The following is a 57671-nucleotide window of genomic DNA, read 5'->3' on the forward strand; positions in this document are numbered from 1 at the left end:
GACCTATATTTATCAATTCACTATTTTGTTATTCTGTCAATGCGTAACTCCTAGAGATAATAAATCGCACGTACCCGTGGGCCAAGAACAATCTCATCTTCATTTTTGAGATTATGAACTGACAAGTTGCGTCCATTAATCACCAGACCGTTAGCACTGGGTTTTCCTGTGGCATCACCATCTACTATTCTGTAATAGTAGCCGTTATCACTATAATCTCGATTGTTTTTTTGCATTCTCACTAATGTGGCATGACGACGGGAAACAAACTGAGACGCTACACGAATATTACATTCCTTACCTCTGCCAACAGAGTAAATGGTTTGTTCCAAAATAAATTCTTTGCGACCTTGATCATCTTCAATAATCAGTAAGTGGCTTTCATCAGTTTTGGTTGCCATTGATACATTATTTTTCACATCAGTGATAGTCAAATTCATAATAATATTCTGTAATAGGATTGACTTGACTACTTCCCCGAACTAATGAGGAATATTCTCGGCGGATACTAAGTAAGGGTTAAAAACTGCATAGCTTCATTAAAGTTTCTGTGTACTCTCACCCAGATTTAGATTCGGGTGGGGTCAAATAATTATGAAAAACTCCACCACAGAAAGGGCAATAAATAAACTTAAGGGGCGTTAGCTTAGGTGAGATGATCAGAGAGGGTCGTTATTTGTAATTGATCGTTAGTTATGATTCACAAACAATTATTTGAGCATTTCCCTTGATGGCATTGATGGTTTTTACTGAAGCAAAAATTGATCAGCTTCTAATTGAGCAGACGCGAAAATGCTATTTTTTTGCCATGTTGAGGAATGGTGTTTTAAATAATTTTGCGATTACTTTATGAACAAGAGTAACAGGCTTTTATGATACTTAAGTATCGATACTTAAGTATAACCTGAAATCCGTAAAAAACAACATTTTAACAACATATTTTTGACATACTCACTAAAGTAAAGCCACGGTTGTTATTGAGGCTTGATTAAGTTATGCGACGGATTTAGTTTAATTACAAACGATGAGACATTCTCCGTAATAAAATTGAGTTGGTAACAACACTTACAGAACTAAAAGCCATTAATGCAGCTGCTCCAGAAGGACTGAGGAGAAAACCGAATTGGGGTAATAATAGACCTGCGGCTAAAGGAATACCGATGGTGTTGTATGCAAATGCCCAGAATAAATTTTGGCGAATTTTGTTGAAGGTAGCACGACTGAGTTGTATTGATGCCACTACATCATTTAAGCGATCGCGCATCAAAACAATTTCGGCAGTTTCCATAGCCACATCTGTGCCGGAATATAGAGCAATTCCCACATCTGCTTGTGATAAAGCTGGAGCATCATTAATCCCATCGCCAACCATTGCGACTTTAGAGGCAGATTTCCCTTGTAATTCTTCAATTACAGCCGCTTTTTGACTAGGAATTACACCGGCGATCGCATCACTGCTATCTATTCCTAATTCCTTCGCTATCGCCTGAGCTGCTTCTAATCTGTCACCACTGAGCAACATTACCCGTAAACCCATATCACGTAACTTCTGCACTGTTGCTGCGGCATCATTTCTCACAGTATCTTGAACGGCAATGAGTCCGGCTAAATTTCCCCCAACTGCCACAGCAACCACAGTTTTGCCATTTTCTGCCAGTTGATCAGCAATTTTTTCTACAGAATCACTGACAGAAATTCCATGCTGACTCAACCAATTCCCATTACCCAAAAGCACAGAAACGCCATCAACAATGGCAGATACACCGAAACCGGGTTCTGTGTGAAAATCCACAGCATCAGGAATTGATAAATTTTGCTCTTGAGCCGCTTGCAGAATGGCTTTAGCTAGGGGGTGAAAAGTACCACTTTCTACAGCTGCTGCTAATTGTAGGAGAGAGTAAGACTGATGATGTTGCCATTCCCCAAAGGTTAGACAATCGGTGACAGTAGGATTACCTGTGGTCAAAGTACCAGTTTTATCAAAGATAACTGTATTTAACTGGTGTACTTTTTCTAAGACATCGCCACCTTTGATTAATAGACCCCGTTCAGCACCGATGGCGGTTCCTACCAAAATTGCAGTTGGTGTCGCCAGTCCCAAAGCACAAGGACAAGCCACAACCATGACGGCGATCGCTAATTTTAAACTGGTAAGCATGGGGGAACTGGTAGAAACGTGATTCATTCCCTCTGTCATCGAGTGGCTGGTCATTTCCATACCAGCAGAAGCAGTGATATCAGGCCAAATGTGAGTTCCTAAAAAGTACCAAAAAACAAAAGTCAATATAGCAGCAGTCAACACACCATAAGTAAAGTAACCTGCAACCGTATCAGCTAATTTCTGTACAGGGGCTTTACGGGTTTGGGCGGCTTCTACTAAACTGACAATGTGCGCCAAAGTAGTATCACTACCAGTCCGAGTTGCAACTATAGCGATCGCACCCGACTGGTTAAGTGTGCCGGCGGTGACAGTATCCCCCGGTTGCTTAATGACTGGGACAGATTCTCCAGTCAGCATTGACTCATTCACAGTGGTTTGACCAAACCGCACCTCACCATCAACAGGAATTTTATCTCCTGGTAGCACTTGTAAACATTCACCAACCCGCACATTTTCCGCCGGTATCTCCACAATATTTGATCCCAAACCTAACTTTTCTGGATCTGGGTGAGGAATCAATCGGGCTATTTGTGGTTGGAGTGAGAGCAATTCTTTAAAAGCTGCTGAGGCGCGCCCTCTGGCTTGTTTTTCTAAAGTCCTACCTAAGAGGATAAAACCCAGCATCATTACTGGTTCATCAAAAAAGCATTCCCAACCCATTTGGGGGAATAATAGTGCTATTAAACTAGCAGTGTAAGCTGTTAACGTGCCTAATCCCACTAGGGTATTCATATTGGGAGCATTGCGCCGCCATCCCCGCCAACCATCTACTAAAATGGGGCGACCAGGAATCAGTATTGCCACTGTTGCCAATCCACAGTGAAACCAGATATTACTCAATATTGATAAAATTGGGCTTCCCATGCTGCCGAAGTGTCCAATTCCAGACAATACCAGCAGTACCCCAGCAATAATTAACTGCTGAAATGAAGCCCGCATTTCTTGGCGCTTTCGTGCTTCTGGATCTGGTAGAGTCGATTCTCCCCCGACTTTTTCCCTTCCTTGACGGGGTTGAGAGGGAAATCCAGCTGATGTCAATTTCTGGGCGATCGCATCTGCATTTGGTGGGGTATCCCCTGTTTCTATTTCCACCACTGCGATTTCTGTCGCCAGATTAACACAGGCGCTTTTTACTCCTGGATATTGGGTAAGCTGTCGCTCTACAGCGCTAACGCATCCAGCACATTTCATCCCCCCAACATCTAGAAGAATTTTCTCTACAGTTGGGGTTGGTTCTGGAGTAAGCCTTGTTTTTGGGGCAAGTTGCATGGCAAGTGTGGGGTTGGCTACAAAACATCAACGCTTCCATCAAAGCGTCTCTTATTTTAGCTTGACACTTCCCAGCTTAAATGTGCAGGGATTGCTATTCAAGCAATATACTTACTGGGTTTCAGCTTTTTTCTTATACGTCATGTATATCAGAGATATCACCTGTAACGGTAGAATTGCCAGCAGACTTTTCCCGTAATAGTGAATGTCTAAACTAGACATGATAGTGAAATAGCACATACCTACCAGCAAAAACATCATCCCAGAGAGGTATTTACGTTTAATTGTTAGCATAAGTTGTGCGGAATGTGGGATAGAAATAATTAATCACAGATAAACTGAGGTTTTTTAGAACCATCCTTGTTTATTGATAAAATACTTATTCACAAATTCTTCAGGAGTTTTGTTTAAGTAGATCATGCCTTCAATTAAACCGATAAGTTGCATAATTAATAAACTAACGCCGTAGGTAAAAAAACCACCTATTACAGCTATAACAAGCATTATGCAGCCTTCTGGTGCATATCCCAAGACAAATTTATGCACTCCTAAACCTCCGAAAATAATGCCGCAGTAACCGGCAAGTAGTTGTTTCATCGGTTGCGTGGAATTGAGATTAGACATATTATTTTCTCCTGGAAAATTGATGCATAAATTCGATTTTAGTCAATATAAAAACTATTAAATATATTTATTTAGTAAATGTACTTTTAATTTTTTGCGAGAAATATAGGAGTCATTTTATATTTTTGCGGTTCCTATACCCTATGGGAAATTAGAAATATAGCAATTCCCATGAAAGTGAGGTACAAGCGGTAATAATTAAACGCAGATGGACGCAGATAAACGCAGATAGTTTTGTACTTGATTAGGCTAAGAAATAGTAAGGAAATATAGAAACCGTCCAGAAAATTAGGAAGCAAACAGTTAGTTTCAAGTCTGTTCTGTCCTATAAAAGTTTAAAACCTATTTGTACAGCACTTCCCGGTGTTATGAGTTACAAGAACCAAACCGCGCAAGTGGTCAAGGGGCTACGATGTGCCTGATAGCACTACGCATACACGTTAGAACATAAACTGATCATAAAAGTTAGACACCGAAAGACTTTTACCCCACTCCCCAGTTATATATAATTGGAAATTGCCATTGAGTATGATAATTAAAGAGAAAACTTGTAGAACAAGCTTTCCTTATTGGGGTAATATTGTGCTGTTGATGATGTTCTGCACTGGAATCAGAAAACTTGTGTTCCTCTGTGTACAAATTTTCAACTAATTTATAGTTTTTACTTACCCTGATACTTTCTCATTTCAGAGTTTTTGCTTCTGATCAGAACACTTTTGAAATTAACTGTATTATTTGTAGATGCGTTGACTCAATTATGGAGAAACAAATTTCATACAATTAGACAAGTGTTGCAGAACTTCAGTCAAACTGCGTAGAATTGCAAATGTAAAATGCTTATATATGCAATGAAAGCAAATACTTTTGAGAACCGCAACCGTGTGATCACGTTTGATTAATTACCACTACCCAAAATAAATAGACTGAGCAAAGTACCACTATTCCAAAGACTATGGAGCAGCATGGGAGCTAAGAGATTGCGCGATCGCGTGTAAACTACTCCTAAAACTATGCCTAATGCTGTTAAAGGTAGAATTTCGGAAAAACTCAGGTGAGCGATCGCAAACAACAAACTACTCAGAACAATTGACCCCCAAACAGGTACATAACGAGTCAGAGAAGGTAATAAAAATCCGCGAAACAGCACTTCTTCAAAAATCGGAGCTGCGATCGCAGCTGTCACAAAAAATATCACCAAAGCAGTAGTATCTTGACTTTCCAGCGCCAATTGTAACAGAGGATTACTACCACCCTGACCCTGCCATAATTGTTGATTAATTAACGATACTACCACCACTATTGGTAAAGCAGCGCAATAACCACCGAATCCCCACAAAAACCAGCGATCGCGCAACCGGAAACGAAACCAATTTTCTGGTAAAGGAAAAAAGCGTTTCACAGATAAATAAAGCACTAACAGCGCACCGGAAGCCACCATCATATAACTAACTAAAACAGACAAAGCCTGGAAGCGGACATTAACAATAGGGCGGGGGATCGGTAACATCGACACCAACAAAGGTACAAAAATTTGCCCCATAAAGAAAAAGCCCACAACAAAAACTTGTAAAATAGTTTCTGCATCCCAAGGCGTTGACCAAGGTAAATTAGCATTTTGCGCCAATATAGCCTCTTTTCCTTTCAGCAAAAGCTGACCAGTTAATACAACTAGTAATATCAGACCAATTAATGCTGTCACTGTGGGAATTGTAGCGATGAAGGCTAATTTCACTACGGCCTGGGTAGCGGCTTCTTGCTGTTCTGCTTGAATTGTGGATAAAGCTGCTTGTCGTTGCTGGAGTTGGTAAAGTCTACTTAAATCAGTAGAGCGGAACCAACCGTCTAAATTTTGATTAATCAGCTCTTGGGCGTTGGGTAAAAGTTGCGGGGGATCGCTCCATATTCCAATCAACACAGCCGCCGTTGCGCTAAATTCCGGATTAACTGTCAAACTTTGTTGTAATTCTGCCCAAGTCTGAAGAGCTGTATCAATATTTCCTTGCTGTGCTTGTAAAATTCCTAAACGTAAGTCCAAGTCAGCCTTGAGTTTTTTTAGTTGCTGGAGAGACTGCTGTAAATTTTTCTGTTTCGCTTCATTAACAGGCTGCGTTTCTGAAACTTTCGTTGGTAAAGGTTGAGCCGTTGTGGGAATAACCTCAGATTGAGTCAGTTCTTTTTGAGCCTTGTCTAAATTGCTAACAACAGACTCACGCACCTGCTGATATTGCTTGAGCGCACTTTCTAAGGGATTTTCTCCCAAAATAGCGGCTTTGATAGCTGAGAAATTCTCGTCATTACTGCCTTTTGGCTGCCAAACTTGTGCTTGAAGAGCAATATTAGTTTGGTACAGTTCTAGACGACTTTGGAACTGTGGTTCCTGCAAACTACCAAATAAAGATGAAAGTGACAACAAAACTGCTATCGGTGTGAGAATAAAAAATAAAAATAACCGCTTAATCGTCATCTATTCCCCTTGAACAAGTCACACGGCAAGCCTACCCTTTCGCAATTATCGCAAGAAAAGGCCGAAAGTGGATCACTATGTTAAATCAGGACGTAAGCCATCGCTACTGTAATCGATACAATGGTAAGCTAGAGCGCAATCTGGGGCTATGGCGATCACCAAGTAATTGAGAACCAAGAGGTAGCGGAGCAGGGGGGAAAAGTTCCTAGTACCCAATACCCAATCCCCAATACCTAATTCCCAGTCCCCAATCCCCAATCCCCAGTCCCCAATCCCCAATCCCCAATCCCCAGTCCCCAGTCCCCAATCCCAGTTTTCATGAGCAGCGAAATCCAACTTAACCTTTTCGATGAGTTACCATCCCAACCACGAAATTTAATTCCCACAAACGCCAAAATTCCCATTCCACCGGGAACTTACAACAATATCAGCGAGTTGACACAGGATTGTAATCAGTGCCACCGTTGTGGTTTAGCAGAAAATCGGACTCATGCTGTAGTGGGGCGTGGACATCTCCAAGCACCAATCATGGTTATAGGAGAAGCACCCGGTCAAAATGAAGATGAAACCGGCTTACCATTTGTGGGAAGGTCAGGACAGTTATTAGAAAAAATCTTAGCATCTGTGAATTTGAGTACCGAACAGGATGTATATATTGCCAATATTAATAAATGTCGTCCACCAGAAAACCGCACCCCCAACCCTGATGAAATGGCGGCTTGCATACCCTACTTACTAGAACAAATTCGCCTAGTTGACCCGAAAATAATCTTACTCACAGGTGCAACTGCGGTCAAAGGTATCACTGGCGATAAGCGGGGAATTACCAAAATTCGCGGTCAGTGGCTACAGTGGGAGGGGCGTTTGTGTATGCCGATTTTTCACCCTTCATATTTACTGCGGAATCCTTCTAAAGAAGTTGGTAAGCCGAAATGGTTAATGTGGCAAGATATTCAAGCAGTGCGTGCAAAATTAGATGAAATTAGCATTAATAACGAGAATTAACCCTGTTGTACAGCCACAGATTACACCAAGTTATTCACTTGCAAATACAACATTTTCATAAAGGAGTTCAATAGGACACTCAAAATCAATACTTGATAGAGTAATTATGTCTCCTGGTATGTAAGGATAATAAAGCCACATTCTACCCTCTCCTCGTGAGTAACGCTCAACAGCAATTTTTTCCGAGTCAATTAAGAGATACTCCTGTAAAGTTGGCATTTTCAAATAATCAGATAATTTTTCACCTCTATCTCTGGCGCTAGTTCCTGGGGAAAGAACCTCAACAATTATCCCAGGATATTGAATAAATTTCTGGGCTTTTAGGTCTTCAGGATGACAACTGACAATAATATCAGGATAGTAATAAGGACTGTTGGGAGTGACTTGCACTTTCACGTCTGACACATTTACTCGACAACCTTGAGAGCGGAGATGAGGGCGTAAAGCAGTATAAAGATTAAGAGCAATATCATTATGAGGAATTGTCCCGCCTGTCATGGCAAAAATTTTGCCGTTGACGTATTCATAGCGAATATCTTGTTGGGGTTCCCATTCCAGATATTCCTGAACGGACATTTTTGAGGGTGGTTGAGGAATAGCTATCATAATTTTTTAACCCCTGTGATGCTTTTAGACTTGCTTTCAGTTAGCCCAGCAATGGAGTATTTTAAATTTTGTGAGATATCCGCACACTGTCCGCCCGACAATCTCGCAACCAGGTTTTAATGGCTTGAGCAACAACGCCGTTGCTACTGTCTCTAGGGGGTGATGTTACTTGTTCTTGGGGATAACCACCAATTTGGGTAAACATCATTACTAAACGCCAGCCAGTGTTACTTTCTGTGAATAATGCCCAGTGAAATTGCTGCGATTCTAGGGCTTTACCACCTATATATTGCCGTTCTAAGGTTGTAAAAAAAACCTGTTCTACTCCTGCTGTGGTGCTTTTTTGCCCCTCTGTGTTCAGGGGTAGGGGTACAAATTCCGGTTTTCCTGCTACCAGCATATAGCTGTAAATCGCACTACTGCGACTACGACGGCGGGCGCGTTGTGTGGCACGGTTTGCATAACTTGGTAAATCATGCAATAGCTGAGGTGTTAAGTTTTCTAAACTTTGTGCAGAGCAAACAGAATTTAGGTGATTGGTAGCTGTTGCTGGGTGATTTAGTGACAACGAGATGTTGGCTGTTAAGGAAAAGCCAAAAGCGATTAGCCATGAAAGATAATTTTTGCTTTTGACTTTCACTTTCATTTCACTGTGTTTAATTCTTCAACAATCTGATTCCAGGCTAACTCAGGTTGAGCCGCAGCTGTGATGGGACGACCAATGACGAGGTAATCTGCACCTGCTTGAATAGCTTGGGCGGGGGTGAGCGATCGCTTTTGATCACCTTTATCTGCCCAAGAGGGGCGGACACCTGGACAAACTAGCAAAAAGTCATTTTCACAGGTTTGGCGTAACTGTGCGACTTCCTGGGGGGAACAAACAGCCCCATTTAACCCAGATTCCTGTGCCATCAGTGCCATTTCCAAAGCATACTCTGGTAATTCCAAAGGGACTTTTAAATCAAACGCTAACTGGCGGGAGGAAATACTTGTGAGTACGGTAATAGCAATTAATTGGGGTGGTTTCACACCAGCTTGTGCGGCTCCTTCCTGTACTGCTTCCGTTGCTGCTTTTAAAGCATCTTTACCCGCAGTGGCGTGAATGGTGAGTAAATCCACTCCGTAACGCACCGCACTCCGACAAGCTCCCGCTACAGTATTGGGGATATCGTGAAATTTTAAATCTAAGAAAATCCGCTTTTGCCGAGATTTCAAAGTTTCCAGAATTGTGGGGCCAGAACTGGTGAATAGTTCTAATCCTACTTTCCAGAAATTGACTTGGGGTAATTTATCTATGAGGGCGATCGCACTTTCTAAATCTGGTACATCCAAAGGGACAATGATTTGGTCATTAGTCATTGGTCGTTAGTTATTAATTATTTAAAAGTCGGACAAATTTATTTTTCCCTACTTGCAGTACCCGCCCGTTTAATTCACTAGGCTGTGTAAAAATAGTATCAACATCGGTGATGCGATCGCCATCTAAACGCACACCACCCTCTTGAATCTTCCGCTTACCTTCCCCTGTACTTTTGCACAAACCACTGACATTCAGTAAATAAGCCAACTTTACAGGAAACTCTGACAATTCCCCCAGGGAAAATTCTGGAACCGCCCCTTCCTTACCACCGCTTTTAGCCGCCTCCTTAGCCTCATTAGCAGCCACTTCACCGTTGTATTGGCGGACAACTTCATAAGCTAAAAGCATTTGGCGATCGCGGGGATTTTCTGGCAATTTTTCCAAAGGTAAATCCGTTAGTAATTCAAAATACTGAGAAAGCAAATTATCGGGAACACCTTGTAACTTCTGATATTTTTGCGCCGGGTGTTCCGATAAACCCACATAATTACCTAGAGACTTAGACATTTTCTGTACACCATCCGTACCAATTAAAATCGGTAACAACAAGCCAAATTGGGGCTTTTGTCCAAAATGTCGCTGTAAATCTCGCCCCACAGCAATGTTAAACTTTTGATCAGTTCCCCCCAATTCCACATCAGCCTCAACAGCCACAGAATCATAACCTTGCATCAACGGATATAGGAACTCATGAATAAAAATTGGATTCTCCTTTTTATAACGTTCAGCAAAACCCTCCTTAGCCAACATCTGGCTCACAGTCATCGTAGAGAGTAACTCCAGAATCTTGCCTAAATTCAGCCCCGCAAGCCATTCCGAGTTATAACGCACCTCCAACCGTCCTGGTGTGTCAAAATCTAAAATAGGGCGGACTTGATCAAGATAAGTTTGGGCATTGTGTACCACATCAGCCTCCGTTAGCTGACGGCGCACCTCAGATTTACCTGTAGGATCGCCAATCCGAGCCGTAAAATCACCAATAATCAGCACAGCCGTATGGCCAGCATCTTGAAACGCTCGCAGTTTCCGTACTGGTATGCTATGACCAAGATGAATATCTGAACCTGTGGGGTCAATTCCCAACTTGATCCTTAAAGGTCTGTCCGTAGTCAGCAAGCGCTTCTCTAAACTTTCACTTTCACTATCTGCATCCATAGGTTGGGGAAAAATTTCTACTATTCCCCGATGTAGCCAAGAAAAATTTTGCGTCATATTCAGAGATTCACTATTTACTATAGAAGTGAGGTTGGTGACATTCACAGGCAATTTATCCGTACTTTAATTTACCGAATTAATATAATTGCAAACAATTAACCGCCAAACTTCATTGCATGAATTACAGTTATATTTACAAATGAGGAAGTGAGAACCCCGTGTCGTCTTCTAGGACTATTACAAACAAACAACCACAGCGTCAGGCTTCGTCAGGATTTGACTTTTTGAAAGGAGTAGGCCAAATAACTGGCGGTACTATACTTTCAATCACCATGCTCGCAAGCTCTATTGTAGCCGGAGGCTTAGTAGGTCTGGCTATTAGTTTCCGCAACTTGCCAGATGTCAGACAGCTGCGTAACTTTTTTCCCTCGGAAACAACCTATATTTATGACATTAATGGCAAACTTCTAGCCAGTCTCCACGGCGAAGCTAACCGGGAAGTGATGGCCTTAGATAGAATTTCCCCTCATCTAAAAAGAGCAGTCCTAGCCAGTGAAGATAGTCATTTCTATGATCATCATGGGATCAACCCCAGTGGTATTGGCCGGGCTTTAATCACTAACTTGGCCGCAGGAAGTGTGCGAGAAGGTGGTTCAACCATCACCATGCAATTGGTGAAAAATTTATTTTTATCTCAAAAACGTGCCTATACTCGCAAATTAGCTGAAGGAGTACTGGCAATTAGGTTAGAGCAAATCCTCGGCAAAGAGCAAATTTTGGAAATGTACCTCAATCAAGTTTATTGGGGTCACAATAACTATGGTGTCCAAACCGCAGCCCGCACCTACTTTGACAAATCAGCAGAAATCTTAACCTTGGCTGAGTCAGCTATGATGGCTGGTTTAATTCAAGCACCAGAAGGTTTCAGCCCCTTTATCAATATGGAACTGGCAAAACGCAAACAAAGGGAAGTTTTGGGGCGGATGCTGGAATTGGAATGGATAAGTAAGCAAGAATATGATAACGCTCTCAACCAAGAACTAAAATTTGGGAGGATCAGGTCTTTTCAAGGTAGCGCCTTACCTTATGTCACAAATGCCGTATCTCAAGAATTAGTCCAGAAATTTGGCCGCGACGCACTAATTAAGGGTGGAATGCGTGTACAAACCACTATTGATACTGACTTCCAACTAATGGCAGAAAGAACTGTTAGTAGGTGGAGTGGCAATTTAAGTCGTCAGGGGTTGCGTGGTAATCAAATTGCTCTAGTGGCTATCGATCCTCGCACCCATTTTGTCAAAGCACTGGTAGGCGGTATAGACTCCCGGTCTAGCGAATTTAATCGTGCGACTCAAGCTCAGCGTCAACCAGGGTCTGCTTTTAAACCTTTAGTATATTATGCTGCTTTTGCGACTGGGAAGTATTCACCAGATAGCATAGTTCAAGATACACCAGTACGTTACCGAGATGGTAGCGGTTGGTATAGTCCCAAGAACTACGATAGTAGCTTTCAAGGAGCAATAACAATCCGATCCGCCCTAGCCCAATCTCGGAATATTCCCGTGATTAGACTAGGTATGGATATAGGGATGAATAAAGTCGTAGAAGTGTCACGCACTTTGGGAATTAGAAGTCCAATGGCTCCTGTAACTTCTTTGCCATTGGGAGCTATAGGTATGACACCTCTAGAACTAACTAGTGCTTATGCTACCTTTGCTAATTATGGTTGGCAATCACCAACAACAGTGATGGCTCGTGTCACTGATAGTAGTGGTAATATTTTGTTAGATAATACACCCAAACCCCAGTTAGTGCTGGATCAATGGGCATCAGCAGCCACTATTGATGTGATGCGTTCAGTAGTAAGTGCAGGGACTGGTAAAGCTGCGGATATAGGCCGCCCCAGTGCTGGTAAGACAGGAACAACTTCATCTGAAAGGGATATTTGGTATGTCGGTACTGTCCCCCAGTTAACAACTGCTGTCTGGGTAGGTAGAGACGATAACCAACCATTATCTAGAGGTGCAACTGGTGGTGGTATGGTGGCTCCTATTTGGAGAGATTTTATGCAGCAAGCGCTTAGGGGTGTACCTTCCGAGAACTTTAAGCCACCTTCTCAGTTTCAGCGCCCCAAATCATAAATAATTAGGTCTTGTTGAATAAAGATAAAACCCTTTATTAATAAGGCTTTGGCGGATTTTTATCACAAAAAAGTGCAAGGTTTTGGCTTATAGTGTCTCAAAATACTTGCATTTTTTCTTGTCGGATACGGGAAATTGAGGATACATAGATAGCTGAAACTGTTCCCTGTTCCCTACCCCCACTAGAAGACTTTTTCCGCAAGCAATAATTAAATAGGGATTGTGGATGGTTAGTTAATCCAGAATCCCTGATAGATGAAATTTCACTATTTTTGTTGTTCTAGTTCGGTTTTCATGCGCTGTAGAGTCAGGTGCATTTGCTCAAACATCTGTTGCGGAGTTACCCCAAATTGACCTAGCTGAGTTTTGAGTTGCTGTACGGTCATTTGTGCCATGAAATCCTCTGATAGCTCGAATCGCTTCATAAAGACGCGATATCGGTCCATCATGCTTTCCATTTGGTCGATAAACAGCTTTTTGCCCTCACGGTCAAACTTGCCGTAGTTGTTGCCAAGATTGATCAGGGCTTGATAATCTTCAAAGAGCTGTTTTGCTTCTTGTTGAACTATATCAGAGTCAAAGAATCCCATTTTGCTTATATTCAACTGAGTATTTAGACTCAGCAGCTTAATATTTTTGCCTCTATCACTATTTTAGTCTAGGGAATCCATCCAGAGAAGAAGTTTCGGTTAAAGTACGGTTTTTTACCGGAATTTCAACACTTGACTGTGGGGACTGGGGACTGGGGACTGGGGACTGGGGAAAAAGTCTTTCGGTGTCTAACTTTTATGATCAGTTTATGTTCTAACGTTTATGGGTAGTGCTATGTAACTGTCTGATCACGAATAATTAATGATTCATAAAATCCAGGATAATTGTTTGATGTATAGCGCCTAAAGGTCTGATTTCATTGGCGATGGGGGAATAACATTTACCTTGGCGAATATCTTCAGATGTTAATAATCCCATATCCCAGCCTTCATTTAAGTTGAGTTGATTTAATTCCACTAGGAGGGGGGCATGAAATACATGACGAACCACTGTATCATCTGCGTAACAAGCGAATTGAAAAAATTCTGTTAGAGTATAGCCGATTTCTTCTTGAACTTCTCTGTGGACTGCGATCTCTGGTGTTTCACCAGTTTCTAAATGTCCACCGAATAACCCCCAGTAACCAGGGTAGAGAATCCCAGGGATATTATCTCGCAGTTGCATGAGAAATTTATCTTCTTGGTAAAGAATTGCGATCGCTACATGAACAGGTTGATCAGTCATGAATTTTTACCGCTAATTTCTACCCAAAATCTTAACTTTCCTCTATGTACACTTCTCCAAACTCTTGATCAGCCAAGGGAATACTCTTGTAACGGACTTTACCCCTAATTACCACTTGTTCCCCCTCTTTCAGATTAGGTTGATCAGTAATCACCCAAATTTTACCCGTGGAATCATTAATGTGATATGCCCATTGCTCAAGTAAAGGCACTTGCTTCTCTACCTTTCCTTGGATGTAAACAGTAGTCTGCTGATCTGTATCTGGTTTAATTTCCTGAATCAAGGTGACGTTGCTACCAATGGTGATGTTACCAACTTGGAAGTTGGATGTTGTCAAAGAACTACAACCAGAAATACTTGGGAGAAGTAATAAACTAATCCCCAGGCTGTAGGGAATCATACTAATACCACGACTCAGGGAGGTGGGAAAAATTCTGAAGATATGCAAATTTGAGGTTGTTAGCATTAACTCAGTTCTAATAAGTAAATTTTGGGGATGATGGCGATGATTCTTTTAGCTCTTACTGTTCAGATCAGGCAGTTAATCTGAGAAGATAAACAATATGAGTATAGTCTTGTGCATATAAAGACGCTACGGCATGAAGCAGCAACGCCTGAATCATCAATTGTGATGGTTGACTCTGCTACCAAAGACTGAAATAGAGACTAAAGGCGAGTCTTGTGGGGATTCTAATGGAAATAAAAACTGCTCAACTTCTCGATGGTAAAGCCTTAGCTGAAAAAATTCATCAAGAACTTTCAGCTATTGTGACGGAAACACAAGCTAAAATTGGGCGATCGCCTGGATTAGCTGTACTAATGGTAGGCGACAACCCAGCATCAGCTGCTTATGTACGCAATAAAGAAAGAGCTTGCGCTAAAGTTGGTATTGCCTCTTTCGGCAAACATTTTCCCACCGCCACAACCCAAGGGGAACTAGAAGCAGTAATTGCGGCACTCAACCAAGATGAATGTGTAGATGGTATTCTCGTGCAGTTACCTCTACCTGACCACTTGGATGCCGTCGCCCTGCTGAATACAATAGAGCCAGACAAAGATGCTGATGGACTACATCCAGTCAACTTAGGGCGACTAGTGCGGGGAGAAGCAGGTTTACGCAGTTGTACCCCAGCTGGTGTGATGCGGCTACTGCAAGAATATGAACTTTCTTTACAGGGTAAACAAGTTGTAGTGGTGGGACGCAGTATTTTAGTAGGTAAACCTATGGCATTGATGCTATTAGAAGCTGATGCAACAGTAACTATTGCTCACTCGCGATCGCATGACCTAGCTAAAATCACCAAAAATGCTGATATGATCATTGCTGCTGTAGGTCGTCCAGGATTAATTACTGGCGAAATGGTCAAACCCGGTGCTGTCGTGGTAGATGTGGGGATGAATCGTGTCACAGATACCAGTGGCAAAAGCCGCTTAGTTGGCGATGTAGACTGGGAATCAACCACTAAAGTAGCTGAATATATCACCCCAGTTCCTGGTGGAGTTGGTCCCATGACTGTTGCCATGTTGTTGCAAAATACAGTTGCCAGTTATTTGAAAAAGGTTAACTAGTGATGAAATCTCAATTTTGAAATTCTCACCCCAACTAACCACCTTTTCCACACCACAGCAGCTGAAAATTGTTACCCATAACACAAACAGCCAACAGCCCAAAATTTAAGGAATTTAAGAATGGTCGCAGCTGATAACCTCCAGAAAATGACAGAGGAAACCACCTTTAACCTGAAATCCTATCTTAAAGAGCGGCAAACACTTTGTGAAACCGCCCTGGATAAAGCTATTCCCGTGATTTATCCAGAAAAGATTTATGAATCCATGCGCTACTCACTCTTAGCTGGAGGTAAGCGATTACGCCCCATTCTTTCCCTAGCTGCCTGTGAAATGATCGGCGGCACAATTGAGATGGCCATGCCCACAGCTTGTGCTATGGAAATGATTCATACCATGTCATTAATTCACGACGACCTACCCGCAATGGATAATGATGATTATCGCCGGGGAAAGTTGACAAATCACAAAGTTTATGGTGACGACATCGCTATTTTAGCTGGTGACGGTTTGTTAGCTTACGCCTTTGAATTTGTGGCCACTCAAACCCCCGAAACCGTCTCTAGAGATAGAGTTTTACAAGTAATTGCCCGTCTTGGCAAAGCATTAGGTGCAGCCGGCTTAGTAGGTGGACAGGTAGTTGATTTAGACTCAGAAGGCAAATCTGATATTTCTCTAGAAACCCTGAATTTTATTCACAATCATAAAACAGCTGCCCTCTTAGAAGCCTGTGTTGTCTGTGGCGGTATTGTCGGCGGAGCATCTTCTGAGGATGTCAAAAAACTTAGTCGCTACTCTCAAAACATCGGTCTAGCATTTCAGATCATAGATGATATTCTGGATATCACATCCACCCAAGAGCAATTAGGTAAAACTGCTGGTAAAGACCTGATAGCTAAAAAAGTTACCTATCCCAGTCTGTGGGGTCTAGAAGAATCACGCATCAAAGCACAAGAACTTGTAGAATCAGCCTGTGAGGAATTGGCAACATTTGGTAAATTGGCACAGCCACTCCAAGCCCTGGCTCACTATATCACCAGCCGCAATCACTAGTAACCCAGGGCGGAAGTCAAAAAAATGATAATAGCCGGGAACAGGGAACAGCTGGGGAATCCCTAATTGTCAGGGTTTCATTATCTGTTTTTGTTCTAACGTCCTAACGTCCTTGGTGGTTGCTATAGGTAGGCTCATTTACTCCGTGCTGTACTAGTTAAAACCTTTTTCCAGAAAATAATTGCTGCTAAATTTACTAACCGAACCAAAACACCATGCAGGACATAGGCCACATTTTAGATAACCAGGTACTGCTGGTTGCTCTGGTAGCTTGTTTGATTGCTCAAGCATTGAAGCTCGTATTTGATCTGGTCAAACATCGTAAGCTGAATGTACGTGTTTTAGTAACCACTGGCGGTATGCCCAGCGCCCATTCAGCTTTGGTGACAGCCTTGGCAGCTGGTGTAGGAGAAAGTTTGGGTTGGGCATCCCCTGACTTTGCTTTGGCTACAGTCTTTGCCATCATCGTCATGTATGATGCCGCCGGTGTTCGTCAAGCTGCTGGTAAACAAGCACGGATTCTCAATCAAATGATTGATGAATTATTTGATGACAAACCAGACTTTAGTCAAGACAGGCTCAAAGAATTACTAGGACATACACCAGTACAAGTGATAGTTGGTTCAGCCCTGGGTATCACCATTTATTGGTTAGCTAGGTCTGCTTACTAACTCATAAACTCACAGAAGAACGCAGTAACATGACTTGACTGCTATCTACTAGCACCGCAAAAAAGCCACGTTCGGTGAGTTGTTGCAGAGTTCTGTATGCTTCTTGTTGGTTTCCAGTATAAACTGCCAATAAATATGGGCGTTCTCCGTAGGCAGCAAATCCGATGTTTCCTCCCACTACTTGTTGTACGTTATTTACCAGTTCTGGTTTATTAAAGTAATCTACCAATACAGCATAACCATTTCCTAATAGTTGGGGATTAAAGCTAACTGTTTGGGGTGAATTTGGCGGTTGTGTGACATTGGCTACGTTAGGTTGTGTAGTGATAATGGCAGATAAGCCGACGATATTATTGATATATGTCGCCCAACGATTCGCATGGTCTGTGGAGTTAAACCCGCCTATTCGCGTGACTGTATCAGAGAGATATTGGCAAGTTGTGGCGGGAATTTCGTTAGGTAAAGCACTCCGTAGCTGTTGTTGACTATTTACCGTAGGACTAACCACCAGCAACAGATATTCCCCAGGACGGGGAGGTTGACAAGTGGGAAGATTTTGTTGGGCTGTGACAGAAGTCATACTACTTATCAACCCAGATGCTGTCAGTGCTAATGCACTAGATAAAGTATTAAATTTATGTAGGAAGTTAGTCAACATAAACTGAATTTTTGGTTCTAATATTTTGAGGAAAGGTTTTTACAGAGTTTGCAGTAAGGACTAAAGTGCTTACTACAAACTAGGATTTTAAGACACTGAGCTTAAGGATGCTAAGGGATCGGATATTGTCTGAGAAGGTGCTTGAAATTCTCCTGTAATCACATACTCTAACCGTAGTTTTAGCCAGGTAATAAATTGAGCATTGGTAGAAATAATAGCTGCGGCTGGTTTAGGACACTTCGCCTTTACCTCTGCCATTTCCGGTGATTCTAAAAAAGCTGGCTGCTTGACTAACCAAAAATCAATTTCTTTTTCCTGTTCATGGTAGTAACGAGTGCGTTCTTTCAGCACTTCTGATGTGGGTTCTTCGCTTATCAGGAATTGTTGACTAGCCAAAACGTAATAATATGTTTGCATTTTTTAACCTTTGGTTCCTATTGAATAATTTCAGGGTACAGTATGCAGCACTGTACCCCTAAAAAATAATTAAACCGTAATTACCTCATGAAAGCACTAAAGGGACAAGCACTGGTTTTGGCTTCTTCGGTGTTTGGTTTTCCTTGCCAATGCCACAATTGCTGGAAAAAACTCCAAAAATTTGTTGCTTTCTGCTTGGTTCCACCAGTTTCTTGTTTGACGCTTGCTGTCAGCTTGTCTAAGAACTTGGTGTTGTCATAATAGTGTTCTAGGGACAGGATTTTCAAGTCATCGGTAACACGAGCAATACTCATACCGATAACTTCTATAGTTTCTCCTGTGGGTGCGTAGTCTTTGTATGCACCTTTAAAATGTCCCCAATGCCGCCATTTAAAGGCAACTGTGGGTGGGGCTGAGAACACTTCTAGGACTTCCCAGGTAAATCCTTCGGGGAAGGCTGTGTGGAAGAGGTTTGTGGATGTTTCAAAGTTTTCTTCAGCAGCTTTGTAGTGTTTGGTGTTACCAATTAGGAGTTTGTAGGTTCCTGACTCGACTAAATCTGATACTGTGTAGCTCGGACCTCCATTGGTACTCATACGAAACTTTTCGTTGACAACCGATATCCACTGTTGGGGGTTGGTTTTAAAGTTCGCTTCCACATCGAAGGTTCTCACCAAGTTTTGGACTATGGCTTCTAGTGAACCTGCGGGATGATTGCGAGTGCTTTCTTTGGCGATGTTTTCGTTGGAACGGGTGTAGTCAGGAAATTTGCCATAGCGCCATTCGATGTCGGTACTCTGTTCTAGTACTTTATCTCTGTGTTGTACCCAAAGAGGTAGGCTGTTAGAGTCTGTTGAGGTCATAGCGTTTTTCTGAAAGATTTAACTCCAAATTTCCGGATTTCGCAGTTACAACCCCTCTTTTTCAGTTATCAGGTGTCAGTTATCAGTTATCAGACTAGAAAATTTTGATTACTGTTTACTGTTCACTGTAATTGCTTGTTTCATTTCGCGGACGGCTCTTTCTATTCCTACTAATGCGGCGCGACTGATAATGGTATGACCAATGTTCAGTTCTTCCATTCCTGGTAGTGCAGCTACAGGATAAACGTTCCAGTAGGTGAGTCCGTGACCAGCGTTGACGCGTAAGCCGGCTTTGATTGCTTGTTCACACCCTTGAGCTAATATGGCTAGTTCTTGCTGGCGATTTTTTTCGTCTTTAGCCTCGGCATACTGCCCTGTGTGCAGTTCAATAAATTGTGCTTTTACCTTGACAGATGCTGCAATTTGTGCAGGTTGTGCATCAATAAATAAACTAACTGGAATACCAGCGCTTTGCAACTTATCGACTATCTCACCTATTCTAGCAATTTGTCCGACGATATCTAATCCACCTTCTGTGGTGACTTCTTCCCGCTTTTCGGGGACTAAGGTGACGTAATCGGGTTTAATATCGAGGGCGATCGCTAGCATTTCGTCTGTAGCGGCCATTTCTAAGTTGAGATGCGATCGCACTGTCTGCCGCAACAATAACACATCTCTGTCTTGGATATGTCGTCGGTCTTCTCGCAAATGCACGGTAATACCATCTGCACCCGCTAATTCTGCCAGTACCGCCGCCGCTACGGGGTCCGGTTCCACTGTCCGTCGGGCTTGGCGAATAGTGGCGATGTGGTCAATATTAACACCTAGTGTAGGCACCCTTGTATCTCCCTGTCAATAATCCCTAAGTCTTGATTTTAACGGATTTTAACGCTATTTAAGCCAGAGGATTATGGTTGAGCGATCGCCTAAATCCCCAAGCAGCATTTAAAATAATATCTACACCCACTATCTGAGGCAATATGCTCTTAGAACTACAACAGATTATCGTCAAACCAGGACAAGAAATGTTGCTACAAGATATTAGTTGGCAGCAGTTAGAGAATATTTTGGCAGAAATGGGAGAAAAACGGGCTGCACGTATTTCTTATAGTGATGGTTGGTTAGAAATTATGGTTCCTTTACCTGAACACGAAAAGGATAAAGAAATTGTTGGGGAGTTGGTAAGAATTTTATTAGACTACCTCCAAATTGATTTTGAGCCTTTTGGTTCCACTACACTAAAAAACGAACAAATGCGCCAAGCAGTGGAACCAGATACTTGTTTTTATATTCAAAATCAAGCTGCTGTAATTGGTAAAAATCGTCTTGATTTAACTGTAGATCCACCACCAGATTTAGCAATTGAAATTGATATTACTTCCCGGACTCGATTTGAGAATTATGAGATTTTGGGAGTTCCAGAACTGTGGCGATATACAAAACACGGTTTAGAAATTTCTGTGCTACAGGAAGGAAAATATATCAAAGTGCCATCTAGCCCTAATTTTCCTAATATCCCCATTGTGGAATTAATTAATGAATATGTTCAACAGTGTTTAACTATTGGGAGAAGTCAAGCTATGCGTAATTTTAGAACTTGGATAAAAAATAATTTATAATTATTGTTAACTGACACATAATAAATAAGTCGTTGTGACTTTATTCCTGAATTAAGGACTAAATTACAAAATTATCCGCGTTTATCCGCGTCCATCTGCGTTTAATTATTACTGCTTGTACCTCACGTAAATGGGAATTGCTATACTTTAGCTTGCCCTAACTCGATGCGCTAGTATAAAAGCGCAAAGCAAACCGCCAAAAGGCATTAGAAACCCAAAATAACACTATCGCTAACACACCAGCACCTATAAACCAGTTAATTTGACCCCGACCCAGCATCGCTTCTGCTGGTATAGTTGTTAAAAATGCCACAGGGACTACAAAGGTGAAGAAAAAGCGGTAAGCAGTTGGATAAGCCACCATAGGATATCTGCCAGCTTCTAACAAACCTCGTAAAACTTCGGTAGCATTATATATTTTGACAAACCAAATGCTAGTTGCACCTAGCATAAACCACAAGCTATAAAGAATTACCAAGCCAAATAGTAAAGGTATCGCACTGACGACGTAACTATTAATGCCTAAATCTAGGCGTTTACCTGCATAGCCAATAATTACACTACCAAAAATTAAATCTGGGACTCCCCAAGGTGACAGTGTGTGAGTAGAAAGCCAAAACTGACTGCGGATAGGTTTGAGGAGGACGAAATCTAATGTCCCTTCTTGGACATGGCGAACAATGCGATTCAGGTTTGGGGCGAGAAAGGTAGCGGAAAAGCCTTGTAGCAATGTGAAAATTCCCAAAACCAACAAAGCTGCGTCCCATGACCAGCCCGTAAAGGTGTAACCAGTACGGTAGAATAAGAATAATCCGAATAGACTACCTGCGAGATTACCCACACTACTGAGGGTAGCTATGAGAAAATTGAGGCGATACTCCATCTCAGCTGCGATCGCAGTAGTCCAAAAAAGTCTTAACACTTGCCAATATCTGGTCATTCTGCACCCTGAACCCAATATATTGAAAGCATAGCTAATCATTAGCCATATTGGCCGTATTCACAACTATTCAACCTAAAATAAAATTATTATCCAGCGTAAATTCTTCAGATTAAATGATTAAACTCGACCAATTTTTAAAGTTTATGGGTATCACCTCAACTGGAGGACAAGCCAAACTAATGATTATTGATGGTGCTGTAAAAGTCAATGGCATAGTTGAAACCCGACGAGGACGAAAATTAGTATTAGGTGACAAAGTAACAGTAGAAGGAAAAACCTTAGAGTTTAATTTAGACTAGGAGCAAATTATACCAATTCAAAAATATATGTAACAGATGTCGCTGAGGTTGTTTGCTTCAGCGATAGGCGACTAGAGGAACACAGTCCGTTTCGTTCTTATTTGTTACGATCTTGCTGTTTCACAATCGGTCAATTAATAACGCATCCCTGAACTTTTTTGAGTAAGTGAGTAACGTTAACTTACTTATAGCCTTTCCCAGTCTAATGAAGTACACACCAATTTATTCCCTGTTCCCTGTTCCCTAAAACTAAAAAACTTTGTACCTCACCAGCATGGGAACTGCTATATACCAATTTAATATAAAGATGCATAAATATTATTTAACCAGAAATCTAGTTCCCCTCCTCGCTTGCGGGGAGGGGTTAGGGGTGGGGTCGAAATAATATGCAGCCTCACAAATAATTGGTATTAGTTATCATAATACTAAATATTCAATTCTATTTTCTGGCTTCCAATCATCTTATTAAGAGTGGCTTTGATTGCCACAAATAGCTTTTATTTCCAGGTGTATACTATTTATTATCAATTTCCTCAAATCATTGATAATTATAGATATTAAGATGCCCATTTAAACTTTAAAAATCAGCTTTATTTTTCAGTGCTTGTGAGACAATTTAGAGCATTTATCATGGAATTATTAACAGATATAAAACCATGAAATTATCTGAAATCACCAACCGACATATTTATTATTTAGCAAATTTGTATGAGATGGGTGATATTCATCAATACCATATTAGTTTGTGTAGTTGATGACAAATTAATAATTGTAAAATGTCGCTGCCTGTACATTATTAAACCTTTGTTTGGGAATATATAAGCCTTTTGATACTATTATATTTCTTTGACAATTAGTAAAAAAATCTTTAAACTAAAATATAGGTGACACAAATCAAACAAAATACAGCTTTTTTGTTAGATAAATTAAAAATTGCTGTTGTAGATGATCGGCATGAACAAATGAATTGAAATTAATCATTGATGATAAATAGTAACTGCATCGCGTTGTTACCACAGTAGAGATGCAGGACTATATATATATTGACATTGACTGGATTTCGCTGCGTGTATCTGACATCCTGCGTGGCGTAGCTATATAAACTCCGGTCAAGGGTAAATAATTATAGTGGTGTACTGTCAATATTGACAAATGAGGTGCAATAGATATGTCCAGGAGAACACAATGCTTGAGTATCTGACATCTTTAAATGACCACAATTTGCCGTATCCAGATACAATGCACCCCATCGTTGTCCACTTCGTAATTGCGATGGTGTTGTTTGCATTTATCTGTGATGTCATAGGTTATTTTACTGGTAAGTCTCATCTGTTTGAGGTGAGTTGGTGGAATATGTTTGTGGCAACAGTAGCGATTTTCGTTGCCATCATTTTTGGTCAATTTGAAGCAGGTTTAGCACAACCTTATGCTGTAGCCAAATCAGTTTTGAATGTACATACATTGATTGGTTGGTCACTGTCTGGAATTATCGCCTCAATTACAGCATGGCGCTATGTAATTCGTAATCGTAACCCGGAGAAATTGCCGATTCCTTATATGTTGGCGGGGTTGTGTTTAATAGCTATTGTTGGTGTGCAAGTATATCTCGGAGATCAACTGGTTTGGGTATATGGACTGCACACAGTGCCAGTTGTTGAAGCAGTCAAGGAAGGTATCTTGCCATGAATTCTGAACTGATTGATCAAGTAAGCGCACAATTAGGTGCAAATGGATTACCATACTCCATTCCCATTCATCCCAACTTAGTACATTTGACATTGGGACTATTTATCATTGGGATTACTTTTGATGTTTTGGGTAAAGTTTTCCCCTTGCAAAAGTGGATTTTCTCATCTTTAGCCATTCCTGTACAACCGGCTAACTTCTTTGATGTCGGTTGGTACAACATGATCGGTTCCACTATCTTTACTATTTTCACTGTAGCGGCGGGCTTTTATGAAATGCTGCTAGCAACACCATCAGCTGATCTCAAAAGTGCTTGGGGAATGCCGGCAATGGAAACAATGCTGTGGCATGGTATCGGTGGTGTATTCTTGCTGGGGCTAATTTTTGGCATGACCATTTGGAGAGGATGGCAGCGTTTCATTTGGAGTCAAAACCGAGACGAACAAGTGCAGTGGAGTTATCTGGCCGCAGGTATAACAGTGATGTTTATTATGTACATCCACGGCACACTAGGGGCGCAAATGGCCGCTGAATTTGGAGTACATAATACAGCAGATAGCTTACTGCGCTTGGGTGAAGACCTGAACACAATGTTGAAGTAAGCAATGTTGGTCATTTTCTAGTAATGACTCGTGACTAACAATTAATGACTAACAATTATGGAAATTCGGAAGATTTTCAATATTTTGACCGTGTTTGTGGCTGCACTCATAGTGACTCTCATCAGTTTCTGGATAGGACAGCAGGCTTATAGCTGGCTTCCCCCCCAAGCAGCAGCAGAATCACGGTTAATCGATGATTTGATTAGCTTTTTAGTGACACTAGGTGCGTTCATATTTTTGGGCGTAACTACGACTTTGATCTATTCCATCATTTTCCATCGGGCGGAAAAGTGGGATTTAAGTGATGGTCCCCACATTGAGGGTAATGTTACTTTAGAGGTTGTCTGGACAGCTATCCCAATTATGTTGGTGTTGTGGATTGCTAGCTATAGCTACCAAGTGTATGAGGAAATGGGCATTCAAGGGCCGATGGAACTTGTACATTTGCATAATCCTGTGGGTATGGAATCGGCTTATGCAGCCCCAACAGATGAACCCACAATGGCTGTAGCTGAACCGCTAGAAGAAATTGATGTCTTGGCTAAACAATGGGCTTGGGTGTTCCATTATCCTGAAAAAAATGTTACCAGTACAGAACTGCATTTACCAAGCGATCGCCGGGTACGTTTAGCCCTAAAATCAGAAGACGTGCTGCATGGGTTCTATATTCCTGCATTCCGCCTCAAACAGGATATTATTCCCAACCACACCATCGACTTTGAATTTACCCCCATCCGTGAAGGAAAGTATCGCTTAACCGACTCACAATATAGCGGTACATACTTTGCCACAATGCAAGCCAATGTGATCGTAGAATCTCCCGAAGATTACCATCAATGGCTATCAGTAGCTGCCAGTCAAAGACCAACAGCAGCCCACAATCAAGCCGCATCTGAGTATGCCCGCGCCTCCAGTCAATCAGTTAAAAATGGTTGGACTACTGTAGCACCTGCGGCATCTCCTCTAGTCAATTACCCTGGTTAAAAGGAAACTCACCGATGACAAATATCCCTCTCGCAGGCATCAGTCACCCTGGTGAGAACCCAGGTGGCTGGAAAAAATACTTCAGCTTTAGCACAGACCACAAGGTAATTGGTATACAGTACCTTGTCACCTCATTTTTCTTCTTTCTCATCGGCGGTATCTTCGCAATGGTGATTCGGGGAGAACTAATTACACCCGAATCTGACCTTATTGACCGCACCGTTTATAACGGAATGTTCACCATGCACGGCACTATCATGCTGTTTTTGTGGACATTTCCCTCCCTCGTAGGCTTTGCTAACTATCTAGTACCCCTGATGATAGGGGCGCGAGATATGGCATTTCCCCGACTGAACGCCGTCGCCTTTTGGATGGTACCTGTAGTTGGGATTTTGTTAATGACCAGTTTCCTAGTGCCAGGTGGTCCAGCCCAAGCAGGTTGGTGGTCTTATCCCCCAGTCAGTTTGCAAAACCCCACTGGTAACTTAATTAACGGTCAAGTTCTGTGGTTACTAGCAGTAGCTATATCCGGCGTATCCTCAATTATGGGGGCAGTTAACTTTGTCACCACAATTGTTAAAATGCGCGCCCCAGGTATGGGCTTCTTTCGGATGCCCTTATTTGTCTGGGCAATATTTAGCGCCCAAATCATCCAATTATTTGGACTACCTGCACTCACAGCAGGTGCAGTTATGCTGTTGCTAGACCTCACAGCAGGTACAGCCTTTTTCAACCCCAGTTTAGGGGGTAATCCTGTAATGTTTCAGCATTACTTCTGGTTTTACTCCCACCCTGCCGTTTACGTGATCATTCTGCCCATCTTTGGTATATTCTCAGAAATCTTCCCTGTCTACGCCCGCAAACCATTTTTTGGCTACAAAGTAGTTGCCATTTCCTCAATGTTAATTGCCTTAGTCAGTGGTCTTGTCTGGGTACACCATATGTATGTCAGTGCTACACCAGGCTGGATGCGGTTGATATTCATGTTGACCACCATGTTTGTATCCGTACCTACAGGGATTAAAGTATTTGCTTGGGTAGCCACTATTTGGGGCGGTAAACTGCGGTTAGATACAGCCATGCTGTTCTCCCTTGGTGCATTGGTAATGTTCGTCTTTGCAGGTATCACAGGGATTATGCTTTCCTCCGTACCTGTAGACGTACACGTAAATAATACATACTTTGTCGTCGGTCACTTTCATTATGTTCTCTTTGGCACAGTCACGATGGGCTTATATTCTGCCATCTACCACTGGTTCCCCAAAATGACCGGCAGAATGTATTACGAAGGCTGGGGTAAACTACACTTTTGGTTAACATTCATTGGCACTAACCTCAACTTTCTACCCATGCACCCATTAGGGTTGCAAGGAATGTTACGCCGAGTTTCCTCCTACGCCCCAGAATACGAATTTTGGAACATCATCGCTAGTTTAGGCGGATTCCTCTTAGGAATGTCTACACTACCCTTCATTTTCAACATGGTAATTTCCTGGATGCAAGGAGAAAAAGCACCTGATAATCCTTGGCGCGCCATAGGACTAGAGTGGATGGTTTCTTCACCTCCCCCAGTAGAAAACTTTGAACAAATTCCCATCATCATCTCCGATCCTTACGGCTACGGCAAAACAGAACCCTTAACAGCCAACAACCCTGCATTAAAAAACGCAGACTAAACCTCGGCGCACCTTTGCGCTTTCCTTAGCGATCCTCTGCGTTTAAAAAAAGGAGAATTACCATCAATGGACAGTTCCATCAACCCAGAAGAATTGCAAATATCTCACCATCACGCAGGCGTTGAACACGAACACGACGAAGAAGGCAATAAAATGTTTGGCTTCATCGTGTTCCTCCTCTCCGAAAGCGTCATCTTTCTGAGTTTCTTCGCCGGATATATCGTCTACAAAACCACAACTCCCAACTGGCTACCAGCAGGAGTATCAGGACTAGAAATTACAGAACCTGCAATCAACACAGTGATTCTGGTTTCCAGTAGCTTCGTGATTTACTTGGCAGAACGCGCCCTGCAAAACCACAACTTAAAAGGATTTCGCCTTTATCTGGGCGCAACAATGGCAATGGGTAGCTACTTTTTAGTAGGACAAGCCATTGAATGGAGTAACCTGGAATTTGGCTTTACTTCCGGGGTATACGGTGGAATGTTCTATCTGCTAACTGGTTTTCACGGTTTGCACGTTTTCACCGGTATTCTGTTGCAGTCGATTATTTTTGTCCGTTCTTTCCTTCCTGGGAATTACGAATCAGGTCACTTTGGCGTAAATGCCACTTCGTTATTTTGGCACTTTGTAGATGTGATTTGGATTGTTTTGTTTATTCTCATTTATATTTGGCAATAAGCCCTTGGGGATGCTTCACTAAAGTAGGTGGTGTCCCCAATTTTTTAACCGCTATAGCGCCAATGAGTGATCAAGATCATTTGTGCTGTGTGACGGTGAACATTACCTTAATTCCTTTTCTAGTTTTTCAAGGGATAACCTAAGTTTAAGACTATATTTTATATTTAAAACTATTGATATAGGAAAGAGAATTGCGGTACTAGTTTGGGAATAATAAATTCATAAATTAATTGTCAAAATTTAACATAAGGTCATGATGCCAAAGAGTATTCCCGGATATCATCTCAGAGAGCAACTCTACAATAGTTCCAGAACCCTGGTTTATCGAGGGGAACGACTGGTTGATTCGTTACCTGTGGTGATTAAACTGTTGAAAAATCCTCATCCCAGTTTCAGCGAACTGGTGCAATTTCACAATCAGTACACGATCGCCAAAAATCTTCACTCACCCTTAATTATCCAAACCCATAGCCTAGAACCCTATCAAAATGGTTACGCGTTGGTAATGGAATATTTTGAGGGAATTTCTTTAAAGGATTATTTAACCTCTGTAGATATATTATATCCAGAGTCTCTACAAGAATTTTTGCTGATAGCGATCACTCTTGCCAACGCCTTAGAAATACTATATCGCGATCGCATTATTCATAAAGATATCAAACCCAGCAATATTTTAATTAATCCAAATACACAAAAAGTTAAATTAATTGACTTTAGTATTGCATCCTTACTACCACGGGAAACTCAAACTTTGACGAATCCCAATGTATTAGAAGGTACACTTGCTTATATTTCCCCAGAACAAACCGGAAGAATGAATCGGGGAATTGACTACCGGACTGATTTTTATTCTTTAGGTGTCACCTTTTATGAGTTACTGACAGGGGAGTTACCTTTTCAATCAGATGACCCAATGGAGTTGGTACATTGTCATATTGCTAAAGCTGCACCATTAGTGCATAAAATCAACCCACAAATCCCCCCTGTGCTTTCAGAAGTTGTCAGCAAATTGATGGCAAAAAATGCTGAAGAACGCTATCAAAGTACATCGGGACTGAAATATGATTTAGAAACTTGTTTATATCAGCTAGAAGAAATTGGTAAAATTGAGAGTTTTGATATTGGGCAACGGGATGTGTGCGATCGCTTTATTATCTCTGATAAACTCTATGGCAGAGAAGCAGAAGTATCAACCCTACTAGAAGCATTTAATAGAGTCAGTCAGGGTGCATCAGAAATGATGTTAGTAGCGGGTTTTTCTGGAATTGGGAAAACAGCAATTGTCAACGAAGTGCATAAGCCAATTGTTAGACAAAGAGGCTATTTTATCAAAGGTAAATATGACCAATTTCAACGCAATATTCCTTTCAGTGCCTTTGTACAAGCATTCCGTGATTTAATGGGGCAATTGTTAACTGAAAGTGATACTCAAATTCAGCAATGGAAATATAAAATCCTAGAGGCTGTTGGCGATAATGGGCAAGTCATTATTGAAGTTATTCCCGAATTAGAAAAAATTATTGGCGAACAACCGCCAGCGATAGAGTTATCAGGAACAGCCGCCCAAAATAGATTTAATTTATTATTTCCAAAATTCACCCAAGTCTTTACTAGTATTGAACATCCCTTAGTGATATTTCTTGATGATTTACAATGGGCAGATTTGGCATCGCTAAAATTAATACAGTTGTTAATGACTGATACAGCTTATCTTTTCATCATTGGTGCATACCGGGATAACGAAGTAACCCCAGGACATTCATTAATGTTGACGTTGAGTGAAATAGAAAAGACACCAGCAAAAATCAGCACGATTACTTTATTACCACTCAATCAACAAAAACTCAATGAATTGGTGGCAGACACACTCAGATGTACAGAAAAATCTGCCTGGAATCTTTCTGTCTTGATATATGAAAAAACTCAAGGCAATCCATTTTTTGCCACACATTTATTCAAAGCATTACATCAAGATGGACTGATTCACTTTGATTTTGGATTAGGATGTTGGCAATGTGACATATCTGAAGTAAAAGCTCAAATAGTTACAGATAACATTGTGGATTTTATGAGTTCACAATTGCAAAAATTACCCCCATCAACACAACATTTATTGCAATTAGCAGCTTGTATTGGTAACTCTTTTGATTTAGATACTTTAGCTATTGTTTCAGAGCAAACAGTCCTCGAAACATCAGATGTTTTGTGGAAAGCATTGCAGGAAGGGTTAGTTTTACCAATTAGTGATGCTTATAAGTTTTATATTGGACAAGCAACTCAAGAATTAGCACAAAAAAACCAAGATAACGTTAGATATAAGTTTTTACATGATCGGGTTCAACAAGCTGCCTATTTACTAATTCCAGAAGATAAAAAACAAGAAATACATTACCAAATTGGACAATTATTATTAAATCATATATCCCCAGAAAAATACAAAGAAAATATTTTTGATATCGTTAATCATTTGAATCTAGCCAGAGAGTTAATTAGGACAAAACACCAAAGACATCAATTAGCAGAATTGAACCTCATGTCCGGGAAAAAAGCTCTTGGGGCAACGGCTTATAGTGCTGCTGCTAAATATTTTCATAATGGAGTTAATTCTTTAGACGTTGATAGTTGGCAAAGCGAGTACAGGCTAACTTTATCCCTTTACGAATCTGCGATCAAGGCAGAATATCTTAACATCAACTTTGCCTATGCCCAAAGTTTAGCTAATTTTGTGTTGAAGCGCGTAACTAGCCTAATTGATCGCGTCAAAATTTATGAGATGCAAATTCAAATGTATATGGCTCAGTCAGAGATGCCAAAAGCACTGGATGTAGGAATGTTGGCTTTGGAACTTCTGGGAGTCGATTTAAATTATGCTCCTGCATCTTCAGTAATTCACTTACCAGAATTAAGCACAATAGAATCATTGCCAGTTATGCAAGATGACCATCAAATTGCTGTCATGCGTATACTTATGGCAATTTTTTCTCCAGCCTACACAACGAAACCAGAGCTGCTATCACCAATTGTCTTGACAATGATTGATTTGAGCTTAAAACAAGGACACACATCGCTGACTGCATTTGCCTATGTATTTTATGGCATATTACTGTGTGTATTTGAGAAAGATTTAGATAAAGGATATTACTCGGGTTTACTTGCCTTGGAAGTATTGGATCGATTTTCTGCTAGAGAATTGGAATGTAAAGTAAAGAATTTATTCAATGTTTTTATTCGACCTTGGAAAGAACCTCTGATTGAAACTATAGAAATATTAGGAAAAGCTAGTCACATTGGTTTTGAAATGGGCGATATTGAGTATGCTAGTTATGCAACCGCTCATGGCTGTACCTATCGCTTTCTTACTGGAGAAACTTTAATAGATTTACAACAGAAACAAAAGATTGCTCTTGAGATTTTGCAGCCAATTAAACAAGATCACTCTCTTGGAAATGCTCAAATTTGGCAACAACTTGTTTCTAATTTGTTGGGAGATGTCACTGAGCCAAGGCAATTGTCAGGTGAGTATTTTGATGAAACTGAGCTTGTACCTGTTTACTGTGCTGGTAACGATCGCTCACTGCCATTTACAACATATTTAGCTAAGTCTATTCTCAGCTATTTATTTGGAGATTATTCGACGGCGGTGACATCGACACTGAAGGCAGCAGACTACGCTGATGCTGCTATTGGTATAACTGTGGCGATTCACAACTTTTATTATTCTCTTTCGCTATTATCTCAGTGCATTGATTTACAAGCGTCCGAAAACAGATGCACATCATCCATAAACAAGAAATGTCAATCCCTGCTAGAGCAAGTAGAAATAAATCAAAAAATCATGAAAGTATGGGCTGATCATGCACATACAAACTTTGAACATAAATACATTTTAGTGGAAGCAGAAAAATATCGAGTTTTAGGACGAATTGCAGAAGCCATTGATCTATACGATCAGACAATTTCCCTGGCTAAAGCTAATAAATACATCCAAGAAACAGCACTAGCTAACGAACTAGCGGCAAAGTTCTATCTTGATTGGGGCAAACAGCGCATAGCCCAAGAATACATGATTGAAGCGTACTATGCCTATGCCCATTGGGGAGCAAAAGCTAAAGTCGCAGACTTAGAAAAAAGCTATCCCCAATTACTTGCGCCGATCTTAGAACAAACTCGTGGGGCTTTTTCTACGAACGAAACTATCTTTGCTTCAAGGAGTTTGACATCTAGTCGTTCTTCAGTTTCTAGCAGCACTGTCTCAGATACTCTAGATTTAAAGGCAATTCTCAAAGCATCTCAGACGATCTCCGGTGAAATCGAACTAGAAAAACTACTTTCATCGTTACTCTCCATTATCATCGAAAATGCTGGGGCTGATAAATGTGTGTTAATGCTGTTGCAAGACAATCATCTGCTAATTCAAGGCGCAATTACCCAAATAACACAACCCGTTCTGTTGCAAAGTCTGGCCATTGAAGACAGTCAAGACATTCCCCACAAGCTAATTTACAAAGTCAAACACATTCAACAGACTGTGTTGCTACTGGATGCAACCGCAGATCCCACCTTAGCCAATGATCCATACATTATCCGCGAGCAACCTCAGAGTATTTTATGTAGTCCGATTTTGCACCAAGGTAAGTTGATGGGTGTTTTATATCTGGAAAATAATTTAGCAAAGGGGGCGTTTACGAGCGATCGCGTTGATCTACTGAATTTACTTTGCGCTCAAGTGGCAATTTCTTTAGAAAACGCCCGATTGTATGGACAAGAACAGGAAAAATCCCAGTCATTACAAGCATCACTAGAACAATTAAAACAGACCGAAGCATCTCTAGGCAAAGAACGAGAGTTTTTAAATGCGATTATTCACAATATTACAGATGGGATTGTTGTTTGTGATGCTAATAGCAAATTGACGCTATTCAACAAAGCAACTAGTGAGTTTCATGGCTTACCAGTAGAATCATTACCAGCAGAAGAATGGAGCCAATACTTTGATCTCTATCAACCTGATGGTGAAACACTCCTATCAACCACGGAAATTCCTTTGTTTCGCGCCTTGCAAGGGGAAATAGTCGAAAATGCCGAAATGGTAATTGCGCCCAAGCATGGTGTTACCAGAATTTTGTTAGCCAGTGGTCAAGCAATCTTCGATTCTGGGGGGAACAAAGTCGGCGCGGTAGTTGTGATGCGAGATATTAGCGATCGCAAACAAGCGGAACTGGCTTTACAACAAAAATCACAAGATTTAGCACAAGCGCTAACTAATCTACAAAACGCCCAATTACAGATGGTCCAAAGTGAAAAAATGTCAGCACTGGGCAATTTAATTGCTGGTATAGCTCACGAAATGAATAATCCCCTTGGTTTTATTGCCGCTAGTCTCAAACAAGCTCAACCCACTCTGGCTGATATTGTTGAACACTTAAGACTTTATCAAGAAATTGTCCCAAATAAAAGTCCAGAAATTCTTGACCATGCGTCAGAAATTGACTTGGATTATACCTTGGAAGACTTGCCCAAGATTATTGATTCTATGTCTATGGCCTGCGACAGGCTGAAAAATATCAGCACCAGTCTCCGCACTTTTTCCCGTGCTGATAGAGATTACAAAGTGCAGTTTCATATCCACCAAGGCATTGACAGCACGATTTTAATTTTGAAACATCGTCTCAAGGCTAATCAAAAACGTCCAGCTATTGAAGTAGTCACAAACTATGGTGATCTCCCCCCAATTGAATGTTTCCCTGGACAACTCAATCAGGTATTTATGAATATTATCGCCAATGCAATTGATGCTTTAGATGAGTTAAATTTTGGGCTGAGTTTCGCAAAAATACAAGCAAATCATAATCGAATTATCATTACAACTTCAGTAGAAAAGAATCTAGTGAAAATTAGCATTGCTGATAATGGTCAAGGAATGAATGCTGAAGTTAAACAACAGGTTTTTGACCATTTATTTACTACTAAAGCGGTTGGTAAAGGCACAGGATTAGGAATGGCGATCGCCCGTCAAATTATCGTAGAAAAACACAACGGTTCACTATCAGTAAATTCTACCCTCGGTGAAGGAACTGAATTTGTAATTACCTTACCGATTCTGGCTTAAAGTCTGTGTTAATGGAGTGCTGACACATTTCAACACATCTCACCCCAGCGATACCACTGACGAAAATTAGCTCCAGCACTTACAGCCAAACCAATTTGATGCTGTGATGATAGCTCATCATGACCGCCTTCGTTAGCGCCAATGTAATACATCCGGAAACTACCATCATCCATTGGTACTACACAAGGCGTACCCACTGCCCTTGCATCCCAACAACCAGAACCCTTTTCAGCATGGGAAAAAACGGGGACATTTGTATCTTTTTGCCAATGAATACCATCATCAGAAATCGCCAAACCAATGGAGTGATAACCACTGTTGTTGACACCTTCGTAAAACATTAAGTATTCGCCGTTAATTTTCAGGACATGACGAGTACCAATACCCCTCTCATCAAAACTCCCAGACTCGCCCGCCCCTAAAATCTGACCAACTTTTTCCCAACGCAAACCATCGGTTGATACTGCTAAACCGACTAAAAAACCTTTTTCTGGGTTCAGGGTGTGGTAGTATAATTTCCAACTGCCATCATCATGCAATACTTGCGGCCAAGCACAGAACAGGGCATCAAATTCGCCGTCTTTACCGACATCCAGAATTGCTCCTTGGTAAGCACCTTCCAGTCGCACCCAATTGATCCCATCACGGGAAACAGCACAACCAGGGCGCATCTGTAACCCTTTAGCTTGAAATTTGTCGATATCAACAACTGTGTGGTTACCGCCAAAGTACCACATCCAATAAAGACCATCGTGAAAGTTGACGTTACTGACACCCACATGGGCTGAATCAAAGCGGTGAGTATCTGGGTGAGGTTCCAATACAGATCCCATTGTCAATTGTCCCTTGACTCGTTGCCAATTCACGCCGTCTGGGGAAATGGCTAAACCACAGCGCCCAGTTGGTGAGTTAATTTGTCGGTCAAAAGCAGCATCCCGTCCGTAGTACCACATCTTCCAGGTTCCATCGGGACAGCGCATAACCTGTGGTGCGGAAACTCTCTCGGAATCCCACCAGCCTTCTTTTCCTGGTGCTAAGACTAGACCAGGTTGATTGATTTGTGTTGCTTTGTCACTCATGAAGTTAATATATAAATTAATTAAATTGTTGCTAATTACAATACTGTAGCCAAAATACGAGGGTTCAACGCCTGTAGAAGCATTGTGAATAGGACCAAGAGAGGTAAGCTTGGCAAAAATCTGGGCTAATAAAATAGGCTCAGGCTGTTGCGGAAGCATTTTTAACATTTCCCGAACATATCGAAAACCCCGACAGTAAGCCTGAAGATCAACAATGCCAGAAGCGGGTTTGGTTTTACGCCATGTGGCGATAGTTACCTATAAAGTTATTTAAAAAGTCTTCTATATCAAACGAATATGACCAATCATGTTCTTCATTGTAGAGTGATATTTCACCTTTGCCTTTATTAAGTCCAATAACAATATCTGGGATGTTAGAACCTCTCATTGCAAACCTCAAATTATGTTGCTCTCGAAATTTATAGAGGGCTTCGTACCATTTATCTTGAGAATCTTCTTCTTCATAAAAATCTTTCTGATGGAGTCTTTCCAAAGATTTGGCTAAACTTTCGTTTGCAAACACTTGAATTTCTTCATGAATATTCTCAATACTATTACAAAAATTATGTTGATTTTTTATTACCCATTTGACTATTTCTAACATATTCCATTCAGTTTTAAGTAAGATTAATTTTTTATTTTCAAATAATATTAATATTTTAATATCCCCCCACTCTTCAAACATTGAACTTTTCTCATTTAAGTAAGGATGTGGTTTTGTTATTAACTCAAATCGAAGTTTGTTATTCATAAATTTAATCTTTACCGTTAATGAACTTTCTGTATTGATTGTTTGTTATCAGTATGTTTAAGAATAATTTACCAGAGAAGGTTTGTAATTGTAGAGCCACTCTTCAAACTCAGCATCACTTAGTTGTGTCTGCTGCATCATTTTTGCTAAGTACGTTTCACTATCAGCTTTATATGCACGCTTCGCCCCAACTGCATTACGAATCTGGATAATTTGGGTGCGGGGTTTACGACTATTTTCATAATTAGCTAGGGCTGTTTCAATGCTGGAAGCATGACGAAGGCATTGGGCAAGTTCCCAGGCATCTTCAAAGGCTGTATTGGCTCCCTGCCCTAGTAATGGTACCATTGGATGAGCTGCATCACCTAAGAGTGTTACTCTGCCTTGACTCCAGTTTTCTAGGGGTGGTCTGTCACATATCGGCCGTTCTACAATGTTTTCGACGTTAGTTGCTGCTAATATTTCCTGTACTGGTTCTGCCCAACCCGAAAACTGGTGTTGGATGCGAGACTTAACTTCGGCAGCAGTTTCAGCAATATTGCCCTCTGGACATAGTGCAGCCCCACTCCAAAATACATATCCGCTACCTAAGTCAAAGAACCCAAAAATTTTGCCGTCGGATGCTGTCATCGACATGACTTCGTGAGGAAGCAGTTTTGGGTGACTATATTTGAGAACAGCTCGCCAAGACATCCGACCAGCATAATCAGGATCTCCGTCACCAATCAATATCTGCCTAACTACGGAGTTTAAGCCATCAGCCCCAATTAACACATCTGCCTGCACTGTTTTGCCGCTTTCAAAGCAGACTTGGACTTCTTTCTGATTTTGCTGAAAACCAATGCACCTATGGTCAAGGTGGATGGCTTCAGATGGTAGTTGGGAGGCGAGGATTTCTTGGAGACACGACCACCGAATTTGCAACATCGGTTGACCGTATTTTTCCTGTAGTGTGACTGATTTCTGCCCAATTAACTCGCCGTTGCTTTTGTGCAATGTCAGCTTTTGAGTTTGGCTACCCGCAGCTTTTAATAACTCAGTGATTCCCGGTGTAATAGCTTCAAGACTATGTAAACCATTTGGCACAAGACTCAAACCAGCACCCACGGGACGCAAAAGACAAGCTTTTTCATAGACTTGGGCATTAATGCCTTGTTTCCGGAGTGCTTGAGCTACGGATAAACCACCAAGTCCAGCCCCGATAATTGCTACTGTATTAACCATATTTTATTCCTGATTTATCTGCGTTCATCTGCTATCGGTGGTTAACTTTTCCTTCCCACAATTAGGTACTCAATAACTTATCGTTGGATTTTTTCACTTTCGTTATCCAATCTTGATATGAAGTTAAAATTTCTGAGTAAGAAACAGTAGTTTCAAATATTAAATCAATTAGTGAAGGGGGAAATTTTTCAGGAAATACTCTATGCAGAATTTTAGCAATATATTCTCTTAAAATAAACTCAAAAAATAATCCGGTAGATGTAGGGAAGGCATAGTCTCCTAATTCTACTAAAGCGTAACCATCTGGTTGACGGCGAATAGTAAATTGTTTCAGAGACTCAGCTAAATCATCATGATATTCTTCCAGAAGATGATCAAAAACTGCCACATCTTCCAGTGCTGCATTACAACCTTGACCAATAGAAGATGATACCGCATGGGCTGCGTCTCCCATGATGAGGACACTATCACCTTGATGATAATGGTTACAGCGCACTGTTAAAATTTTAGCAATTGGTCTGTTGAGGAAATTTTGGGCATCTTCTTCGGTCATTATCTGACCAATTTCGGGAAAGTTTTGGTGAAAAAAGTTTAGGACTTCTTCTGGGCTAGAAAGACTTGCAATCTGATTTTTTTCACGGGGAAAATTGATTGCACCACTTAATGTTCCATCGAATTGATGCAGTGCTACCATCAGTGTACCGTCTTTTAGCCTCCAAGTATGAATGTGGTCTGATTTGAGGTGAAGACTGGAATTTTTGCTGTTGTTTAGGAAAATTGATTTGTAGTCTGTAGGATAATATTTCTGTTCACATTTAAACTCTTCTGTCGATAAAAAAGCCTCTCTAACTACAGAATTAGCTCCATCTGTACCAAGTAATAAATCATAGTTTACAGTGAAATTATCTGTTTTTGGAATATTTTTAAAGGTAACTGTTTTGGCGGCTAAGTCTACAGAATGACATTGAGAATCGAAGTGAATTTTCAGCCGACTTTCATCGTACTTTTGGGTCAATTGGTTTAAAAGTACAATTACTAAATTTGTGCGGTCAAGAGTAACTAAAGGTTTTTTTCTGGGTGTCAACCTTGATTTACCATTTTTTTGGTGAAAAAGCGTTCCTGTCATTTCCACACTGACTGCTTTCACTGCTGCTTCTAATCCTGGAATTTGTCTCAAAGCAGTCATTCCTCTTTCGTTGAGGGAGATGGGGAAGGTGCGGGATTTTGAAAAGGGGATGATGCGGCGATCGCTACGAGCCTCGTAAATGTTAATGTTATATTTGTCGCCACGACTTAAAAGATAATGAGCCAGGAGTAAGCCACTAGGCCCAGCACCGATAATTGCTACTGTTTTGACCATGTTTCTAAGTTTTACTGATTGGTAGAGAAACTACAATATTATTTCTAAATTCAAATATAAAACTTTGTCATGAATCTTCAGAAGGATTTGGTATTAATGGCAAAATATCTGATACATCGCAGTTCCATTAAGTATTCAATTTAACTAAATTATCTTTTTTTGGAAAAATTTAAAGTATGAGCTATGTCCAGGTAAAAAAGTAATTAGTGGCTAAAGTAAATCAGCTATCACAACTCAGATAAAATTACTGTAAACTGCGATATTGAGAAATTTATAGTATCGCCTTATTTTATGAATAGGTTAACCAGACTGATAAATTTATAAGCGGAATTTGATATTGATAAAAATGATGTTGCAATCTATAGAAGGTATTTACAAATACGGTAAAGTTGAACTTAGAGAAATACCGTTTAACATTGCTCAAAGTCGTGTAATTGTGACGTTTTTGGATTCTCAAAAAAAACAAGATAAACAGCAAATAATGTCCTTCGGGATTTTTTCTGGAAATCACCAGTCAACAGAGGCAGATTTTAACATTGCTGCATTGGATGATCATATCGAGGATAGCTTAGACTTGTGATAAATAATTATGAAATATGTCATAGATACCCATGCTCTAATCTGGTTTCTCGAAGGTAATTTTCGGTTAAGCGAGAATGCTAAATATATCCTTTCTCAACCTAATGCTCAGTTAATTATTCCTGCAAATGTACTGGCTGAAGCCATTTGGATTGTGGAAAAAGGCAGAACATCTATTCCTGATCCTAAAGATATATTTTTTATAGTAAAAGGTGATAGCCGTGTAGTCATTTATCCATTTGACCAAGATGTGGTAGAAATGACCATGAGATTATATGCTATTGATGAAATGCACAATAGACAAGTAGTCGCAACTGCACTAATTATCGGCAATAAAGGTGAAGACGTGCAGCTATTGACCTGTGATGAAAATATCACTGCTTCGGGCTTAGTTAATACTATTTGGTAGCTTGTGAATAACTCAATAATTGATTTTTACTCTGATGCTCTGCGTCTCTGCGCCTCTGCGTGACTTCATTAGTTTACCAAAAAACTGGGTTTAAAGCCCCGTTCTTCTAGGACGGCTTTTAATTCATTAGTGTACCAGTATGCTGCTATACTAATTGTAGTGGAAAGGTAATCAACCACTTAAAAAACCTAGCCGTCGAAAGACAAAGCACTGAACCTTGATAATTAAATCTATGCGGTTCTACTGCATTATTCTAGTTTCCTCCTAGCAGTAGGTAAAAGATTTATAGGGACTAGACGAATCAGCATTTTGAAACAAATTGTTTCAAACAAAACAGGACTTGCACTAATGCAAATAGGGTAGGGCATACCCGAATTAACGCTTGGGGAGAATCCCACCTCTGGTCTAGATGACGCAAGGACTCTAGGTTAAGTGGTTTCGTTGAACCAAGAATCCCTGTCGATTTATCGTGGGGAGTGTCAAATTGCAGAGTATCATTTTTTTCATGCCCCTTTCCAACTTGAAAGACGTATTGGGGGTGTAATTTATTTCGAGGATATAAAAATTGGCTTAATTGCTGTATCAGCAGATTATCCTCCTACAGATGAAGTTAAGTATTCACATTTTTCTGAGATCATGCAATTGCCGACACTTAATCGTAACGATCTTAATTGATATCAGCGCAACCTAGTAAAAAAACTAGGAATAAACGGCAATTTGCTACTCAATATCCAGTAATAACCTCAGTATGCCTTTTGATATATTATTGTTAATTTCCTCATAACCTATCCCCCTGGATGGGATAATAAACTACGAGTTAACAGACTAATAGAGTTATTCCCTAACTTCATTGACGCTGAACTCTGGTTTATATAGATTTATATTGAGGAAATAATTGTGGTTGCCACTCCAGAAAAACAGCAACACACCCACGAGGCATTATCAGGTAAAGACCGAGTAGCCGTCTTACTCATGGGTTACGGGGAAGTTGAAAGCTATGAAGATTTTGCTAACTATAACGAACAAGCTTTAAATCTTCTGACTGCAAAATTCGCACCAGTACCAACTTGGATTTATCCCCCCCTAGCAAAATTGTTAGCTTTATTTGACCGCCATGAATGGGGACATACCCATCATGATTTTATTTCCCCACACAATGCCATCTTTGAACAGCAACGGGCGGGAATTGAACAAAATTTACAAGCCAAATGGGGCGATCGCATCCAAGTTTTCAAAGCCTTTAACTTCTGTGCGCCTTACCTCCCGGACCAAGTTCTCGCAGAAATTCACAACCAAGGATTCGAGAAAATCCTCATATACCCCTTATTAGTAGTTGATTCAATTTTTACCAGTGGAATTGCCGTTGAGCAAGTTAACAATGCTTTAGCTAACATTGCTGATGGAGAAGAACATTGGGTAAAAGCACAGCGTTACATCCCCTCCTTCTATAACGAACCAGCCTACATTGATTTAATGGCTAAATTAGTTGAAGAAAAGATTCGCGCCGAACTAGATACAGCTTACTTACCTTCTCAAATCGGTATCGTTTTAATGAATCATGGGTGTCCCCACAAAGCCAAAGGATTCACCTCCGGAATTACCGAAAGTCAGGCATTATATGATTTAGTGCGGGATAAATTAATTAACCGCTATCCTTTAATTTCCGTAGGTTGGCTGAACCATGACACACCTTTAATTGAATGGACATTACCCAATGCCGAACAAGCTGCTAATAACTTGATTCAATTAGGTGCAAAAGCAGTGATCTTTATGCCCATTGGTTTTGCCACAGAAAATCACGAAACTTTATTAGATGTACATCACATCATTCATGCTTTAGCACAAAAGCATCCCGGTGTAAATTATGTTCAGATGGCTTGTGTCAACGACAACCCAGAATTTTTGGCAATGGCTGCTGAATGGGCAAATGCTCATATTGCTGAGTTGTTGAATCAGGAAGCGATGACGGTTAATCCCCAGTTGGCAGGTAATCACCATCACCATCATCATCATTAATTAAGAGTTATAGCAACGGACATAAAGACGCGGGGGAGCAGGGGGGAAAGAGGCAGGGGAGCAGGGAGCAGGGAGCAGGGGGGAAAATTGTTACTTCTCAATACCTAATTCCCAGTCCCCAGTCCCCAGTCCCCAATCCCCAGTCCCCAATCCCCAGTCCCCAATCCCCAGCTATAGTTCATTCAAGTACATCCCGCTATAACTAAACCACGACAAAATTCACTAATTTTCCGGGAACCACAATCACCTTTTTAATCTCCTTCCCTTCAATGTAGCGCTGAACTAATTCAGCATCACGGGCTAATCTTTCCAACTCGGCTTTATCAGCTTGTGCAGGAACTAGAATATCAGCACGTTTTTTACCGTTAATCTGAATTACTAAAGTAATTTCCTCAGCCACTAAAGCCTCTGGATCAAAAGATGGCCAAGTTTGAGTATGGATGGAATTATTATTACCCAATAATTGCCACAATTCGTCACCAATATGTGGGGCAAAAGGAGCCAGCATAATCACTAAAGTTTGAATACCTTCAGCGTAAATCGGGGAATTTTTGCAGTCAGCATCAGTCAAGGCATTACTTAACTTCATCAATTCCGAAACAGCTGTATTGAATTGATATTCATCTTCCAAGTCTTCTGTGACAGCTTGAATGGCGGTATGAATTGCCCGGCGTAATTCTTTTTCTGGCTTACTTAAATTAGCAATATCGGCTTTCTTGCGCGATACTCCAGCCTTAGCATAATCTGTTACTAAACGCCAGACCCGATTTAAAAAGCGGAATTGCCCTTCCACATCGGCTTCATCCCATTCCAGGTCTTTTTCTGGGGGTGCTTTGAACAAGATGAACATCCGTGCTGTATCTACACCATACTTACTAATTACGTCTTCTGGTGCGACACCATTACCCTTAGATTTAGACATGGTGGCATAGAGGCGTTGCAATGGTTCCCCTGTTTGCGGGTCGCAGGGGTCAGCAGCATTGACTAAATTAGAGGGAACCCATTTATCTTTACCGCCCTTATTCGGGTTCATGTAAGTTAAACCCTGTACCATACCTTGAGTTAACAAACGTGTAAAAGGTTCATCAAAGTTCAATAAGCCTCTATCCCGCAGAACTTTAGTAAAAAATCGGGAATACAGCAAGTGTAAAATAGCGTGTTCAATGCCACCCACATACTGGTCTACTGGCATCCAGTCATTAGTTTTGGCGGGGTCAAAAACTTGCTGCTGATTTTGGGCATCGGGATAGCGCAAGAAATACCAGGAGGAATCAATAAAGGTATCCATTGTATCGGTTTCGCGCTGGGCGGGAGTGCCGCAAGTGGGACAGGGGACATTTACCCAACTTTCTAACTGAGTTAAAGGTGAACCACCCCTGCCGGTCAATTCCACTTCTTCAGGTAACTTAACTGGTAAATCCTCATCTGGGACTGGGACTATGCCACAATTTGGGCAGTGAATTACTGGTATAGGTGCGCCCCAGTAACGTTGTCGGGAGATTAACCAATCTCGTAAACGATATTGGATTCTGAGTTTGCCAAAATTTTCTGCTTCAGCATATTGAATGATTGCAGCTTTGGCATCTGTGGAGTCCATCCCAGTAAAAGACCCAGAATTAATCACAATTCCTGGTTCAGTGTAGGCCTCGTTATATTCAATTTTAATCAGTTTTGTAACTTCGTCTGTTGCTGATATTGGCGTTAAGTCAAAATCAGCCACATCATCGGCGGAAGCAATGACAAATTCAATGGGTAAATTATAAACACGGGCAAATTTAAAATCGCGGACATCGTGAGCAGGTACACCCATGACTGCGCCAGTACCATATTCATACAGTACATAATCGGCAATCCAGATGGGTACTTCTTCTCCATTAAAAGGGTTAATGACTTTGCCCCCGGTGGGGATACCTCGCTTGGGTTTGTCTTCGGCGGTGCGTTCTAATTCGCTTTGTTGAGATACTTCTTGAATAAAAGTTTCTACTGCTGCTTTTTGTTCTGGGGCGGTGACAACTTGAGTTAAAGGATGTTCTGGCGCTAATACTACATAGCTAACACCATAAACTGTATCTGGGCGTGTGGTGTAGACAGGGATTTTTTCATTACTTCCCACTACAGGAAATTCTAAATAAGCGCCTGTGGATTTACCAATCCAATTGGCTTGCATTAACTTGACCCGTTCCGGCCAACCTGTTAATTTATCTAAATCATTGAGTAATTCTTCGGCGTAGTCGGTAATCTTTAAAAACCATTGCCGTAATAGTTTCCGCTCAACTTTTGCGCCACTACGCCAAGAACGTCCTTCGTTATCAACTTGTTCGTTAGCGACAACAGTTTGGTCAACGGGGTCCCAGTTAACGGCGGCTTCTTTTTGATACGCTAACCCGGCTTGCCAAAATTGTAAGAAAATCCATTGTGTCCATTTGTAATAATCTGGGGAACAAGTAGCCAGTTCGGTTTCCCAGTCGATGGACAAACCCAGACGCTGTAACTGCTGGCGCATTTGGGCAATGTTTTGATAAGTCCACTTAGCTGGGGGAACTCCTCTATCAATGGCGGCGTTTTCTGCTGGTAAACCAAAGGCATCCCAACCCATTGGATGTAGCACTCTATATCCTTGCATTCGCTTGAGGCGTGCAATCACGTCTGTAATTGTGTAATTACGGACATGACCCATGTGTAGGCTGCCCGATGGGTAGGGGAACATGGAAAGGGCGTAGAATTTGGGCTTGTGACTATTTGCAGGTGTTTTATCTAAGCCAAGTTCTGCCCATGTTTGTTGCCATTTTTCCTCAATGTCTGCTGGGTTATATCGGGAATCCACCAAAAATTCTCCTAGAGGACTGTAATTTTGTGTGCTTACATATTGTAGATGCTAGGCAGTGTATTGAGTTGATTAAAAACAGGAATCGGGAAATTAATTATTTTGCTGGGGAGTGGGGAGTGGGGAAAAAGCTTTTCGGTGTCTAACTTTTATGATCAGTTTATGTCCTAACGTCCTTAAAGGACACAAAGAAAGCAGGAAACAAATTTAGCGCATCCTGACACAGAATTGGTATTAGCATCGCCTGTCAGGACTATAGAGATTCAAAGTCGGCGGTAAATCCTAGCAAGTTGGCACATTCTTCTTGAAATGCTTCGGCATCGCTGACATCTTCTATTTTATAGCCCATAATTCTGGTGCCATCTGGCATTTTTTTGGAAGAAATACACTCGCCTTGATATTTGTCTGACATGGTTTTGAAGTTAGCACCATGTTGTTTCCAAGCGTCACCAGAACAAGTAACATTAACCCGCCACATAATTTATCTCGTTTAATAGTTATTAATACTGATTATCTCATGCAGGTGACACTAATTGCACAGGAAATCACGGCAAAAGACCCATAAGCACAAGAAGTAAAGAAGGAAATAATCAGGGGAATGATTTTAGAGATCATCTACTTAAATGCTGAATTATCTGGCTTTTCTATCTAAAGGAGGTGTCTATTATTTAAAGTATTGAGGATAATGTGTATGGAAGATGATGTCTCCAAATTTTTATTTCCCTCGCTAAACAGGAAGTGTTAAAATGCCTCAGAATATTAAAGAACAAATTCAAAGTGATTTGCAGCAAGTTAAGGAAACTGGACAGCTAAGAACTGAACGTATTCGAGAAATTGTGAAGTCTGCTGTTTCTCAGTTAAGTTCGGAGTTGAAAGCAGGTTCTAGCGATATTCGGTATCTGGTAAAAGATGCGGTTTCTGCTGTAATTGAAAATTTTCAAGATAAGGGTACGGAAATTAGGGAGGAGGTGACGGCTTCTATTGAAGGGGCGCTGGAAGGTGTTAATAGTAAACGACACGCTGCTATTGTGAAAACTCAGGCGGAAGTGAAAAAGCTACAAGCTCAATTAGATAGTGAAGAGGAAGAAATTCAGCAAGAGGTGGATGGTATTTTAGCAGAGATTGAAGAAACTGGCAAAGACAAAACTGATGATACTAAAAATGCCATTGCTTCTGCTATTCATACTATTCGGGATAGTGAAGAAGTATCTTTGTTAAAGAAACGTTATGCTCAATTGCAAGCACAATTAGCCATCGTGAGAGCAAATTTTGCTGCGCGCTATGGTGGACGGGATGGTGAGGTTAAAGATTATATTGATGAGGCAAAACATTGGTATGATCAAGCTCGTCCCCAAGCTGAAGTGGTAGCTACGCAAGTGGAGGAGAAGCGATCGCAACTAGAAGATAAACTAGGTGAAGCTGGTTCGGCGATCGCTAAAAAAGAACGTCAAATCAAACAGACTTTACGGGAGTTGCTGTTATCAGCAGCTGATATGTTCAAAGATAAGGAACCTGCTGATAAACATGAGGAACTTATCAAAAAGTAGGCTCAATAAAATAAGTTTGTAGTTAAGGTTTTAGGCCTTCTTTGAGGACTAAAGTCCTCACTACAAACTTTGGAGATTAACTAACTACTTCTTTCTGCATTCATTCTTTCTGCATTCATTTGGTTATGTTTAGCAATTACCCAAACTGCATGGATGCTACCGGGAACCCAACCTAAAAAGGTGAGTAAGATGTTGATGAGCAAAGTTGGGCCAGCACCCACTGTGAGAAAAACACCTACAGGAGGCAGTAATACACCTAAAAGTAAACGCATGATCTTTATGATTTGGTAATTTTCTTTAGTTACGTTGTGGAAAGAGTAGGGTTGCTACTCCTAGTCAGAACTTATTGAGAAGGTAATTCGCCTTGGGTCTTTACGTCACCACTGCTGTTTAAAGCGGGATTTTTTTCGGCAAAATAATTGTTAATGAAGGTACTAGCAAAAGAGAGAATCACTGGACCGAGGATAAAGGCGATAAGTCCACGAACTGCAAACCCTGGAACTAGGACTGCTGCTAACCAGAAACAAAAACCGTTAACTATTAGGGAAAATCCTCCTAATGTGACTAAGTTAAGCGGTAAAGAAAGAGCGGAAAGCACTGGTTTAAGTGAACCACTAATCAAACCAATTACTACAGCCGCGATCATAGCTGCTGGAAAGTTAGCAATGTTGACTCCCGGTACAACTAAATCAACAATTAACAAGCTTAATGCTGTAGCTATGGCGCTTAAAAATGTTGCCCACATTGTGTTCACCTAAAAATACGACTCTTTATTCTATTATTCTTCAATAATCGGTGGGATTTTACATCTGATTTAAGATAGATTTTACGTCTACCATTAGGATGATTATCAATTCAACATTTCTACCGTAAAAGGCTAAGGTGTACAAAAAATTCGGTAAATTCTCTTTTGTGTCATAAGACCCCACCCCCAACCCCTCCCCGCAAGCGAGGAGGGGAGTTTATGAATTTTATAATTTATTGTGAAACGGCTTTCATGGATAAACTAATCCGTCGCAATTTTTCGTTAACTTCTAAAACACGGACTTTGACAACTTGTCCAACTTTGACAACTTTTTGGGTATCTTCTACGAATTTATCGGCTAGTTGGGAGATGTGTACTAAACCATCTTGATGTACACCAATATCAACAAATGCACCAAAGTTAGCAACGTTGGTAACAATTCCCTCTAATTCCATTCCTACCTGTAAGTCGCTAATTTCTGTGATTCCTTCTCTAAAGGTGGCGTATTTAAATTCTGCACGGGGGTCTCTTCCGGGTTTGTCGAGTTCGCTGATAATGTCCCGCAGTGTGGGTTCGCCAATGCTATCGGTGACGTATTTTTTCAGGTTGGTTTTTTTGAGTTTTGCGGCAATTTCTGTAACTTGATTTAAGGATACATTTAAATCAGTGGCGATCGCCTGCACCAAAGCATAACTTTCTGGATGCACTGCTGTATTATCTAAAGGGTGTTCACCGCCTCGAATCCGCAGAAAACCCGCAGCTTGTTCAAAAGCCTTTGGCCCCAATTTCGCTACTTTTAATAGTTGTCGGCGATTCTTAAATATGCCATGTTCGTTGCGATAAGCGACAATATTATTCGCAATTGTAGGTGTAATTCCCGAAACAAAAGTCAAAAGTTCTTTAGAAGCTGTATTCAAGTCCACACCAACGTAATTAACACAACTTTCTACAGTTTCATCTAGTTTCTTTTTCAGCAACTTTTGATCAACATCATGTTGATATTGTCCCACACCGATAGATTTCGGGTCAATTTTTACTAGTTCCGCTAAAGGATCTTGCAAACGGCGACCGATACTAATCGCACCCCGGACGGTAATATCTAAGTGGGGAAACTCTGCTAACGCCACTTCACTAGCAGAATATATCGATGCGCCGGACTCATTTACCATAACTTTAATGGGTTTGAGGTTGATGGTTTGTAATACCTCAGCGACAAATTCATCTGTTTCGCGGGAAGCCGTACCGTTACCAATTGCAATTAACTGGATTTGATATTTTGTAATCAGATTTTTGAGAGTTTGTGCAGCTTTGGCGCGTTGTTCAGCTGCTTGGTGAGGAAACACAGCTTGGTATTCTAAAAATTGTCCGGTTTGGTCGAGAACCACAACTTTACACCCAGTTCTAAACCCTGGATCTATGGCTAAAGTGGGTTTCATTCCTGCTGGTGCAGATAACAGTAATTCTCGCAGATTTGATTCAAAGGTTTTAATTGATTCTATATCAGAGTATGTTTTCTTCTGAGAAATTACCTCACCGATAATGGAAGTTTTCATTAACCTATTGAATGCGTCTTTAAGCATGACTTGATAAAAATCACGAATTATGCTGTCCCTTGTCCTAATTTCTCGTGATTCCAGATAATTAAGTACGACATCTTCATCAAAAGCCAGTTCATAGTTTAAAATTCCCTCAGCTTCACCCCGACACAAAGCCAGCAGATTATGGGGAGCAATATTTTTTACCCGCATCTGATAGTTGCGGTACATTTCAAATTTGGTTGTTCCTTCGGGGTAATCTTTTTTGATGTGAGAGACAAATAACCCATCGGCTAGGAAGTAGTCACGCAGATATGCCCGTAATTCGGCTTTTTCGGCGACCTCTTCCGCTAAAATATCAGCAGCACCTTTGAGTGCTTCTTGGGTTGTGTTCACTCCCTGAGTCTGGGAAACATACTTGGCTGCGGCGTTTTCTAGTGATGCGGTTGCAGCATTGGGGATATTTAAGGATTTGATCAACTGCGCTAAGGGTTCTAAACCTTTTTCTCTGGCGATAGTGGCGCGGGTACGGCGTTTGGGACGATAGGGGAGATATAAATCTTCCAGTTCAGTTTTTTGTAAACAGGCGGTAATTTTGGCTTCGAGTTCTTCTGTGAGTTTACCTTGTTCCGCGATCGCATTTAAAATTACGGTTTTTCTGGCTGCTAATTCTGTTAAATAAGTATATCGCTCAAACAGGTCGCGCAATTGGACTTCATTCATTTCCCCGGTGCGCTCTTTGCGGTAACGTGCAATAAAGGGAACTGTCGCACCTTCTGCTAAAAGTTCTAAGGCGTTTTCTATCTGATGGGGTTTGAGGTTTAATTCAGTCGCCAGTAGTTGAGGAATGTTGAGCATCGGGTGTTTAATTGAAAAAGGTACTCCTAAATGTAATATGCTAGATCATCTCCTCAGTATTTTACTCCAAGATATTTATCTGCGTTCCCAATAATCTCTTGTCTGAGTAGAAGAAGTTGCACTAGGGAACGCACCATACAAGATCGCACTACTTTTAGCAACTGAATTATATTATAAAGATTGTTTAAAATTATACCTTAACATTTACAGATATGCCTCTAAGTTGGAATGAAATTAAGCAAAGGGCGATCGCCTTTTCTAAGGAATGGGAAAGTGAAACTTCAGAAAAGTCAGAGTCGCAATCCTTCTGGAATGAATTTTTTAATGTGTTTGGCATTTCACGGCGGCGGGTGGGGAGTTTTGAGTTACCAATCAAAAAGGCAGACAATAAACAGGGTTTTATCGATCTTTTGTGGAAAGGAATGATTTTGGTGGAGCATAAATCTAGGGGCAAGGACTTAGATAAGGCTACACAACAAGCAAAAGATTATTTTCCAAATTTAAAGGAGGATGAGTTACCGAAATATATTTTGGTGTCGGATTTCCAAAAATTCAGGCTTTATGATTTAGATACGAACGAAACCAAAGAGTTTGAGCTACAAGATTTTGTAAATCATGTGCATCTATTCGGCTTTATAGCGGGATATGAAAAACGGGTTTATAAGGATGAAGATCCTGTCAATATTAAAGCGGCAGAATTGATGGGAAAACTGCACGATCTCCTCAAAGAAATTGGTTACATCGGGCATGATCTAGAAGTATATCTAGTGCGGCTATTGTTCTGTATGTTTGCTGATTATACAGGCATTTTTAATAGGGGGATTTTTCGGGAATATCTTGATTTGCATACGAAGGAAGATGGCAGTGATTTGGCGATGCACATTGCTTCAATTTTCCATATTTTAAATACCCCAAACGAGAAGCGGTTAAAAAATTTAGATGAGAATTTAGCACAGTTTCCCTATGTGAATGGGAAGTTATTTGAAGAGACTGTACAACCTGCTGCTTTTGATAAGCAGATGCGGAAAATGTTGTTAAAGGCTTGTGGTTGTGATTGGGGTCAAATTTCTCCTGCAATTTTTGGCTCGATGTTTCAGGCGGTAATGAATCAGACAGAAAGGCGCAATTTAGGGGCGCATTACACTTCTGAGAAGAATATCCAAAAGTTGATTAAGCCGCTTTTCTTGGACGATCTGTATGCTGAGTTTGAGAAAGCTAAGGGTAGTAAGGGCAAGCTAGAAACGTTACATCAGAAGATTGCGAATTTGCATTTTCTCGATCCTGCTTGTGGTTGTGGCAATTTCTTAATTATCACTTATCGAGAGTTGCGAGATTTAGAGCTTGAAATTTTAAAAGAATTGTATAGGAAGCACAAAAGTTTCCTTGATGTCGGGTTGTTTATTAAGGTGGATGTCGATCAGTTTGCGGGGATTGAGTATGATGAGTTTGCGGTGCGGGTGGCTGAGGTGGCGATGTGGTTGATCGATCATCAGATGAATGTGAAGGTAAGTAATGAGTTTGGGCAGTATTTTGTGCGTTTACCATTGAAAAAAGCCGCGAAGATTTTGCATGGTAATTCGTTGAGGATTGATTGGGAGTCGATTGTTGTAAAAGAAAAGTTAAATTTTATTTTGGGTAATCCTCCATTTGTCGGGAAACATTTACAAAATGCTAAACAAAAAGCGGATATGCAAGAAATATTTGCTGGTGTGAAAGGTGCAGGGGTTTTAGATTATGTTGCGGCTTGGTATATCAAGTCGGCGCAGATAATTCAAAATACTGATATTCGCTGTGGTTTTGTTAGCACCAGTTCAATTTCTCAAGGTGAGCAAGTTGGCATTCTTTGGCAAGAACTTTATAGCAAATATAAAATTAAAATTCATTTTGCCCATCGTACCTTTAGTTGGAGTAATGAGGCTAAAGCTAATGCTGCTGTACATTGTGTGATTATTGGCTTTGGGTTGCAAGATATTGAAAATAAGAGAATCTTTGATTATGTAGATATCAAGGGCGAACCAACAGAAAAAAGAATTAGAAATATTAATCCGTATTTAGCTGAGGGTAATGATTTAGTAATTCTGAAAAGAACTAAGCCAATTTGTAACGTATCCTCAATGTTAGCTGGTAATAAGGCTATAGATGGTGGAAACTTAATTTTTAATGATGAAGAGAAATATAAATTTATTCAAGAAGAGCCTTTAGCAGCTAAGTATTTTAAGCAATTCATTGGTTCAGAAGAGTTTATCAATGGCAAAAGTCGATGGTGTCTTTGGCTTGTTAATGCACAGCCACAGGAATTAAAGAAAATGCCTTTAGTGATGAAGAGGATTGAAAATGTAAGACAGCTAAGATCAGTAAGTCCTGATAAGAAAGCTCGTTTTTTAGCAGACTATCCTACAACGTTCAGAGATAAGCATAATCCAGATTCCGCAATTATTGTTCCATTAGTTTCATCAGAGAATAGAAAATATGTTCCTTTTGGATTTATTGATAAGACTATAGTGCCAAGCAATCTTTGCTCTTTTATTGCTGATTCTAGCTTTTATCTATTTGGTGTTCTTACTTCTGAGATGCACATGACTTGGGTTAAGTACGTTTGTGGAAGATTAGAAAGTCGTTTTCGTTATTCAAATACAATCGTTTACAACAACTATCCATTCCCTGAAAATGTCAGCGACAAACAAAAGCAAAAAGTCGAAACCGCCGCGCAAGCAGTATTAGACACAAGAGCAAAATATACCGATAGTAGTCTCGCTGATCTTTACGATCCTCTCACCATGCCGCCCGACTTGGTAAAAGCACATAAAGCCCTAGACAAAGCCGTAGACCTTTGCTATCGTCCCCAGCCTTTTGTTAGCGAACTAAATCGCATCGAATATTTATTTAGCCTCTATGAAGCCCTAAGTGCGCCATTGCTCAAAGTTGAGAAGAAAAAGCGAAGCAAGAAAAAAGATAGTTAATAAATTCGATGATGTGGCGATCGCTATTCCCGTGAGTCGTGATGCCCCAGTTTTTTGCTAGAATCAACCACAATTATAAATAAACACAGTGTTCATCTGCTTGGATCTATTTTGAGAATTTAGTTACGAGGATAGGAAAAATGCATTTGTCTTTTTTGATTCCCCTCTGTACTGCTTTAGCTACCGGCTATGTATCAAAAAAATGTGATGGGGAAATAGCTTATCTTATTAGTTTATTTACAGTTATCAGTTTAATTTTGAGTTTAATATTAGCACCTTGGCAGTTTCAGCTATTGCTGTTAATTTTGGTTTTGGTCGGCACTGAGAGATTTTTACAGAGACAGTAAGATAAAATATATCCAAACAATTGCAGGATAGTAACTAAAGCTAATCACTATCCTGCAACTATAAATTAGGTATTGAGCTTATGCTTATGCAGGAATCAACACTGTATCAATCACGTGAATAACACCATTATCAGCAGCAACATCTGGTGTTGCAACCTTGGCATCATTAATCTTGACACCATTTGACGCATCAATTTTTACATCAGAACCTTGAACAGTAGTAGCTGATTTCATCTTGACTACATCGGCAGCCAATACTTTACCTGAAACCACATGATAAGTCAGGATTTTTTTCAGCTTAGGAATATCCTTAAGCAATGCATCAACTGTACCTGCGGGAAGCTTTGCAAACGCTTCATCAGTGGGTGCAAAAACGGTAAATGGACCAGAACCTTTGAGAGTATCTGTTAAACCAGCAGCTTTGACAGCCGCAACTAGAGTGTTAAAAGAGCCAGCATTTGCAGCAGTATCTACAATGTCCGCCATATTTTTTGATTCCTTTATATTTCGTTACAACGGTAAACTTTTTGATATTAGATAGTATCTATCTTGAGACATATAGAAGACATTTCATTTGAGTGAATTAGATTAGATGAAGTTAAAAAAGTAAAAATACCTTTCCACATAGGTGGCAGTGCTATTTATCACATTGCCAAAAGCATGGATAAAGTCGAGATTATAAAAATAGTGAAATCGCCTATATCAAGGTATGTGTTGATTTTAGATTTGTTTTTACACAAATTACTTTTTTAAAACCTAATCATTTATTTCATCGTGATCATAGTAAATCACAAAAATCCTCTCAAAATTTTTTAGCTATGAGTTATTTATTCCTAGCATAAAGTCTTCATAAGCAGTGACAAGCATCTGTGACTGCCTTAACACATTGCCAAATAAATAAGGGGGAATCTGCCAAGCCGCAATAGTTATTTCTTTAGTAATATCCTGTAAACTAATTGCGATTAGTTCCTGTTCTGGTGGCTGTTCTGCAACTGTACCAGACCAACTAAAAGCTAATAAAAAATCATCGTATCCAGGTAAGGAGGCAATTAAATATTCTTCTGGTAATGCCTTGTACATAATTCCATGTTCATTGGCAATTGCAATTAATTTTTGGAACCGATTAAAATTCGTCATTTCTTGTTGTAACCACTATCCGATTTTGATCAAAGCTGAAAGTATTTTGGTTTTACCCAAAGACTGAAAGGGTGATTAAATCAGTAAATAGTCAACAGTGAAAAGTTATCACCTTGATCTAGTAAGGGATTTTCACCCAATTATGTCTCTTAACTGATAACTGTTAAGGGTAATCGAAAAATACTATCCCAAGCTATCATTTGGATTCGTAACAAATATTACTTTTTTACAGAATGTTACTTGAATAAATTGTTACTAATAGGTTGGGTTATTTGCTTCACAGTTGCGAAGAATTGTCTGATCATTTTTTGATCTCACGCAGAGACGCAGAGGCGCAGAGAGAAAGAGAATTAATCCTTATTCGTCTGTGGAAATTAGATGTTGCAGTCTTCCAGTCTCGATACGAGAGAAGAAAAACCCCGTCTTGCGTCACCACGATATTTTCCATTTTTTCTCCAAGGGTAAATTGAGGGTAAGTGTCCCTGTGGTGCAGATGTAGAAAAAGTCAAATCTTGATAATACAACCAGTCGTTTCCTTTTCTCCATCCTACTTTTTCCCCAAAGGCTTCCCAAATTTCATAAATATACTCTCTGGTTCCCCCCAAACTTTGATAAATGCGTTGTTGTAAAGAAAAACCAAAGTGCCCATTGCTATATTTAACCCACAACTGGTCAATGGTGCGGAGGTCTTCACAGGGAAAGTTATAAATATTTTTCCCCTCTAACCAACCATATTTTTCTCGGTTGGTTATTACTAACATAAGGTGAAATGTTTCCTCGTCTGCTTCTTTCCATTTTCCCGCAGCGAGTAACTCACGCAACTTGCTATAGTCTATCCCCACAACTGACTTTAATTCCCCCTCTGCGCTTGCGGGGAAAGGGTTAAAGGGTGAGGTTCTTCTCACTTCGTTTGCAGGATGGAAAACATTTATGACTTGTGGACTACAAAGCTGACAACTATCGACACGAGATAAAAGATGTCCTACCCATCCACCACCGACATTTCCAATACCCCATTCGCCGACAACACCTAAAGGAAGGTGTCCTTCTGGTGCTGTGATGTCAAAAATAATATCTTTCCAATTCAACCAGCTGTTTCCTTTTCTCCATCCGACGCTTTCCCCAAAGGCTTCCCATACTTTTAAATCGCACTTTTTCGTTCCCCCTAAACTTTGATAAATGCGTTGTTGTACAGAAAAACCAAAGTGTCCATTGCTATATTTCAACCACAATTGGTCAATGGTGCGGAGGTCTTCACAGGGGAATTTATCCGTAGTTTGACTATCTAACCAACCTTTATTTTCCTGCTTCGCTACAGCTAACATAACGCGCCTTGTTTCTTCATCTGCTTCTTTCCATTTTCCCGCAGCGAGTAACTCACGCAACTTGCTATAATCCATCCCCACAACTGACTTTAATTCCCCCTCTGCGCTTGCGGAAATTTGGTTAGATGGTGAGGTGATTTTCTTTAATGAAACAGGATTTAAAACATTAACAACTTCTGCAACAGATTGATAACGCTGCTTAGGGATAGGATTTGCTAACTTTTCCAGTATCTGACCAAATTCATCACTAATAACATTCCCATTCAAATAATCTCGCCATACCCATTCGCCCTCCATCACATCATATAAATCAAAGGGGCTGATTGCTGTTAATAAATGCAGACAAGTTACACCCAAACTATATAAATCACTAATAAATTTAGGTTTACCATGCAACTGCTCAGGGGCGCAATATTCCGCCGAGCCGATAACTGTAGCCGTAGCTGTGCGCTGTTGTTTCTCAACTACTTTAGCTGCGCCAAAATCCACTAAAAATAATTTGTTATCAGAACTCCGACGAATGATATTCTCAGGTTTAATATCTCGGTGAATTACCTGTTGACTGTGAACAAATTCCAAGATTTCTAAGAGTTCTATTAATAATTCTCTAATCTGCTGTTCTGAAAAAACCCCGTTTTTATCTAACTCTGCTTCTAGAGTTTCCCCTTTCACAAATTCTTGCACTAAATATTGGCGATTATCTGCGGTGAAATAAGCCATTAACTCTGGGATTTGCGGATGCTTACCCAATTCTTCTAAACGTTCTGCTTCTTGTGCGAATAACTGAGAAGCTTTTTCAATGCTATCTGTCCCCTGTGCTTGGGCGAGAAATTGCTTAATCACACAAAAAGGTTTTGAGGGTTTATCTTCGTCAATGGCTAAAAATGTCCGCCCAAATCCCCCTTGTCCTAAAATTGACTGCGGCGCATACCTTTCTCGAAAAAGTAACTTACTACCGCACTTTTGGCAAAATTGGAAATTATCAGGGTTGGGGTGGAGACAGTCGGGATTAAGACATTGACGCATAAACTCAAAACCGGGAATTTGTGATCATTTTATCCCTAATTTGCTCTAATTATCTTTGCGCCTCTGCGCCTCTGCGTGATCAAAGTTCATAACAATCCCCGATAATGAATAAACAGCAAAATTACTGCCCAAGAACCCAAAGAGACTTTAATTGCTACTAAGATATTCAGTATGGGTATAATTCCACCACTAATCAGCGCACCCAATTGACCGTAGGGTAATTCCAATCCACTCAGAGTGATCACCGCCAGTAAAATAAACACCAAAACGGAAACTTTTTCCCATCTGGCGGCGTTCCAGCGCTTGTAAATGGCTTGCATTGAATCTGTAGAGGAGGTAATAGCTACTAAGCCAATGGCTGTTCCTCCGGCTACCCCAGCAGCAAAACCACCACCAGGGCTAAGATGTCCCCGAATCGCTAGTTCGATTCCTACTAAGGCACAAATAGTTGCGCCTAGACGCGCTAGGATAATGGATGGTTGATCTGTGAATTGATAAATGTTGGATAATGGTTTTTCATCGGCTAGCAGAAAACGCGCACCCATGACGGCGATGGTAAATACTACGACTTCAAAGATGGTGTCATAGAGGCGATTTCTGAGAATGATTCCGGTGACTGCATTGGGAACACCGCTATCTTCAACTATGGATTGAACGATCGCAATATCTAAGGTATTTGATACAGTATTGGGAATAATCATAAATATGCAGTACAACACTACGCCGGCTGCTATATAGACCCATTTCATCAATGTTTCTCCTCTGAGTCTGGTGTATTTACATAGGTCAGCATGGTTGCTGGTGATAAAAGTTCGGTTTGGATAATTTCGTAAATGCGGCGGACTCTGATGAAGGTGTGATAGGGTTCCTGCTCTACTGCTGATGGCGATCGCCTGATACAGGTAGCATGAATTTCTTTATCCATTAATCCTTGCTGCAAGTCCTGTGTATTAGAATAGGTTACTAATTCTAAGCGCATATAGTGTTTGCGAAAAATTTGGCGTAATTCATCCAATAATTGCCCAAAATCCTCTGGGGTTTCCTGATCTATGGAGAGTACCCCCAAACGCATAACTAAAGATGAACGCACGGCGATCGCATAGAGAGTAATGGCCAGGAAAGTCCCCATCAAAGCTTGGGTTAAAGCTACATCTGCCGCCCCAAACAGTGCAAATACCAAAGCCGCCACCGCGCCCAATATTCCCTGAACCACTAAGGCATTGTAGGGATTTACCTGTAATACAACTATAATTGCTGATAAAGGCATCAGGGCAGTAATAATATAAACATAGTTATCAGTCATGATCAGCCTCAGTGCTAGAACAGTATGCCAACACGTAGCCCAAAACTGTATTCCAAATTGCCAAGGAGATGATACCTAGAAGCAGTAGCGGCCATTCCCTGGGGATTTGTAACAGTAGCCCAAAAACAATCAACATGGAGCCAAGGGTATCGGCAACGGAAAGACTATGTAACTTAAATAATACCGAGCGATCGCCAATCAACGGCCAAGTTCCCCAAAACCAAAAAGCGATGCCTACTCCGATGCAAACATAACTCAACAGGTTAATCATAAGCTCCCCATCCGTTTTAGTAGATGTGCTAATAACATTAATCCCGCATTCCCCACACTCAAAATAATAATTCCCACAACACCAATCATCCAATCATCCCGTAACACCGAAACAATCAAAATCATAATTGAAGTCTTAGTAGCAATACTGGCAAAAGCCAACATTTTTTGCCAAATATCATCATCATGCCAAGCCTCATACATCGGTATAAGTAAAGCAATAATCATGGCTATCAATACCAAATTCATGAATTTTTCCTCCGAGTAATCCGGTGGACTTCATACCAGCCATCTTGGTGATATTTTAAAACAATGGTCTTAGGTGTAAAGGTAATCAAAAATATATCTAAAAACACAAGTCCTGGCGTGCGTTGGGGTTTAACTCGTTCCATAATCACATCTTCGTGTTTGTGGGGACGAAAGATAATTTCCACAGCCTCAAGATATGCTTGCGGTATCGCCACAAGCACCTCACCCAGCACACGCAGC

The 57671-nt window shown here is 40.7% G+C and carries 52 protein-coding genes and 2 pseudogenes (1 of these 54 running past the window's edge); 19 read left to right on the forward strand and 35 right to left on the reverse strand.

Translation table 11 applies throughout. The features are described 5' to 3' along the window. Nucleotides 1-53: 53 nt before the first annotated feature. The 5 genes and pseudogenes from ACM0OP_RS06740 to ACM0OP_RS06760 form a co-directional block, all read right to left on the reverse strand. Nucleotides 54-440: pseudogene (locus ACM0OP_RS06740) on the reverse strand (FHA domain-containing protein); the annotation flags it as partial. A 575-nt stretch (nt 441-1015) separates the two neighbouring features. Beyond that, nucleotides 1016-3430, reverse strand: a complete 2415-nt coding sequence (locus tag ACM0OP_RS06745; RefSeq protein ID WP_414527628.1) for a heavy metal translocating P-type ATPase — start codon at nt 3428-3430, stop codon at nt 1016-1018. Between the two features lie 348 nt (nt 3431-3778). Further along, nucleotides 3779-4054 carry a TM2 domain-containing protein gene (locus ACM0OP_RS06750; RefSeq protein ID WP_414527629.1) on the reverse strand — a complete coding sequence of 92 codons (276 nt, stop codon included), beginning with the start codon at nt 4052-4054 and terminating at the stop codon, nt 3779-3781. Nucleotides 4055-4949: 895 nt separating this feature from the next. Then, nucleotides 4950-6518 carry a CPBP family intramembrane glutamic endopeptidase gene (locus tag ACM0OP_RS06755; RefSeq protein ID WP_414527631.1) on the reverse strand — a complete coding sequence of 523 codons (1569 nt, stop codon included), beginning with the start codon at nt 6516-6518 and terminating at the stop codon, nt 4950-4952. A gap of 75 nt (nt 6519-6593) precedes the next feature. After that, on the reverse strand, nt 6594-6854 hold the full coding sequence (locus ACM0OP_RS06760; protein WP_414527632.1) for a hypothetical protein: 261 nt from the start codon (nt 6852-6854) through the stop codon (nt 6594-6596). Between ACM0OP_RS06760 and ACM0OP_RS06765 the strand changes: the two genes are divergently transcribed. Further along, nucleotides 6837-7523 (forward strand): uracil-DNA glycosylase, encoded by a 687-nt coding sequence (locus tag ACM0OP_RS06765; RefSeq protein WP_414527633.1) that lies wholly within the window; start codon nt 6837-6839, stop codon nt 7521-7523. The genes ACM0OP_RS06760 and ACM0OP_RS06765 overlap by 18 nt on opposite strands. A 30-nt stretch (nt 7524-7553) precedes the next feature. Here the strand turns inward: ACM0OP_RS06765 and ACM0OP_RS06770 are convergent, their stop codons facing one another. The 4 genes from ACM0OP_RS06770 to tyrS form a co-directional block, all read right to left on the reverse strand. After that, nucleotides 7554-8129 (reverse strand): Uma2 family endonuclease, encoded by a 576-nt coding sequence (locus ACM0OP_RS06770; RefSeq protein ID WP_414527634.1) that lies wholly within the window; start codon nt 8127-8129, stop codon nt 7554-7556. A 61-nt stretch (nt 8130-8190) separates the two neighbouring features. Further along, entirely contained in the window at nt 8191-8775 is a 585-nt protein-coding gene (locus ACM0OP_RS06775) for a hypothetical protein (protein ID WP_414527635.1), read from the reverse strand. Next, entirely contained in the window at nt 8772-9488 is a 717-nt protein-coding gene (gene pyrF, locus ACM0OP_RS06780) for an orotidine-5'-phosphate decarboxylase (RefSeq protein WP_414527636.1), read from the reverse strand. Before pyrF ends, ACM0OP_RS06775 begins: the two co-directional genes overlap by 4 nt. A 13-nt stretch (nt 9489-9501) precedes the next feature. After that, entirely contained in the window at nt 9502-10701 is a 1200-nt protein-coding gene (tyrS, locus tag ACM0OP_RS06785; protein WP_414527637.1) for a tyrosine--tRNA ligase, read from the reverse strand. A gap of 161 nt (nt 10702-10862) precedes the next feature. Between tyrS and ACM0OP_RS06790 the strand changes: the two genes are divergently transcribed. Then, on the forward strand, nt 10863-12785 hold the full coding sequence (locus ACM0OP_RS06790) for a transglycosylase domain-containing protein (RefSeq protein ID WP_462362459.1): 1923 nt from the start codon (nt 10863-10865) through the stop codon (nt 12783-12785). Between the two features lie 266 nt (nt 12786-13051). On the opposite strand, the gene ACM0OP_RS06795 is transcribed toward ACM0OP_RS06790, so the two are convergent. The 3 genes from ACM0OP_RS06795 to ACM0OP_RS06805 form a co-directional block, all read right to left on the reverse strand. Further along, a complete protein-coding gene (locus ACM0OP_RS06795; protein ID WP_414527639.1) occupies nt 13052-13375 on the reverse strand; it encodes a DUF1825 family protein in 324 nt (107 codons plus the stop codon). A gap of 259 nt (nt 13376-13634) precedes the next feature. Then, nucleotides 13635-14060, reverse strand: a complete 426-nt coding sequence (locus ACM0OP_RS06800; RefSeq protein WP_414527640.1) for an NUDIX hydrolase — start codon at nt 14058-14060, stop codon at nt 13635-13637. A gap of 31 nt (nt 14061-14091) precedes the next feature. Further along, nucleotides 14092-14526, reverse strand: a complete 435-nt coding sequence (locus ACM0OP_RS06805) for a hypothetical protein (RefSeq protein WP_462362460.1) — start codon at nt 14524-14526, stop codon at nt 14092-14094. A gap of 227 nt (nt 14527-14753) precedes the next feature. Here ACM0OP_RS06805 and folD point away from each other — a divergent pair, with 227 nt between their 5' ends. The 3 genes from folD to ACM0OP_RS06820 all read left to right on the forward strand — a co-directional run bounded on the left by folD (nt 14754) and on the right by ACM0OP_RS06820 (nt 17350). Continuing rightward, on the forward strand, nt 14754-15629 hold the full coding sequence (folD, locus tag ACM0OP_RS06810) for a bifunctional methylenetetrahydrofolate dehydrogenase/methenyltetrahydrofolate cyclohydrolase FolD (protein ID WP_414527641.1): 876 nt from the start codon (nt 14754-14756) through the stop codon (nt 15627-15629). 120 nt (nt 15630-15749) lie between these two features. Next, complete coding sequence (gene crtE, locus ACM0OP_RS06815; protein WP_414527642.1) at nt 15750-16679, forward strand: geranylgeranyl diphosphate synthase CrtE; 930 nt, start codon at nt 15750-15752, stop codon at nt 16677-16679. 215 nt (nt 16680-16894) lie between these two features. Next, a complete protein-coding gene (locus ACM0OP_RS06820) occupies nt 16895-17350 on the forward strand; it encodes a divergent PAP2 family protein (protein ID WP_414527643.1) in 456 nt (151 codons plus the stop codon). Between the two features lies 1 nt (nt 17351). Here the strand turns inward: ACM0OP_RS06820 and ACM0OP_RS06825 are convergent, their stop codons facing one another. The 4 genes from ACM0OP_RS06825 to ACM0OP_RS06840 form a co-directional block, all read right to left on the reverse strand. Then, nucleotides 17352-18008: a hypothetical protein gene (locus ACM0OP_RS06825; protein WP_414527644.1), complete on the reverse strand. Its 657-nt coding sequence runs from the start codon at nt 18006-18008 to the stop codon at nt 17352-17354. 87 nt (nt 18009-18095) lie between these two features. Continuing rightward, complete coding sequence (locus ACM0OP_RS06830; RefSeq protein WP_414527645.1) at nt 18096-18425, reverse strand: MgPME-cyclase complex family protein; 330 nt, start codon at nt 18423-18425, stop codon at nt 18096-18098. A gap of 80 nt (nt 18426-18505) precedes the next feature. Continuing rightward, on the reverse strand, nt 18506-19288 hold the full coding sequence (locus tag ACM0OP_RS06835; RefSeq protein WP_414527646.1) for an ester cyclase: 783 nt from the start codon (nt 19286-19288) through the stop codon (nt 18506-18508). Between the two features lie 108 nt (nt 19289-19396). Next, complete coding sequence (locus ACM0OP_RS06840; RefSeq protein ID WP_414527647.1) at nt 19397-20125, reverse strand: pyridoxine 5'-phosphate synthase; 729 nt, start codon at nt 20123-20125, stop codon at nt 19397-19399. Between the two features lie 143 nt (nt 20126-20268). On the opposite strand from ACM0OP_RS06840, the gene ACM0OP_RS06845 reads away from it, so the two are divergent. Further along, nucleotides 20269-20907, forward strand: coding sequence for a Uma2 family endonuclease (locus ACM0OP_RS06845; RefSeq protein ID WP_414527648.1), 639 nt, complete (start codon nt 20269-20271; stop codon nt 20905-20907). Nucleotides 20908-21064: 157 nt separating this feature from the next. Here ACM0OP_RS06845 and ACM0OP_RS06850 read toward each other — a convergent pair whose 3' ends face one another. Then, complete coding sequence (locus ACM0OP_RS06850) at nt 21065-21847, reverse strand: ABC transporter permease (RefSeq protein WP_414527649.1); 783 nt, start codon at nt 21845-21847, stop codon at nt 21065-21067. A 116-nt stretch (nt 21848-21963) separates the two neighbouring features. Between ACM0OP_RS06850 and ACM0OP_RS06855 the strand changes: the two genes are divergently transcribed. The 7 genes from ACM0OP_RS06855 to ACM0OP_RS06885 all read left to right on the forward strand — a co-directional run bounded on the left by ACM0OP_RS06855 (nt 21964) and on the right by ACM0OP_RS06885 (nt 33887). Further along, nucleotides 21964-22149 (forward strand): RNA-binding S4 domain-containing protein, encoded by a 186-nt coding sequence (locus ACM0OP_RS06855; protein ID WP_414527650.1) that lies wholly within the window; start codon nt 21964-21966, stop codon nt 22147-22149. 1185 nt (nt 22150-23334) lie between these two features. Further along, a complete protein-coding gene (locus ACM0OP_RS06860) occupies nt 23335-23835 on the forward strand; it encodes a DUF2231 domain-containing protein (RefSeq protein ID WP_414527651.1) in 501 nt (166 codons plus the stop codon). Next, a complete protein-coding gene (locus tag ACM0OP_RS06865; RefSeq protein ID WP_414527652.1) occupies nt 23832-24437 on the forward strand; it encodes a DUF2231 domain-containing protein in 606 nt (201 codons plus the stop codon). The genes ACM0OP_RS06860 and ACM0OP_RS06865 overlap by 4 nt, the downstream gene beginning before the upstream one ends. Before the next feature lie 57 nt (nt 24438-24494). Then, on the forward strand, nt 24495-25421 hold the full coding sequence (locus ACM0OP_RS06870) for a cytochrome c oxidase subunit II (protein ID WP_414527653.1): 927 nt from the start codon (nt 24495-24497) through the stop codon (nt 25419-25421). Between the two features lie 14 nt (nt 25422-25435). Next, nucleotides 25436-27097 carry a cytochrome c oxidase subunit I gene (locus tag ACM0OP_RS06875; RefSeq protein ID WP_414527654.1) on the forward strand — a complete coding sequence of 554 codons (1662 nt, stop codon included), beginning with the start codon at nt 25436-25438 and terminating at the stop codon, nt 27095-27097. A gap of 66 nt (nt 27098-27163) precedes the next feature. Continuing rightward, nucleotides 27164-27778 carry a cytochrome c oxidase subunit 3 gene (locus ACM0OP_RS06880; RefSeq protein WP_414527655.1) on the forward strand — a complete coding sequence of 205 codons (615 nt, stop codon included), beginning with the start codon at nt 27164-27166 and terminating at the stop codon, nt 27776-27778. A 253-nt stretch (nt 27779-28031) separates the two neighbouring features. After that, entirely contained in the window at nt 28032-33887 is a 5856-nt protein-coding gene (locus ACM0OP_RS06885; protein WP_414527656.1) for a trifunctional serine/threonine-protein kinase/ATP-binding protein/sensor histidine kinase, read from the forward strand. Between the two features lie 29 nt (nt 33888-33916). Here the strand turns inward: ACM0OP_RS06885 and ACM0OP_RS06890 are convergent, their stop codons facing one another. The 5 genes and pseudogenes from ACM0OP_RS06890 to ACM0OP_RS06910 form a co-directional block, all read right to left on the reverse strand. Next, nucleotides 33917-34966, reverse strand: coding sequence for a glycoside hydrolase family protein (locus ACM0OP_RS06890; protein WP_414527685.1), 1050 nt, complete (start codon nt 34964-34966; stop codon nt 33917-33919). Nucleotides 34967-35023: 57 nt separating this feature from the next. Further along, nucleotides 35024-35194: pseudogene (locus ACM0OP_RS06895) on the reverse strand (IS4 family transposase); the annotation flags it as partial. A 7-nt stretch (nt 35195-35201) separates the two neighbouring features. After that, nucleotides 35202-35717: a hypothetical protein gene (locus ACM0OP_RS06900; RefSeq protein ID WP_414527657.1), complete on the reverse strand. Its 516-nt coding sequence runs from the start codon at nt 35715-35717 to the stop codon at nt 35202-35204. Nucleotides 35718-35774: 57 nt separating this feature from the next. Beyond that, nucleotides 35775-36941, reverse strand: coding sequence for an FAD-dependent oxidoreductase (locus tag ACM0OP_RS06905; protein ID WP_414527658.1), 1167 nt, complete (start codon nt 36939-36941; stop codon nt 35775-35777). A 61-nt stretch (nt 36942-37002) separates the two neighbouring features. Then, nucleotides 37003-38301, reverse strand: a complete 1299-nt coding sequence (locus ACM0OP_RS06910; RefSeq protein ID WP_414527659.1) for an FAD-dependent oxidoreductase — start codon at nt 38299-38301, stop codon at nt 37003-37005. 346 nt (nt 38302-38647) lie between these two features. Here ACM0OP_RS06910 and ACM0OP_RS06915 point away from each other — a divergent pair, with 346 nt between their 5' ends. From ACM0OP_RS06915 to ACM0OP_RS06925, 3 genes are all read left to right on the forward strand, one after another. Next, a complete protein-coding gene (locus ACM0OP_RS06915; protein ID WP_414527660.1) occupies nt 38648-38881 on the forward strand; it encodes a hypothetical protein in 234 nt (77 codons plus the stop codon). A 9-nt stretch (nt 38882-38890) separates the two neighbouring features. Next, nucleotides 38891-39289, forward strand: a complete 399-nt coding sequence (locus ACM0OP_RS06920; protein ID WP_414527661.1) for a type II toxin-antitoxin system VapC family toxin — start codon at nt 38891-38893, stop codon at nt 39287-39289. Nucleotides 39290-40186: 897 nt separating this feature from the next. Next, nucleotides 40187-41305, forward strand: a complete 1119-nt coding sequence (locus tag ACM0OP_RS06925) for a ferrochelatase (RefSeq protein WP_414527662.1) — start codon at nt 40187-40189, stop codon at nt 41303-41305. 202 nt (nt 41306-41507) lie between these two features. Here ACM0OP_RS06925 and leuS read toward each other — a convergent pair whose 3' ends face one another. Both leuS and ACM0OP_RS06935 read right to left on the reverse strand, forming a co-directional pair. Continuing rightward, nucleotides 41508-44129, reverse strand: a complete 2622-nt coding sequence (gene leuS / locus ACM0OP_RS06930; protein WP_414527663.1) for a leucine--tRNA ligase — start codon at nt 44127-44129, stop codon at nt 41508-41510. Between the two features lie 253 nt (nt 44130-44382). Then, nucleotides 44383-44607 carry a hypothetical protein gene (locus ACM0OP_RS06935; RefSeq protein ID WP_414527664.1) on the reverse strand — a complete coding sequence of 75 codons (225 nt, stop codon included), beginning with the start codon at nt 44605-44607 and terminating at the stop codon, nt 44383-44385. A 268-nt stretch (nt 44608-44875) separates the two neighbouring features. Here ACM0OP_RS06935 and ACM0OP_RS06940 point away from each other — a divergent pair, with 268 nt between their 5' ends. Further along, on the forward strand, nt 44876-45676 hold the full coding sequence (locus tag ACM0OP_RS06940) for a histidine kinase (protein ID WP_414527665.1): 801 nt from the start codon (nt 44876-44878) through the stop codon (nt 45674-45676). An 80-nt stretch (nt 45677-45756) separates the two neighbouring features. Here the strand turns inward: ACM0OP_RS06940 and ACM0OP_RS06945 are convergent, their stop codons facing one another. The 3 genes from ACM0OP_RS06945 to ACM0OP_RS06955 all read right to left on the reverse strand — a co-directional run bounded on the left by ACM0OP_RS06945 (nt 45757) and on the right by ACM0OP_RS06955 (nt 48814). Beyond that, complete coding sequence (locus tag ACM0OP_RS06945) at nt 45757-45957, reverse strand: YqaE/Pmp3 family membrane protein (protein WP_414527686.1); 201 nt, start codon at nt 45955-45957, stop codon at nt 45757-45759. A 62-nt stretch (nt 45958-46019) separates the two neighbouring features. Beyond that, nucleotides 46020-46421 (reverse strand): phage holin family protein, encoded by a 402-nt coding sequence (locus ACM0OP_RS06950; protein ID WP_414527666.1) that lies wholly within the window; start codon nt 46419-46421, stop codon nt 46020-46022. A gap of 233 nt (nt 46422-46654) precedes the next feature. Next, on the reverse strand, nt 46655-48814 hold the full coding sequence (locus ACM0OP_RS06955; protein ID WP_414527667.1) for a Tex family protein: 2160 nt from the start codon (nt 48812-48814) through the stop codon (nt 46655-46657). Between the two features lie 212 nt (nt 48815-49026). On the opposite strand from ACM0OP_RS06955, the gene ACM0OP_RS06960 reads away from it, so the two are divergent. Then, nucleotides 49027-51774, forward strand: coding sequence for a class I SAM-dependent DNA methyltransferase (locus ACM0OP_RS06960; protein ID WP_414527668.1), 2748 nt, complete (start codon nt 49027-49029; stop codon nt 51772-51774). Nucleotides 51775-51914: 140 nt separating this feature from the next. After that, nucleotides 51915-52121, forward strand: a complete 207-nt coding sequence (locus ACM0OP_RS06965) for a hypothetical protein (protein ID WP_414527669.1) — start codon at nt 51915-51917, stop codon at nt 52119-52121. Between the two features lie 84 nt (nt 52122-52205). On the opposite strand, the gene ACM0OP_RS06970 is transcribed toward ACM0OP_RS06965, so the two are convergent. The 8 genes from ACM0OP_RS06970 to ACM0OP_RS07005 all read right to left on the reverse strand — a co-directional run. Beyond that, nucleotides 52206-52607 carry a fasciclin domain-containing protein gene (locus ACM0OP_RS06970; RefSeq protein WP_414527670.1) on the reverse strand — a complete coding sequence of 134 codons (402 nt, stop codon included), beginning with the start codon at nt 52605-52607 and terminating at the stop codon, nt 52206-52208. Nucleotides 52608-52937: 330 nt separating this feature from the next. After that, the gene (locus ACM0OP_RS06975) at nt 52938-53258 is read right to left on the reverse strand and encodes a hypothetical protein (protein WP_414527671.1); all 321 of its coding nucleotides are present in this window, start codon (nt 53256-53258) and stop codon (nt 52938-52940) included. Nucleotides 53259-53632: 374 nt separating this feature from the next. Further along, nucleotides 53633-55609 (reverse strand): GUN4 domain-containing protein, encoded by a 1977-nt coding sequence (locus ACM0OP_RS06980; RefSeq protein ID WP_414527672.1) that lies wholly within the window; start codon nt 55607-55609, stop codon nt 53633-53635. Between the two features lie 86 nt (nt 55610-55695). Continuing rightward, entirely contained in the window at nt 55696-56358 is a 663-nt protein-coding gene (locus ACM0OP_RS06985) for a Na(+)/H(+) antiporter subunit B (RefSeq protein WP_414527673.1), read from the reverse strand. Then, complete coding sequence (locus ACM0OP_RS06990) at nt 56358-56912, reverse strand: DUF4040 domain-containing protein (RefSeq protein WP_414527674.1); 555 nt, start codon at nt 56910-56912, stop codon at nt 56358-56360. The genes ACM0OP_RS06985 and ACM0OP_RS06990 overlap by 1 nt, the downstream gene beginning before the upstream one ends. Next, on the reverse strand, nt 56905-57183 hold the full coding sequence (locus tag ACM0OP_RS06995) for a monovalent cation/H(+) antiporter subunit G (protein WP_414527675.1): 279 nt from the start codon (nt 57181-57183) through the stop codon (nt 56905-56907). Before ACM0OP_RS06995 ends, ACM0OP_RS06990 begins: the two co-directional genes overlap by 8 nt. Next, complete coding sequence (locus tag ACM0OP_RS07000; RefSeq protein WP_414527676.1) at nt 57180-57431, reverse strand: hypothetical protein; 252 nt, start codon at nt 57429-57431, stop codon at nt 57180-57182. The genes ACM0OP_RS06995 and ACM0OP_RS07000 overlap by 4 nt, the downstream gene beginning before the upstream one ends. Then, nucleotides 57428-57671 carry the 3' portion of a Na+/H+ antiporter subunit E gene (locus ACM0OP_RS07005; protein WP_414527677.1) on the reverse strand. 146 nt of this gene lie beyond the right edge of the window, so the window shows 244 of its 390 coding nt (coding positions 147-390); the start codon falls outside the window, past its right edge — the gene reads right to left on this strand; the stop codon is at nt 57428-57430. Before ACM0OP_RS07005 ends, ACM0OP_RS07000 begins: the two co-directional genes overlap by 4 nt.

This window comes from Nodularia chucula CCY0103, from assembly GCF_963923915.1.
Lineage (GTDB): Bacteria > Cyanobacteriota > Cyanobacteriia > Cyanobacteriales > Nostocaceae > Nodularia > Nodularia chucula.

Excerpts from the sequence above, each read along its gene's own strand:
- ACM0OP_RS06745 (WP_414527628.1), bottom strand. The coding sequence starts at position 3,430 with ATGCAACTTGCCCCAAAAACAAGGCTTACTCCAGAACCAACCCCAACT.
- ACM0OP_RS06750 (WP_414527629.1), bottom strand. The coding sequence starts at position 4,054 with ATGTCTAATCTCAATTCCACGCAACCGATGAAACAACTACTTGCCGGT.
- ACM0OP_RS06755 (WP_414527631.1), bottom strand. The coding sequence starts at position 6,518 with ATGACGATTAAGCGGTTATTTTTATTTTTTATTCTCACACCGATAGCA.
- ACM0OP_RS06765 (WP_414527633.1), top strand. The coding sequence starts at position 6,837 with ATGAGCAGCGAAATCCAACTTAACCTTTTCGATGAGTTACCATCCCAA.
- ACM0OP_RS06770 (WP_414527634.1), bottom strand. The coding sequence starts at position 8,129 with ATGATAGCTATTCCTCAACCACCCTCAAAAATGTCCGTTCAGGAATAT.
- ACM0OP_RS06775 (WP_414527635.1), bottom strand. The coding sequence starts at position 8,775 with ATGAAAGTGAAAGTCAAAAGCAAAAATTATCTTTCATGGCTAATCGCT.
- pyrF (WP_414527636.1), bottom strand. The coding sequence starts at position 9,488 with ATGACTAATGACCAAATCATTGTCCCTTTGGATGTACCAGATTTAGAA.
- tyrS (WP_414527637.1), bottom strand. The coding sequence starts at position 10,701 with ATGACGCAAAATTTTTCTTGGCTACATCGGGGAATAGTAGAAATTTTT.
- ACM0OP_RS06795 (WP_414527639.1), bottom strand. The coding sequence starts at position 13,375 with ATGGGATTCTTTGACTCTGATATAGTTCAACAAGAAGCAAAACAGCTC.
- ACM0OP_RS06800 (WP_414527640.1), bottom strand. The coding sequence starts at position 14,060 with ATGACTGATCAACCTGTTCATGTAGCGATCGCAATTCTTTACCAAGAA.
- ACM0OP_RS06805 (WP_462362460.1), bottom strand. The coding sequence starts at position 14,526 with ATGCTAACAACCTCAAATTTGCATATCTTCAGAATTTTTCCCACCTCC.
- folD (WP_414527641.1), top strand. The coding sequence starts at position 14,754 with ATGGAAATAAAAACTGCTCAACTTCTCGATGGTAAAGCCTTAGCTGAA.
- crtE (WP_414527642.1), top strand. The coding sequence starts at position 15,750 with ATGGTCGCAGCTGATAACCTCCAGAAAATGACAGAGGAAACCACCTTT.
- ACM0OP_RS06820 (WP_414527643.1), top strand. The coding sequence starts at position 16,895 with ATGCAGGACATAGGCCACATTTTAGATAACCAGGTACTGCTGGTTGCT.
- ACM0OP_RS06825 (WP_414527644.1), bottom strand. The coding sequence starts at position 18,008 with ATGTTGACTAACTTCCTACATAAATTTAATACTTTATCTAGTGCATTA.
- ACM0OP_RS06830 (WP_414527645.1), bottom strand. The coding sequence starts at position 18,425 with ATGCAAACATATTATTACGTTTTGGCTAGTCAACAATTCCTGATAAGC.
- ACM0OP_RS06835 (WP_414527646.1), bottom strand. The coding sequence starts at position 19,288 with ATGACCTCAACAGACTCTAACAGCCTACCTCTTTGGGTACAACACAGA.
- ACM0OP_RS06845 (WP_414527648.1), top strand. The coding sequence starts at position 20,269 with ATGCTCTTAGAACTACAACAGATTATCGTCAAACCAGGACAAGAAATG.
- ACM0OP_RS06850 (WP_414527649.1), bottom strand. The coding sequence starts at position 21,847 with ATGACCAGATATTGGCAAGTGTTAAGACTTTTTTGGACTACTGCGATC.
- ACM0OP_RS06855 (WP_414527650.1), top strand. The coding sequence starts at position 21,964 with ATGATTAAACTCGACCAATTTTTAAAGTTTATGGGTATCACCTCAACT.
- ACM0OP_RS06860 (WP_414527651.1), top strand. The coding sequence starts at position 23,335 with ATGCTTGAGTATCTGACATCTTTAAATGACCACAATTTGCCGTATCCA.
- ACM0OP_RS06865 (WP_414527652.1), top strand. The coding sequence starts at position 23,832 with ATGAATTCTGAACTGATTGATCAAGTAAGCGCACAATTAGGTGCAAAT.
- ACM0OP_RS06870 (WP_414527653.1), top strand. The coding sequence starts at position 24,495 with ATGGAAATTCGGAAGATTTTCAATATTTTGACCGTGTTTGTGGCTGCA.
- ACM0OP_RS06875 (WP_414527654.1), top strand. The coding sequence starts at position 25,436 with ATGACAAATATCCCTCTCGCAGGCATCAGTCACCCTGGTGAGAACCCA.
- ACM0OP_RS06880 (WP_414527655.1), top strand. The coding sequence starts at position 27,164 with ATGGACAGTTCCATCAACCCAGAAGAATTGCAAATATCTCACCATCAC.
- ACM0OP_RS06885 (WP_414527656.1), top strand. The coding sequence starts at position 28,032 with ATGATGCCAAAGAGTATTCCCGGATATCATCTCAGAGAGCAACTCTAC.
- ACM0OP_RS06890 (WP_414527685.1), bottom strand. The coding sequence starts at position 34,966 with ATGAGTGACAAAGCAACACAAATCAATCAACCTGGTCTAGTCTTAGCA.
- ACM0OP_RS06900 (WP_414527657.1), bottom strand. The coding sequence starts at position 35,717 with ATGAATAACAAACTTCGATTTGAGTTAATAACAAAACCACATCCTTAC.
- ACM0OP_RS06905 (WP_414527658.1), bottom strand. The coding sequence starts at position 36,941 with ATGGTTAATACAGTAGCAATTATCGGGGCTGGACTTGGTGGTTTATCC.
- ACM0OP_RS06910 (WP_414527659.1), bottom strand. The coding sequence starts at position 38,301 with ATGGTCAAAACAGTAGCAATTATCGGTGCTGGGCCTAGTGGCTTACTC.
- ACM0OP_RS06915 (WP_414527660.1), top strand. The coding sequence starts at position 38,648 with ATGATGTTGCAATCTATAGAAGGTATTTACAAATACGGTAAAGTTGAA.
- ACM0OP_RS06920 (WP_414527661.1), top strand. The coding sequence starts at position 38,891 with ATGAAATATGTCATAGATACCCATGCTCTAATCTGGTTTCTCGAAGGT.
- ACM0OP_RS06935 (WP_414527664.1), bottom strand. The coding sequence starts at position 44,607 with ATGTGGCGGGTTAATGTTACTTGTTCTGGTGACGCTTGGAAACAACAT.
- ACM0OP_RS06940 (WP_414527665.1), top strand. The coding sequence starts at position 44,876 with ATGCCTCAGAATATTAAAGAACAAATTCAAAGTGATTTGCAGCAAGTT.
- ACM0OP_RS06950 (WP_414527666.1), bottom strand. The coding sequence starts at position 46,421 with ATGTGGGCAACATTTTTAAGCGCCATAGCTACAGCATTAAGCTTGTTA.
- ACM0OP_RS06955 (WP_414527667.1), bottom strand. The coding sequence starts at position 48,814 with ATGCTCAACATTCCTCAACTACTGGCGACTGAATTAAACCTCAAACCC.
- ACM0OP_RS06960 (WP_414527668.1), top strand. The coding sequence starts at position 49,027 with ATGCCTCTAAGTTGGAATGAAATTAAGCAAAGGGCGATCGCCTTTTCT.
- ACM0OP_RS06965 (WP_414527669.1), top strand. The coding sequence starts at position 51,915 with ATGCATTTGTCTTTTTTGATTCCCCTCTGTACTGCTTTAGCTACCGGC.
- ACM0OP_RS06970 (WP_414527670.1), bottom strand. The coding sequence starts at position 52,607 with ATGGCGGACATTGTAGATACTGCTGCAAATGCTGGCTCTTTTAACACT.
- ACM0OP_RS06975 (WP_414527671.1), bottom strand. The coding sequence starts at position 53,258 with ATGACGAATTTTAATCGGTTCCAAAAATTAATTGCAATTGCCAATGAA.
- ACM0OP_RS06980 (WP_414527672.1), bottom strand. The coding sequence starts at position 55,609 with ATGCGTCAATGTCTTAATCCCGACTGTCTCCACCCCAACCCTGATAAT.
- ACM0OP_RS06985 (WP_414527673.1), bottom strand. The coding sequence starts at position 56,358 with ATGAAATGGGTCTATATAGCAGCCGGCGTAGTGTTGTACTGCATATTT.
- ACM0OP_RS06990 (WP_414527674.1), bottom strand. The coding sequence starts at position 56,912 with ATGACTGATAACTATGTTTATATTATTACTGCCCTGATGCCTTTATCA.
- ACM0OP_RS06995 (WP_414527675.1), bottom strand. The coding sequence starts at position 57,183 with ATGATTAACCTGTTGAGTTATGTTTGCATCGGAGTAGGCATCGCTTTT.
- ACM0OP_RS07000 (WP_414527676.1), bottom strand. The coding sequence starts at position 57,431 with ATGAATTTGGTATTGATAGCCATGATTATTGCTTTACTTATACCGATG.